General features: G+C 57.6%; 50 protein-coding genes (1 of these 50 running past the window's edge). 22 read left to right on the top strand and 28 right to left on the bottom strand.

Going from position 1 to position 57,671, the window contains the following annotated elements:
• Window positions 1–1,152, bottom strand: partial view of a glucose-6-phosphate dehydrogenase gene (gene zwf, locus AC2FPW_RS02245; RefSeq protein ID WP_496812429.1) — the 5' portion only. 303 nt of this gene lie to the left of the window's left edge; the window shows 1,152 of its 1,455 coding nt (coding positions 1–1,152); the start codon lies at window positions 1,150–1,152; the stop codon falls past the left edge of the window.
• Between the two features lie 163 nt (window positions 1,153–1,315).
• Between zwf and AC2FPW_RS02240 the strand changes: the two genes are divergently transcribed.
• Entirely contained in the window at window positions 1,316–2,269 is a 954-nt protein-coding gene (locus AC2FPW_RS02240; RefSeq protein WP_496812428.1) for a radical SAM protein, read from the top strand.
• Between the two features lie 112 nt (window positions 2,270–2,381).
• On the opposite strand, the gene AC2FPW_RS02235 is transcribed toward AC2FPW_RS02240, so the two are convergent.
• Window positions 2,382–2,651, bottom strand: coding sequence for an usg protein (locus AC2FPW_RS02235; RefSeq protein ID WP_267366492.1), 270 nt, complete (start codon window positions 2,649–2,651; stop codon window positions 2,382–2,384).
• A gap of 192 nt (window positions 2,652–2,843) precedes the next feature.
• On the opposite strand from AC2FPW_RS02235, the gene gyrA reads away from it, so the two are divergent.
• Window positions 2,844–5,564, top strand: coding sequence for a DNA gyrase subunit A (gene gyrA / locus AC2FPW_RS02230; RefSeq protein WP_480485510.1), 2,721 nt, complete (start codon window positions 2,844–2,846; stop codon window positions 5,562–5,564).
• 45 nt (window positions 5,565–5,609) lie between these two features.
• Here gyrA and yghX read toward each other — a convergent pair whose 3' ends face one another.
• The 4 genes from yghX to AC2FPW_RS02210 all read right to left on the bottom strand — a co-directional run bounded on the left by yghX (window position 5,610) and on the right by AC2FPW_RS02210 (window position 9,992).
• On the bottom strand, window positions 5,610–6,506 hold the full coding sequence (yghX, locus tag AC2FPW_RS02225; RefSeq protein WP_496812427.1) for a YghX family hydrolase: 897 nt from the start codon (window positions 6,504–6,506) through the stop codon (window positions 5,610–5,612).
• 63 nt (window positions 6,507–6,569) lie between these two features.
• On the bottom strand, window positions 6,570–8,039 hold the full coding sequence (locus AC2FPW_RS02220; RefSeq protein WP_496812426.1) for a carboxypeptidase M32: 1,470 nt from the start codon (window positions 8,037–8,039) through the stop codon (window positions 6,570–6,572).
• Between the two features lie 4 nt (window positions 8,040–8,043).
• Complete coding sequence (gene ctaA, locus AC2FPW_RS02215) at window positions 8,044–9,189, bottom strand: heme A synthase (RefSeq protein WP_496812425.1); 1,146 nt, start codon at window positions 9,187–9,189, stop codon at window positions 8,044–8,046.
• A gap of 59 nt (window positions 9,190–9,248) precedes the next feature.
• Window positions 9,249–9,992: an RNA methyltransferase gene (locus AC2FPW_RS02210; RefSeq protein ID WP_267366342.1), complete on the bottom strand. Its 744-nt coding sequence runs from the start codon at window positions 9,990–9,992 to the stop codon at window positions 9,249–9,251.
• Between the two features lie 154 nt (window positions 9,993–10,146).
• Here AC2FPW_RS02210 and AC2FPW_RS02205 point away from each other — a divergent pair, with 154 nt between their 5' ends.
• A complete protein-coding gene (locus AC2FPW_RS02205; RefSeq protein ID WP_267366340.1) occupies window positions 10,147–10,767 on the top strand; it encodes a thiamine phosphate synthase in 621 nt (206 codons plus the stop codon).
• Here AC2FPW_RS02205 and AC2FPW_RS02200 read toward each other — a convergent pair.
• Window positions 10,764–11,906, bottom strand: a complete 1,143-nt coding sequence (locus AC2FPW_RS02200; RefSeq protein ID WP_496812424.1) for a HupE/UreJ family protein — start codon at window positions 11,904–11,906, stop codon at window positions 10,764–10,766. The genes AC2FPW_RS02205 and AC2FPW_RS02200 overlap by 4 nt on opposite strands.
• Before the next feature lie 170 nt (window positions 11,907–12,076).
• On the opposite strand from AC2FPW_RS02200, the gene AC2FPW_RS02195 reads away from it, so the two are divergent.
• From AC2FPW_RS02195 to AC2FPW_RS02185, 3 genes are all read left to right on the top strand, one after another.
• Window positions 12,077–12,970: a PfkB family carbohydrate kinase gene (locus AC2FPW_RS02195; RefSeq protein ID WP_496812423.1), complete on the top strand. Its 894-nt coding sequence runs from the start codon at window positions 12,077–12,079 to the stop codon at window positions 12,968–12,970.
• On the top strand, window positions 12,967–13,878 hold the full coding sequence (locus tag AC2FPW_RS02190; protein WP_496812421.1) for a pseudouridine-5'-phosphate glycosidase: 912 nt from the start codon (window positions 12,967–12,969) through the stop codon (window positions 13,876–13,878). The genes AC2FPW_RS02195 and AC2FPW_RS02190 overlap by 4 nt, the downstream gene beginning before the upstream one ends.
• Before the next feature lie 65 nt (window positions 13,879–13,943).
• Window positions 13,944–14,624 (top strand): DUF502 domain-containing protein, encoded by a 681-nt coding sequence (locus AC2FPW_RS02185; protein ID WP_267365243.1) that lies wholly within the window; start codon window positions 13,944–13,946, stop codon window positions 14,622–14,624.
• Here AC2FPW_RS02185 and AC2FPW_RS02180 read toward each other — a convergent pair whose 3' ends face one another.
• Both AC2FPW_RS02180 and AC2FPW_RS02175 read right to left on the bottom strand, forming a co-directional pair.
• Window positions 14,625–15,653, bottom strand: a complete 1,029-nt coding sequence (locus AC2FPW_RS02180; RefSeq protein ID WP_496812581.1) for a patatin-like phospholipase family protein — start codon at window positions 15,651–15,653, stop codon at window positions 14,625–14,627.
• A gap of 61 nt (window positions 15,654–15,714) precedes the next feature.
• Window positions 15,715–16,488 carry a 3-hydroxybutyrate dehydrogenase gene (locus tag AC2FPW_RS02175; RefSeq protein ID WP_496812420.1) on the bottom strand — a complete coding sequence of 258 codons (774 nt, stop codon included), beginning with the start codon at window positions 16,486–16,488 and terminating at the stop codon, window positions 15,715–15,717.
• 300 nt (window positions 16,489–16,788) lie between these two features.
• On the opposite strand from AC2FPW_RS02175, the gene AC2FPW_RS02170 reads away from it, so the two are divergent.
• Both AC2FPW_RS02170 and AC2FPW_RS02165 read left to right on the top strand, forming a co-directional pair.
• The gene (locus AC2FPW_RS02170; RefSeq protein WP_496812419.1) at window positions 16,789–18,606 is read left to right on the top strand and encodes an extracellular solute-binding protein; all 1,818 of its coding nucleotides are present in this window, start codon (window positions 16,789–16,791) and stop codon (window positions 18,604–18,606) included.
• Between the two features lie 554 nt (window positions 18,607–19,160).
• Window positions 19,161–19,400: a hypothetical protein gene (locus AC2FPW_RS02165; RefSeq protein WP_209503780.1), complete on the top strand. Its 240-nt coding sequence runs from the start codon at window positions 19,161–19,163 to the stop codon at window positions 19,398–19,400.
• Here the strand turns inward: AC2FPW_RS02165 and AC2FPW_RS02160 are convergent.
• Complete coding sequence (locus AC2FPW_RS02160; protein WP_209503779.1) at window positions 19,389–20,012, bottom strand: helix-turn-helix domain-containing protein; 624 nt, start codon at window positions 20,010–20,012, stop codon at window positions 19,389–19,391. The two genes, AC2FPW_RS02165 and AC2FPW_RS02160, sit on opposite strands and share 12 nt — an antisense overlap.
• 65 nt (window positions 20,013–20,077) lie before the next feature.
• Between AC2FPW_RS02160 and AC2FPW_RS02155 the strand changes: the two genes are divergently transcribed.
• The 4 genes from AC2FPW_RS02155 (at window position 20,078) to AC2FPW_RS02140 (ending at window position 25,252) form a co-directional block, all read left to right on the top strand.
• Window positions 20,078–21,595, top strand: coding sequence for a class I adenylate-forming enzyme family protein (locus tag AC2FPW_RS02155; RefSeq protein WP_496812580.1), 1,518 nt, complete (start codon window positions 20,078–20,080; stop codon window positions 21,593–21,595).
• Complete coding sequence (locus AC2FPW_RS02150) at window positions 21,592–22,251, top strand: DsbA family oxidoreductase (protein WP_480584548.1); 660 nt, start codon at window positions 21,592–21,594, stop codon at window positions 22,249–22,251. The genes AC2FPW_RS02155 and AC2FPW_RS02150 overlap by 4 nt, the downstream gene beginning before the upstream one ends.
• 76 nt (window positions 22,252–22,327) lie before the next feature.
• Entirely contained in the window at window positions 22,328–23,536 is a 1,209-nt protein-coding gene (locus tag AC2FPW_RS02145; protein ID WP_496812417.1) for a multidrug effflux MFS transporter, read from the top strand.
• Between the two features lie 57 nt (window positions 23,537–23,593).
• Window positions 23,594–25,252: a tetratricopeptide repeat protein gene (locus tag AC2FPW_RS02140; RefSeq protein ID WP_496812416.1), complete on the top strand. Its 1,659-nt coding sequence runs from the start codon at window positions 23,594–23,596 to the stop codon at window positions 25,250–25,252.
• A 145-nt stretch (window positions 25,253–25,397) separates the two neighbouring features.
• Here the strand turns inward: AC2FPW_RS02140 and mfd are convergent, their stop codons facing one another.
• Together mfd and AC2FPW_RS02130 are read right to left on the bottom strand one after the other, a co-directional pair.
• Window positions 25,398–28,856 (bottom strand): transcription-repair coupling factor, encoded by a 3,459-nt coding sequence (gene mfd / locus AC2FPW_RS02135; protein WP_496812415.1) that lies wholly within the window; start codon window positions 28,854–28,856, stop codon window positions 25,398–25,400.
• A 21-nt stretch (window positions 28,857–28,877) separates the two neighbouring features.
• Window positions 28,878–29,402, bottom strand: a complete 525-nt coding sequence (locus AC2FPW_RS02130; RefSeq protein WP_480486469.1) for a component of SufBCD complex — start codon at window positions 29,400–29,402, stop codon at window positions 28,878–28,880.
• Window positions 29,403–29,521: 119 nt separating this feature from the next.
• On the opposite strand from AC2FPW_RS02130, the gene hemB reads away from it, so the two are divergent.
• From hemB to AC2FPW_RS02110, 4 genes are all read left to right on the top strand, one after another.
• The gene (gene hemB / locus AC2FPW_RS02125) at window positions 29,522–30,520 is read left to right on the top strand and encodes a porphobilinogen synthase (RefSeq protein WP_480485484.1); all 999 of its coding nucleotides are present in this window, start codon (window positions 29,522–29,524) and stop codon (window positions 30,518–30,520) included.
• A gap of 143 nt (window positions 30,521–30,663) precedes the next feature.
• Window positions 30,664–31,236 (top strand): lipid-binding SYLF domain-containing protein, encoded by a 573-nt coding sequence (locus tag AC2FPW_RS02120; protein WP_209503773.1) that lies wholly within the window; start codon window positions 30,664–30,666, stop codon window positions 31,234–31,236.
• 165 nt (window positions 31,237–31,401) lie between these two features.
• Window positions 31,402–33,864 (top strand): penicillin acylase family protein, encoded by a 2,463-nt coding sequence (locus AC2FPW_RS02115; protein ID WP_496812414.1) that lies wholly within the window; start codon window positions 31,402–31,404, stop codon window positions 33,862–33,864.
• A gap of 108 nt (window positions 33,865–33,972) precedes the next feature.
• A complete protein-coding gene (locus AC2FPW_RS02110) occupies window positions 33,973–34,368 on the top strand; it encodes an SgcJ/EcaC family oxidoreductase (protein ID WP_496812413.1) in 396 nt (131 codons plus the stop codon).
• A 1-nt stretch (window position 34,369) separates the two neighbouring features.
• Here the strand turns inward: AC2FPW_RS02110 and AC2FPW_RS02105 are convergent, their stop codons facing one another.
• The 5 genes from AC2FPW_RS02105 to trkA all read right to left on the bottom strand — a co-directional run bounded on the left by AC2FPW_RS02105 (window position 34,370) and on the right by trkA (window position 39,256).
• Complete coding sequence (locus AC2FPW_RS02105) at window positions 34,370–34,678, bottom strand: putative quinol monooxygenase (RefSeq protein ID WP_496812412.1); 309 nt, start codon at window positions 34,676–34,678, stop codon at window positions 34,370–34,372.
• A gap of 20 nt (window positions 34,679–34,698) precedes the next feature.
• Complete coding sequence (hflX, locus tag AC2FPW_RS02100; protein WP_267366207.1) at window positions 34,699–35,970, bottom strand: GTPase HflX; 1,272 nt, start codon at window positions 35,968–35,970, stop codon at window positions 34,699–34,701.
• Window positions 35,970–36,209 carry an RNA chaperone Hfq gene (hfq, locus tag AC2FPW_RS02095; RefSeq protein WP_005982826.1) on the bottom strand — a complete coding sequence of 80 codons (240 nt, stop codon included), beginning with the start codon at window positions 36,207–36,209 and terminating at the stop codon, window positions 35,970–35,972. The genes hflX and hfq overlap by 1 nt, the downstream gene beginning before the upstream one ends.
• Window positions 36,210–36,341: 132 nt before the next feature.
• Entirely contained in the window at window positions 36,342–37,880 is a 1,539-nt protein-coding gene (locus AC2FPW_RS02090; RefSeq protein WP_267366208.1) for a TrkH family potassium uptake protein, read from the bottom strand.
• Window positions 37,880–39,256, bottom strand: a complete 1,377-nt coding sequence (gene trkA, locus AC2FPW_RS02085; protein WP_267366209.1) for a Trk system potassium transporter TrkA — start codon at window positions 39,254–39,256, stop codon at window positions 37,880–37,882. The genes AC2FPW_RS02090 and trkA overlap by 1 nt, the downstream gene beginning before the upstream one ends.
• Window positions 39,257–39,352: 96 nt before the next feature.
• Between trkA and AC2FPW_RS02080 the strand changes: the two genes are divergently transcribed.
• Window positions 39,353–39,832: a hypothetical protein gene (locus AC2FPW_RS02080; protein WP_496812411.1), complete on the top strand. Its 480-nt coding sequence runs from the start codon at window positions 39,353–39,355 to the stop codon at window positions 39,830–39,832.
• A gap of 26 nt (window positions 39,833–39,858) precedes the next feature.
• Here the strand turns inward: AC2FPW_RS02080 and AC2FPW_RS02075 are convergent, their stop codons facing one another.
• The 7 genes from AC2FPW_RS02075 to dusB form a co-directional block, all read right to left on the bottom strand.
• A complete protein-coding gene (locus tag AC2FPW_RS02075; RefSeq protein ID WP_496812410.1) occupies window positions 39,859–41,040 on the bottom strand; it encodes an MFS transporter in 1,182 nt (393 codons plus the stop codon).
• A gap of 43 nt (window positions 41,041–41,083) precedes the next feature.
• A complete protein-coding gene (locus AC2FPW_RS02070; RefSeq protein ID WP_496812409.1) occupies window positions 41,084–41,677 on the bottom strand; it encodes a helix-turn-helix domain-containing protein in 594 nt (197 codons plus the stop codon).
• Window positions 41,678–41,719: 42 nt separating this feature from the next.
• Window positions 41,720–43,129, bottom strand: coding sequence for a nitrogen assimilation response regulator NtrX (gene ntrX, locus AC2FPW_RS02065; protein ID WP_480480685.1), 1,410 nt, complete (start codon window positions 43,127–43,129; stop codon window positions 41,720–41,722).
• Window positions 43,126–45,390 (bottom strand): sensor histidine kinase NtrY-like, encoded by a 2,265-nt coding sequence (locus AC2FPW_RS02060; protein WP_496812579.1) that lies wholly within the window; start codon window positions 45,388–45,390, stop codon window positions 43,126–43,128. Before AC2FPW_RS02060 ends, ntrX begins: the two co-directional genes overlap by 4 nt.
• 123 nt (window positions 45,391–45,513) lie before the next feature.
• Window positions 45,514–46,881, bottom strand: a complete 1,368-nt coding sequence (locus tag AC2FPW_RS02055; protein WP_480480683.1) for a response regulator — start codon at window positions 46,879–46,881, stop codon at window positions 45,514–45,516.
• The gene (locus AC2FPW_RS02050) at window positions 46,881–47,969 is read right to left on the bottom strand and encodes a two-component system sensor histidine kinase NtrB (RefSeq protein ID WP_496812408.1); all 1,089 of its coding nucleotides are present in this window, start codon (window positions 47,967–47,969) and stop codon (window positions 46,881–46,883) included. Before AC2FPW_RS02050 ends, AC2FPW_RS02055 begins: the two co-directional genes overlap by 1 nt.
• A complete protein-coding gene (gene dusB / locus AC2FPW_RS02045; protein WP_496812407.1) occupies window positions 47,966–48,949 on the bottom strand; it encodes a tRNA dihydrouridine synthase DusB in 984 nt (327 codons plus the stop codon). The genes AC2FPW_RS02050 and dusB overlap by 4 nt, the downstream gene beginning before the upstream one ends.
• A gap of 181 nt (window positions 48,950–49,130) precedes the next feature.
• Between dusB and AC2FPW_RS02040 the strand changes: the two genes are divergently transcribed.
• The 4 genes from AC2FPW_RS02040 to AC2FPW_RS02025 all read left to right on the top strand — a co-directional run bounded on the left by AC2FPW_RS02040 (window position 49,131) and on the right by AC2FPW_RS02025 (window position 52,610).
• Complete coding sequence (locus tag AC2FPW_RS02040; RefSeq protein ID WP_496812406.1) at window positions 49,131–50,261, top strand: bifunctional 2-C-methyl-D-erythritol 4-phosphate cytidylyltransferase/2-C-methyl-D-erythritol 2,4-cyclodiphosphate synthase; 1,131 nt, start codon at window positions 49,131–49,133, stop codon at window positions 50,259–50,261.
• Window positions 50,258–50,755: a phosphatidylglycerophosphatase A family protein gene (locus AC2FPW_RS02035; protein ID WP_267365180.1), complete on the top strand. Its 498-nt coding sequence runs from the start codon at window positions 50,258–50,260 to the stop codon at window positions 50,753–50,755. The genes AC2FPW_RS02040 and AC2FPW_RS02035 overlap by 4 nt, the downstream gene beginning before the upstream one ends.
• The gene (locus AC2FPW_RS02030; RefSeq protein WP_496812405.1) at window positions 50,752–51,219 is read left to right on the top strand and encodes a CinA family protein; all 468 of its coding nucleotides are present in this window, start codon (window positions 50,752–50,754) and stop codon (window positions 51,217–51,219) included. Before AC2FPW_RS02035 ends, AC2FPW_RS02030 begins: the two co-directional genes overlap by 4 nt.
• Window positions 51,220–51,428: 209 nt before the next feature.
• Complete coding sequence (locus tag AC2FPW_RS02025) at window positions 51,429–52,610, top strand: ammonium transporter (RefSeq protein ID WP_496812404.1); 1,182 nt, start codon at window positions 51,429–51,431, stop codon at window positions 52,608–52,610.
• A 125-nt stretch (window positions 52,611–52,735) separates the two neighbouring features.
• On the opposite strand, the gene AC2FPW_RS02020 is transcribed toward AC2FPW_RS02025, so the two are convergent.
• The 3 genes from AC2FPW_RS02020 to AC2FPW_RS02010 are packed head-to-tail and all read right to left on the bottom strand — an operon-like array spanning window position 52,736 to window position 55,340.
• Entirely contained in the window at window positions 52,736–54,091 is a 1,356-nt protein-coding gene (locus tag AC2FPW_RS02020; protein WP_496812403.1) for a sensor histidine kinase, read from the bottom strand.
• Window positions 54,091–54,750: a response regulator transcription factor gene (locus AC2FPW_RS02015; protein ID WP_209503754.1), complete on the bottom strand. Its 660-nt coding sequence runs from the start codon at window positions 54,748–54,750 to the stop codon at window positions 54,091–54,093. The genes AC2FPW_RS02020 and AC2FPW_RS02015 overlap by 1 nt, the downstream gene beginning before the upstream one ends.
• A 38-nt stretch (window positions 54,751–54,788) precedes the next feature.
• A complete protein-coding gene (locus AC2FPW_RS02010; RefSeq protein WP_480537998.1) occupies window positions 54,789–55,340 on the bottom strand; it encodes a PepSY domain-containing protein in 552 nt (183 codons plus the stop codon).
• A 210-nt stretch (window positions 55,341–55,550) separates the two neighbouring features.
• On the opposite strand from AC2FPW_RS02010, the gene AC2FPW_RS02005 reads away from it, so the two are divergent.
• Entirely contained in the window at window positions 55,551–56,567 is a 1,017-nt protein-coding gene (locus AC2FPW_RS02005) for a hypothetical protein (RefSeq protein ID WP_496812402.1), read from the top strand.
• Between the two features lie 234 nt (window positions 56,568–56,801).
• Here AC2FPW_RS02005 and AC2FPW_RS02000 read toward each other — a convergent pair whose 3' ends face one another.
• Window positions 56,802–56,987, bottom strand: a complete 186-nt coding sequence (locus AC2FPW_RS02000) for a hypothetical protein (protein ID WP_496812401.1) — start codon at window positions 56,985–56,987, stop codon at window positions 56,802–56,804.
• Window positions 56,988–57,671 lie beyond the last annotated feature (684 nt).

Below are 57,671 nucleotides of genomic sequence, written 5' to 3'. Positions count from 1 at the left end.
CTGCCCCGGTTCCTTGATCGTCACCTTCAGCGTGATCCCCTCGTTCGGCTGCAACCGGATCGACAACGTATTTGCATGGCGCCCCGCCTCTTCCCCAAATATCGAATGTGGCGCGTCCTTGAACATCACGTTGATCACCGACGAGCGCGCCACCAGACGCTTGCCGGTGCGCAGGTAGAACGGCGTACCTGCCCAACGCCAATTGCTGATATGAGCCTTCAACGCCACATAGCTTTCGGTGGTTGATCGCGGGTTGCCAACGCAGTCCCGGTATCCCGGACCGTCCGATCCGGCCGCAAACTGCCCCCGCACGATGTGGTGCGGTTCAACCGGATCAAGCGCCCGTATCACCTTGAGCTTTTCATCCCGAACTGCGTCAGGATCAAATTTGGCCGGAGGTTCCATCGCAATCAGGCACAGCAGCTGCATCAGGTGGTTTTGCACCATGTCCCGCATCGCGCCCGCGCGCTCATAATAATCTTCGCGCCCTTCGATACCGACAGTTTCCGCGACCGTTATCTGGATATGGTCGACATACTGGCTGTTCCACAGCGGTTCGAACAGCATATTGCCAAACCGGACCGCCATCAAATTCTGGACGGTTTCCTTGCCCAGATAATGGTCGATCCGGTAGATTTGATTTTCGTTAAAATGCGCGGCCAGTGTGGCATTCAAGTCCCGTGCGCTTGCCAAATCATGTCCAAACGGCTTTTCGACCACGATACGGGTTTCTTCTGTCACCAGATCATACGCCCTAACCCGCTCGGCCAATGGCCCGAACAGGCTGGGACCGACCGAGAAATAGAAAGCGCGAACCCGGTTCGGTGACAGCTTTTCGCCCAGCACATTCCAACCTTCGGTCGTCAAGGCATCCAGCGATACATAGTCGACCCGTTGCAGGAAACGGGTCAGGGCTTGCGAATTCCGGGCCCGTTCCGAAGCATGCCGTTGCAGCGACGCAGCAACCATCTTTCGAAATTCATCCGCTGAATGACCGGCGCGCGCGGCTGCAATAATCCGGGCATCCTCATGCCACTGACCTGCACAATACCGACGGTAAAGCGCAGGCAGGATCTTACGCTGCGCCAGATCACCGGTGCCGCCGAAAATAACCAGATCAAATGGATCAACAGGGATGACACGTGAAACCATGAGTTGTCCTTACCCTGACCCTTCCGGCATGTCCAATGTTAGCGCAACCAAAACACAATAAATCTTGTTGATCAAAACTCTGTCAGAACCTCTGCACCAGACTTACCAAATCCGCGACAAAGGGCTAGATCAGTTTGATGACTTCAACGAACCGGATGTGGGAATGAAAGACAACGCCCCTCAGCTTGCGAATATCGGCAAGTTTCAGCGTAAGCGGGTGACAGCCGATGGCCAGACCCGCGCAAAAGTTTCCCTAACCAACCCTCAGACCCTGTGGTTCAACACCGGCACGCTGTGCAATATTGAATGCGTAAACTGTTATATTGCCAGCAGCCCGACCAATGACTCACTGGTTTATATCACTGCGGACGAGGTTCGTGACTACCTGGATCAAATCAAAGCCCGCAATTGGCCGGTGCGTGAAATCGGTTTTACAGGCGGCGAGCCTTTCCTGAACCCCGAGATGATCGACATGACACGTGCTGCGCTGGAGCGTGGATACGAAGTTCTGATCCTCACCAACGCGATGGCCCCGATGATGCGCCGCAAGATGCGTGACGGGCTGCTGGCATTGCAACGGAAATTCAATGACAAGCTGACCCTGCGCGTTTCCGTCGATCATTACCGCGCAGAACTGCACGACCTTGAACGCGGCAAGGGGAGCTTTGAAAAAACCCTGACGGGTATGAAGTGGCTGCGCGATCACGGCTTTAACATGGCTGTTGCCGGGCGCACTGTTTGGGGTGAGTCTGACACGGAAAGTCGTGCGGGTTATGCCGCATTCTTTACAGAGCACGGCTTTGACATTGACCCGCATAACCCGGCACAGACCGTCCTGTTTCCCGAGATGGACGAAACTGTCGAAGTACCCGAGATTACAACGGCTTGCTGGGGAATACTGAACAAGTCACCCGATGCATTGATGTGCGCCAGCGCCCGCATGGTGGTGAAACGGAAAGGCGCTGACCGGCCTGCCGTGTTGGCCTGCACCCTGCTGCCCTACGAGTCGGAATTCGAGATGGGTCATTCTCTGGCCGAATCCGAGGCTGACGTTCACCTGAACCACCCCCATTGTGCCAAATTCTGCGTGTTGGGCGGCGCCAGTTGTTCTGGCTGATTGGGTCAGGAAGTTCCTGATTTCATTTCAGACGCATCATCAGATACGCGCCGACCGCTTCGGTTCATTGTTTGAAGAGCATGCACTAACGGAAACTGCGCCTGCCCCTCGCTCAATTCACACGAAACTCGCCTACCATGTTGCGCCACTCACCCGGTGCGATCATTTTGCGGTGGGTGAATTTGACAGAATGCAGCGGGCCTTCGATTTCGCGCTGCCAGAAGTCGATGAATTTGAACAATTTCGGATGATCCGGCGCAAGGTCGTAATCCTGCCAGATGAACGTGTTCAAGACGTGGATATAGTCTGGCATATGATAGAAAAACTCCGCCGTCGTCAGCCCGTACCCCTTGAGCATCAATTCGGTTTCGCTTGGATTCATGCAGACCTCCTGTTTGATACAAGGCCTGTTCAAGATACCACGAAAACCTTCTAATACTTATATAACAATATGTTACTTGAGTATTACCGGGGAATTTCCCCGTAAAGGCGCTGCTTGCTTGCACCTTATGTGCCGGGTCTGATAAGATACACCCACAAGATATAGACCCAGAACAAGACACGGGCAGTTTACGTGAGCGATACGCCAGAAATTCCTGAAAACATGGATGAAACCCCGCCCGAGCGCCCAGTCTATGACGGCCCGACGGTTTCCATCGAATCCGAAATGCGCACGTCCTATCTGGACTATGCCATGTCGGTCATCGTCAGCCGCGCGATCCCTGATTTGCGCGACGGGCTGAAACCGGTTCACCGGCGTATCCTTTATGCAATGCACGAAACGGGGAATACCCACGATAAGGCGTACCGCAAATCGGCACGCCCGGTGGGCGACGTGATGGGTAAGTACCACCCGCATGGTGACAGTGCGATCTATGACGCGCTGGTGCGGATGGCGCAGGATTTCTCGATGTCGCTGCCGCTGCTGGATGGTCAGGGCAACTTTGGCTCGATGGACGGCGACAACCCGGCGGCTATGCGGTATACCGAAGTGCGGATGGACAAGCCCGCCGCTTCCCTGTTGGCTGATATCGAAAAAGAAACGGTCGATTTTCAGGACAACTATGACGGCAAGGACCGGGAGCCGACAGTTCTGCCGGCCCGTTTCCCGAACATGCTGGTCAATGGTGCCGGAGGTATCGCCGTGGGGATGGCGACAAACATTCCACCGCACAACCTTGGCGAAGTAGTCGATGCGACTCTGGCGCTGATCGACGATCCCGACCTTACATCAGAACAGTTGATCGAATACGTCCCCGGCCCCGACTTTCCAACCGGCGGTGTGATGCTTGGGCGCTCAGGTGCGCGCAAGGCCTATCTGGAGGGCCGCGGCAGCGTCATCATCCGCGCCAAGACCCGAGTGGAAGAAATCCGCAAGGACCGCTATGCCATCGTTGTCGACGAGATTCCCTATCAGGTGAACAAGGCCGCGATGATCGAAAAGATCGCTGAGGCGGTTCGCGAGAAGCGGATCGAAGGCGTGGCCCATGTACAGGACGAATCCGACCGCAACGGCGTACGCGTTGTGGTCGAGCTCAAGCGCGATGCGACGCCCGAGGTGGTGCTGAACCAGCTCTACCGCTTTTCGCCGATGCAGACCTCCTTTGGCTGCAATATGCTGGCGCTGAATGGTGGCCGCCCTGAACAGCTGACCCTGCGCAGGTTCCTGACCTCGTTCATCGACTTCCGTGAAGATGTCGTTGCCCGCCGTACGGCCTATGACCTGCGCAAGGCGCGTGAACGCAGCCACATCCTGTGTGGTCTGGCTGTGGCGGTGTCCAATGTCGATGAAGTGGTCGCAACGATCCGGTCGTCTGCAGACGCCGCCGAGGCCCGCGAAAAACTGATGACCCGCCGTTGGCCTGCCTCCGACATCGAAGGCTATTTGCGCCTGATCGATGATCCTCTGTCCAAGATGAATGACGATGGCACCTATAATCTGACCGAGGTTCAGGCCCGTGCCATTCTGGAGTTGCGCTTGCAACGCCTGACCCAACTGGGCGTCAAAGAGGTTACGGACGAGCTGGAAGAACTGGCGGCCAAGATCAAGGAATACCTTGATATTCTGTCCTCACGCGAACGGATCATGGGCATCATCGCTGATGAGCTGCGCAGCGTGCGTGAACAGTTCGCGGTCGACCGCCGCACTGAGATCGTCGACTGGTCCGGTGACATGGAAGACGAAGACCTGATCGAGCGTGAAGACATGGTCGTGACCGTCACTTCGGGCGGGTACATCAAACGCACACCGCTGGCAGATTTCCGCGCCCAGAAACGCGGTGGCAAGGGCCTGTCGGGGATGCAGACCAAGGAAGAGGACGTTGTGACCAACCTCTTCGTTGCGAACACCCATACACAGCTGCTGTTCTTCACGACGGACGGGATGGTCTACAAGCTCAAGACCTGGCGCTTGCCCCAATCCGGGCGCACCGGCAAAGGTAAGGCCATCGTCAACATCCTTCCGATCCCAACTGGCGTTTCCATCGCCGCGATCATGCCCGTGGATGTACCGGACGAGGAATGGGAAAACCTCCAGATCGTCTTTGCCACCAGCGCAGGTGACGTGCGTCGTAACCGGTTGTCGGACTTCACCAATGTCCGGCGTAACGGCAAGATTGCCATGAAGCTGCCCGACGGCATTGAACTGGTGAATGCGCGCATCTGTTCGGAAGACGAAGACGTGATGCTGGTCACCAATTCCGGCCGCGCGATCCGCTTCCGGACAACTGACGTGCGTGTCTTCAACTCGCGCGAATCCACAGGTGTCCGGGGGATCAGGCTGACCAACGGTGACCGCGTCGTTTCGATGTCCGTGATCCGTCATTTCGAGGCGACACCCGAAGATCGTGTGGCCTATCTCAAGATGCGGCGTGCGGTTGCGGGGCTTACCGAAGAAGACGCTGGTGAAGACGAGGAAGCCGCAGCAAGCAGCGATTTCAGTCAGGAGAAATACGCCGAGATGTCGGCTGCTGAAAACCTTATCCTCACTATCACCGCTGGTGGTGCAGGCAAGTTGAGTTCAAGCCACGACTACCCTGTGCGCGGACGTGGCGGCATGGGTGTGGCGGCGATGGACAAGGCCATGCGCGGCGGGGACTTGGTTGCATCCTTCCCGGTCGAGATCGACGATCAGATCATGCTGGCCACATCGAAAGGCCAATCTATCCGGGTGCCGGTCGATGGTATCTCGTTCCGCTCACGTTCCGCAGGTGGCGTGAAGGTATTCAATACCGGCAAGGGCGAAGAAGTCGTCAGCGTCGCGTGGATCGCCGATCAGGGCGACGAGGAAGAATAATGACAGTAACCCCGGGCACCGGTTCGACGGTTCCCGGGGTTCAGCTCATGTCAGGTAGGCATTGAAAAAAGCGATGGTCCGGCTCCATGCCAGATTTGCTGCGGCTTCGTCATACCTGGGCGTCGTATCGTTGTGAAAACCGTGATTGACGTCCGGATAGAAGTGCACGCTGAATTTCTTTTGATTGGCTTTCAGCGCCTCTGAATATGCAGGCCATCCAGCGTTGATACGCTCATCCAATCCGGCATAGTGGATCATAAGAGGTGCTTCGATGGACGGAACATCTTCGGCTGGTGGTTGCCGACCGTAGAATGGCGCCGAGGCCGCAAGGTCCGGATAGGCTACGGCCAACGCGTTGCAAACACCTCCGCCATAGCAGAAGCCGACAGCGCCAACCTTGCCTGTCGAAAGTTCATGATCACGAAGGAATTCAAAGGCGGCGAAGAAATCCGCCATCAGCTTTTCCCGGTCCATCGAGCGCTGCATTTCTCGCCCTTCTTCATCAGTACCGGGATAGCCGCCAAGGGGCGACAACCCATCAGGTCCAAAAGCCAGAAAACCGGCCTTGGCCGCGCGGCGCACGACGTCCTCGATATAGGGGTTTAGACCCCGGTTCTCGTGCACGACCAGTACCGCTGGCAATTTTCCTTCGGCATTTGCCGGCATCGCCATCAGGCCGCTGGTTTCGCTATGCCCATCCGGGCTGTCATATGCGACCACCATGGTTTGGATCGCGGGATCGTCCGGGGCCACCTGTTGCGCCCAGGCGTAATTGGGTTGCAACTGGTCCAGAATCATTGCGCCTGTCATTCCGGCAGCCGTGTATTTACCAGCTTTTGAAATGAACTCACGCTTGGACATCGTGCCGTGCACATATCCATCAAATATCTCGAGGATACGCGGATCAAAATCACTGGCTTTTTTGCGGGCGTTTCCGGTCATCGTTGCCTCCCAGGCGATGGTATCGGTGCACCGATTCTAACGCCTGAGCTGCAATTCGGAAACTCACAAATCGTAAAGCGCGCCGAACTTGGTCTCGAGATAGCTTAGCAATGGGTCCGGTCCGGGCTCGATGCCGCTAGCACGGGCAATCACCTCGCGCGGTGCATAAAGGCCGCCATGCTGCTGCACATGCTCGCGCAACCAGCCGGTTGCGCCGGTGGTGTCGCCGCGAGCCAGTTGCGCATCAAGATCGGGCTCTGAACCGCGCAACGCCTGATAGAGGCACCCAGCATAGACATTGCCCAGCGAGTATGTCGGGAAGTAACCGAACAGCCCAACCGACCAGTGCACATCCTGCAAACAACCGTTCGAGGGCTTGTCGACCGCATAACCGAAATCTGCCTTGAACCGATCATTCCAGGCGGCTTCCAGATCGCCGACCTGCAAGTCTCCGGCCATCAGCGCGCGTTCCAGATCAAACCGCAGCATGATGTGCAGATTGTATTGAACTTCATCCGCCTCGGTGCGGATATAGCCGTTATGGACGCGGTTGGCCGTCGCATAAAACGCATCCGGATCGGCAATGCCGAAATCGCCGAACGCCTCTTTCATTTGTTCGAACAACCAACCGGTAAAGGCCCGCGACCGACCCAACTGGTTTTCGTAGATCCGGCTTTGACTTTCATGCACGCCCATCGACACACCAGACCCGAGCGGTGTCAGCAGGTATTTCCTGTCGATCCCCTGTTCATAGGCGGCGTGGCCCACCTCGTGAATGGTGGAATAGAAACAATTGAACGGGTCTGTTTCGCTGGTTCGCGTGGTGATGCGGACGTCAAAACCACTGCCTGAACTAAACGGGTGAACCGCCTTGTCCACGCGACCATTGTTCAGGTCATAGCCAAAGGCGACCGCCAGTTTTTGTGTCAGACGCATCTGGGTCTGCTCATCAAAACTGCGGTTCAGGGCAGCTGGCTCGGGCCGCTCCAGCACAGCGGCGCGCAGGGCCACCAGTCGTGGGCGCATCTGGTCGAAGATATCCGCAATCTGTGCGCTGGTCGTGTAAGGCTCGTAATCCTCGACCATGGCGTCGTATACGTCGCCCCCTTGCGCCAGCGCCTCGCCTTCCTGTCGTTTCAGCGACACGACTTCTTCCAGAACCGGAAGAAAGGCCGTGACATCTTCGTCCGCGCGCGCCTGCGCCCACTTTCCCTGCGCAGCGGATGTCACACGGGCAATCGCCGTCGCCAGATCTGCAGGCACCTTCACCGCGCGATCATATGCGCGCCGGATTTCACGAATCTGCGCCTTGCCGACCTCATCCTGAGGCGCGGCCTGATCCAGCCATTCGGCAACACGAGGATCAGAACGACGTGCGTGCAGGACAGATTCGATAGCTGCCATTTCTTCGGCGCGCTGTGGCGCTGCGCCGCGCGGCATGACGGTTTCCTGATCCCAGCCAAGCCGACCGGCGATCTGGCCCAAAGCCGAAGTTTCCCGCTGAAAGGTCATCAGTTCATTGAAAGCGGTCATAATTTCAAACTCCGCGCACAGATGTTGCGATTGGATAAGCCGTGAGGAACCGCGCGCGCAGGATCAGCGTCCAAACGATGACGGCCATAAACTGGTGGAAGATAGCGACTTGCCATGGCGCGCCGTAAACCACGGTCACGATGCCGACGACGACCTGTAACGAAAGCGCGGCGAAAGCAGCGTTGAAGGCAAAACGCGTCTGCGGATGCGCGCTGCCGCTGCCACGTCGCCAGGCGACAACGGCGAAGATGAACAGCAGATACCCTGCACACCGGTGGATGAACTGTACCAGACCAGGGCTTTCAAAGAAGTTTCGCCACATCGGCTCCAACATAGTCGCATCCGGTGGAAGCAACTGCCCTCCCATCAGCGGCCAGTCGGTGTAAGACCGCCCGGCGTCGATCCCGGCGACAAGCGCGCCAATGAGTATTTGTAAAAAGGCGAAGTGCATCAGCCCTGTGGACAATGAAAACAGCCTGACCTCTTTGGCCCGGCGCGCCTGCATCAGGTCACGTTCTTCCCGGCCGAGTTCAAAGATGTACCAGGCCAGCGCTCCCAGGATCACAAAAGCCAGCCCCAAATGCGTTGCCAGACGGTAACTTGCAACAGCCGTCATGCCTTCACCCTGGGTGACGCCCGAGGCCACCATCCACCAACCAACAGCGCCCTGCAGACCGCCAAGAAGACCCGGAACGATCAGCTTTCCCGTCCACCCTGTCGGGATCTTGCGGGTGAGAAGAAAGGTCAGAAATCCAGCGGCCCAGACCAGACCGATCATGCGGCCCAACTGACGATGGCCCCATTCCCACCAATAGATGGATTTGAAATCACCCAGTTCCATCCACTGGTTCTGGATGCGCCATTGGTCAATCTGCTTGTACTTGTCGAACTCTGCCTGCCAGTCCGCTTCGGTCATCGGCGGCAAAGCTCCGGTGATCGGGCGCCATTCGGTGATCGAGAGGCCGCTGTCAGTCAGGCGCGTCAAGCCGCCAACCGCGATCATCACAACGACCAGAGCAAACAGGATCATCAGCCAGACGCGGATCGCATTGCGCGCGCCGCCGCGCCCCCGGTCGATCATACCGGGTTGAACCGCCTGTTGTTTTTTGGTGTCCGTGACCTCTTCGAAGATGCTGCGCTTACCGCTCATGCTGTCCTCATGTCCTGATTTTGTCGCAAGCTAGGGCTTGGGTGAAGATAGGTCCAGCCTCAGCCTTTATCCTTCCAGCGGACCATCTGACGCATGATCCCGTGCAACATCTGCACATCGGCCCGTGTCATACGCATCCGCGACCACAGGTTGCGCAGGTTAACCTTCATCCCTTCGGCCTTTTCGGGAGGGTAGAAGAACCCCGCCTCCTCCAGCCTGTCCTCGTAATGCTCGACAAGTTTTTCGACCTCGACCCCAGTGGCCCAGTCACCTTTGCCCAGATCGGTCGATTCATGCACCACATCCCCGGTCTGGCGCATCCACTCATAGGCGGTCAGCAATACGCATTGACCAAGGTTCAGCGAAGCATATTCCGGGTTTACCGGCACCGAGATGATCGCGTTGGCCTTGGCGATGTCTTCATTCTCTAGCCCCGCGCGTTCAGGGCCGAACAGAACGGTAACCTTCTCGCCTGCCGCGATCTTTCCGGCGGCAATCTTCATTGCGTGTTCTGGGCTGTAGACAGGTTTGGTCAAGCCCCGCTGACGGGCTGTCGTGGCGAAAACAAACGTGCTGTCGGCCAGCGACCCGGCCAAGTCGTCAAACAGCTGCGCCTCATCCAGCAAGCGCCCTGCGCCGCTGGACATTGCCACCGCTTTGGGGTTCGGCCAGCCGTCACGCGGGGCCACGATACGCATCCGGTCAAGCCCAAAGTTCCACATCGCCCGCGCAGCAGCACCGATGTTTTCACCCATTTGCGGGCGCACAAGCACGAAGGAAGGCTGGGGTTTGTCGCTGGGCATGGCTCACCTTAAGAAAACTTGGCCTGCTGTAATTGGCAGGCTCTTGCAGGGCAAGGCGCAGGGGCGTTATTTGCAGGCTCTGATCCATAAAAGTTTGCTTCCCAGCCGCAATCCGCTAAACCGCGCCAAAGACTGAAAGCCGAAGGACGCGCCCATGGACACCCCCGAGCAGCCGCAGATTTACCTGATCACGCCTCCGACCATCGAGTTGAGCACGTTCACGAACAAGCTGGCGACTGTGCTGGACGGGGTCGAGATTGCCTGTATCCGCCTCGCTTTGGCCGGAAGCGACGAAGATACCATCGCCCGTGCAGCGGACGCTTGTCGCGAAGTCGCCCATTCGCGCGACGTGGCCATCGTGATCTCGAACCATGTATTGCTGGCGCAGCGTCTGGGGCTGGACGGGGTACACCTGGATGATGCTGCACGCTCGGTCCGCACCGCGCGCAAGGAACTGGGCGCCGATGCAATCGTCGGAAGCTTTTGCGGCGCGTCCAGCCATGATGGCATGACTGCTGGTGAAAACGGAGCGGATTATGTGGCCTTCGGTCCTGTCGGCTCGGCCAAACTGAGGGACGGGACCCGCGCCGAAAAGGACCTGTTCCAATGGTGGTCAGAGATGATCGAGGTTCCGGTTGTGGCCGAAGGTGGGTTGACGCCCGAATTGATCCGTGATCTGGCCCCCTGCACCGATTTCTTTGGCATCGGCGATGAGATCTGGGGCAGTGACGATCCGCTTGGCGCACTGAAAACGCTGCTGGCCGCGTTGCCTTAACCCTGCACCCAAGGCTCGACTATCCAGTAGACACCGGCACCTGCAATCAGCATCGAGGCCAGAACCGATACCCGGCCTCGTTTACGGTGTGAGCCGCCAGAAAACAAAAGCGCCAGAGCAAGCCCGGAAAAGGCTACAACAACAAGCGGCAGAATATTCCCGGCGCCAAAGCCCAAGATGGCCGGAGGCAGATGATCTGGCGGCACCCCGATGCCGATCAGGGCCGACGCAAATACCAGACCTTGAAGACCGCCAATGGCGAGAACGGCCAGCAAACGCCAGACCTGCAATCGCCGGGCAACCAGGTTCCACAGCGCCAGAACGATGGTCGAAGCCACCAGAACCGGGGCCTCGCTCACTTTTCCTGCATCCAATACGCCATACAAACCCAGCCCAAGCCCGATCAGAGCGCCCGCTGACAGGAACACCAGTTGAGATACCACTGGGCGCAATTTCAAAGACAGAAACACTAGCGCCAAAACAAGAATGGATGGCTTAATTGGGTTTCGGAGAAACTGATCGACCCCTTTTGTGAAATATGTCTGCAATGTTTGTTGCGTTGTCAGAGACGCCCCGCCTTGCAAGGGGATCAGCGGGCTGGCTTCACCGGCAGCCAAATACCCGGTGTATGGCGCCGCGACATTTTGCTGTCGCAGAACGATGGCTCCGCTTTCTGACGGCCAGATCAGACGCAGGTTTGACGCCTGATCGGGCAAAGGAGCAGTCAGTAACAGTTTGGAAACCCGCACTTTCTCCGTTTCTCCCACAACAGGAATACGCACACCTTCATAAGATAAACTCAATCGCTCTGGTGCCTCCACGATAAGATTATGTTTCCAGAGCTGAACGAACTCTCTGATCTGGGGTTCCAGCTCAGAGGAAACCAGTCGTCGCAAGGATGTGTAGTTTGGATCGTCGGAAAACACAGCGGGCTGCGCGGGATTGTTCCCGGTTAACATGGCCTCGGCATTCCATTTCAACTCTAGAAACAGAGTGTCGGACTTGACCCAGAAATCAACGACGGTCGGCGGGGCGGATTGCGCTCTGCCGGATCCGGGATGCATAACTACAAGAACAAAAAAACTCAGGACACAGGTTTTGAGGGTTCGAAAGATGGCGCGGAAAACAGGGCCATTCATACGAAAAGCTCCAACAGGAAAATCAAATCACCAATCATTGCTTTCGATTGTTCCCGCGAAGGCCGCAGATCGCAAGCCCAAAGGGCATATCGGACCTGTGCACCGTAAATCTCTGATTGCGGTAACGTTCTGACTTGCATGGGCATCACCGCTGCGGCATGACGTCCTTTATGACTCAGAACAGTAATATCCTGTGTATCGGTTCGGTCCTGTGGGACGTGATCGGACGATCGGCCAGTGCCATGCGGCAAGGCTCGGACGTGCCAGGCCGGATTACCCGCCTGCCGGGTGGTGTTGCGATGAACATAGCCATGACGCTGGTGCGTTTTGGTATGACGCCAACCCTGCTGACCGCCATTGGCCGCGACCCCGAGGGCGACGAGCTGATTCATGCCTGTTCCCGCCTCGGTATGATCACGGATCACATCTATCGCTCGCAGGACCTACCAACCGACCGATATATGGCCGTCGAAGGTGCCAACGGGTTGATCGCGGCCATTGCCGATGCGCATTCGCTGGAAGCCGCTGGCGCTAAGATTCTGCGTCCGCTGATGCACGGCCCGCTTGGCTATGAAAACACGCCCTTTGAGGGGCCCATTGCGCTTGACGGCAACCTGACCCTGAACCTGCTGGAAGAAATCGCCCAAAGCCCTGCATTTGCCCGTGCCGATCTGCGTGTTGCCCCGGCCTCGCCCGGCAAGGCCGAGCGCCTGTTGCCCTTCCTGAAACATGCCCGCGCCACGCTTTATGTGAACCTCGAAGAGGCAGGAATATTGTGCCAGCGCGAGTTCACCAATTCTGAATCCGCCGCAAAGGGCCTTCTGGATCGTGGCGCACTGCGCGTGCTGGTCACCGATGGCGGCAGCTCGGCCACGGTCGGCAGTTCGGACGAAATTCTGACCCAAACACCCCCCTCCGTTCTGGTCACCCGTGTGACCGGCGCCGGGGATACCTTCATGGCGGCTCATATCGCCTCAGAATCCGGCGGCGCATCGAGTGATGAGGCTCTGACCCGCGCTCTGCATGCCGCAGCAACCTACGTTTCTGGAGAAACCCCACTGTGATTGACATTCAATATTCAGCCGAGGTCCGCGCTGCCAAGGACGCGGATCATCCCATCGTTGCGCTGGAAAGCACCATCATCACCCATGGCATGCCCTACCCGCAAAACGTCGAAGTTGCGGTGCAGGTCGAACAGGACATCCGCGATGCGGGGGCGGTTCCGGCGACCATGGCGGTGATTGAAGGCAAATTGCATGTGGGGCTCGAGCCTGACCAGTTGCAATGGCTGGGTCAGGCGCAAGGCGTTGCCAAAATCTCGCGCGCGGATATGGCGGCCTGCATTTCGACCGGTGGTACCGGAGCCACAACCGTCGCCGCCACCATGATCGCCGCGCATTATGCCGGGATCGAGGTATTTGCCACCGGCGGCGTCGGCGGCGTGCATCAGGGCGCCGAAACCACGTTCGACATCTCGGCTGATCTGCACGAACTTGGCCATACACCAGTCACCGTCGTCGCAGCCGGGGCCAAGGCCATCCTTGATCTGGCCAAAACTCTTGAGGTTCTGGAAACGCTGGGGGTGCCTGTCATCGCCCATGGTCAGGATGCGTTTCCTGCCTTCTGGTCTGCAAAATCACCCTATGCTGCCCCCCTGCGCATGGACACTCCTGAGGCTATCGCCAAGGCCCATGCAACGCGTCGCGCGTTGGGCCTGCCCGGCGGGCAGCTTGTGGCGAACCCGATCCCGATCGCGGATCAGATCCCCTCCGAAATACTGGCCCCCATCATCGCCGAGGCACAGGCTGATGCAGATGCGCATCGGATCACCGGAAAAGATGTGACGCCCTATCTGCTGCAACGTATCTTTGAAAAGACCGACGGACGTTCGCTGACCGCCAACATTGCCCTCGTGCGCAACAACGCGCGCCTTGCTGCGGCGATTGCACGGGCACTGGCAGAACAGGGATAACGCAAGCCTATTGTGCCATGGATACCGATTGACTACCTAAATCCCGATAACCACTCGGAACCAAGATGAATACACCGTTCGACGAAGAACCGCATCATCGCCGCCCTGGCATGCTGGCACGGCTGCGCGCATCTTTCCTGACCGGCCTCGTCGTCATTGCACCGGTCTGGCTGACGGTTTGGCTGATTTGGTCGGTAGTCGGCTGGATCGACAGTGCCGTCTTGCCACTGGTGCCTCATCAGTTCCAACCGGAACAATACGTTGGTATCAACCTGCGCGGTGTGGGCGTCGTGATCTTCCTGATCTTTACCGTGATTGTAGGGTGGATCGCCAAAGGCATTCTGGGCCGGTCCCTGATCCTGTTCGCCGAAAGCGTGGTAGATCGGATGCCGGTCGTCCGCTCGATCTATTCCGGGATCAAACAAATCTCGGAAACAGTATTTGCCCAAACCGAACGGTCCTTTGAAAAGGCATGCCTGATCCAGTACCCCCGCCGCGGGATCTGGGCCATTGGGTTTGTCTCGACAACCGCCAGGGGCGAAATCAGCAAACGCGCAGAGACCGGAGGAGAGCTGCTCAGCGTCTTTGTTCCGACCACCCCCAACCCGACCTCGGGCTTTTTGCTGTTTTTCCCGGCGGAAGACGTAATTTTGTTGGACATGACAATTGAGGATGCCGCGAAACTGGTGATCTCGGCCGGGCTCGTTTATCCCAACGAAAAAGACCCTACGCAACCGCCCGAGTGATTAACCGAACATGGTCGGCAGATCGACTGTACTGGTCTGGCCCAGATCACTCTTGTGCTTGGTCAGAAAACGATCCGCTGCCGCCCGCCCCGCCTGTTTCGGCTTGTGCAAAATAACCGGGTTGGGCACGGTTTTGGTGGCAACAGACAGGCTGCTCATCAACTCGTTATCCGCAATCATATGCACCAGAACGCGGCTCATGTCCCCGGCCTTCAGCTTGCCCTCTTTCAGAAGCCGTTGAACAAAGCTGATTGCCCGCAATTCGCGAAACAGGGATGAGTTGAAGCTGATCTCGTTGATCCGGTTCTGGATCTGTTGCGGTGTGACCGGCACCGCGTCGCGTTCCAACGGGTTGATATTCACGATCACTACATCATCCGGCAGGTCATTGTTGAACAGCGGATAGAGCGCCGGATTACCAGTATAACCGCCATCCCAGTAGGCTTCGACCCGGTTCGTATTTGGATCAAATATCTCGACTGCCTTGAACAGGGTCGGCAGGCAAGCCGAAGCCAGAATGGCATCTGTCGAGACCTCCTCGCCAGTAAAGACGCGGATTTTTCCACTTCTCACGCAGGTGGCGCACACAAACAGGCGGGGTCCCGCATCGGCGCATACTTCCGCAAAATTGAACCTGTCCACCACCGGCTCCAGCGGATTGCTGTAGAATGGACCATAGGCATAAGGCGACACCATCCGCGACCAGGCATCACCGATTGAAAACGGCACCGAATATTCCATCGCCTGCGCGATTGCGGCCGGTTCCAACCCGCGAAACCAATTGGCTATACGCATGTCTCCAATCGCACCCATACGCCTCCAAAGCCCGTCCAGTTGCGCGCGCGCACCCTCACGTCCTGAATGAACCATCCCCGATTTGAACGCCGCACCGTTCAACGCACCGGCGGATGTTCCGGTGATCGCGGCTACCTCGATGTCTTCCTCATCCAGCAGTCGGTCAAGCACACCCCAGGTGAATGCCCCATGCGCACCGCCGCCCTGCAAAGCCAGATTGATCCGTATCACCACCCTCACCCTTCATCTTTTCAGAAATACTCCGGGGGTTTGGGGGCAGCGCCCCCAAGGCCAATCACAAGGCGGTCCAGCCGCCATCGACAGAAATCGTGGTTCCCGTGATCTGCGCCGCCGCGTCCGAGCACAGGAAAATGGTTGTCCCGCCCAGTTGCTCAACCGTGGCGAATTCCTTGGAAGGTTGCCGTTCCAGAAGCACGTTTTTTACAACCTCCTCGCGGCTCATATTGTATTCTTTCATCGTGTTCGGGATTTGGGCCTCGACCAGGGGTGTCAGCACATAGCCCGGGCAAATGGCGTTGCAGGTGATAGGTTCTTGCGCGGTTTCCAACGCAACGGTCTTGGTCATCCCCACCACCCCGTGCTTGGCGGCAACATAGGCTGCCTTGAATGGCGACGCCGTCAGGCCGTGGGCCGAGGCGATATTCACGATACGACCCCAACCCGCCTTGCGCATCATCGGCAGTGCGGCAGCGGTCGTGTGAAAGACCGAGTTCATGTTGATCGCAATAATCGCGTCCCATTTTTCCGCCGGAAACTGATCGATCGGGGAAACAAACTGAATGCCCGCGTTGTTCACAAGTATGTCGCAAGCTCCGGCCTGCTCAATCAGCGCCCGGCACTCTTCGCCTTTTGACATATCCGCCTTGATGTAACGCGCGTTGGTTCCGGTCTCTTTGGCAATCTCAGCGGCCAGCGCATGATCTTCGTCACGGTCCGTAAAGGAATTCAGGACGACATCTGCTCCGGCCTTCGCCAGCTCGCGCGCGACCCCTAGCCCGATGCCAGAATTAGACCCCGTGATAATTGCTGTTTTGCCGGAAAGGCTCATGACCGTTCTCCCTGAAGCGATGATTTGGTGCACAATGCCATGCTGCACCTGCAAAGAAAACGGGGAAACACACCTGCCTGAAATCCCAGCCTGACACTTCTCAAGCAGCCAAAAAAAACGCCCGCACGAAGCGGGCGTTAAGTTATTGAGGCAGGTTTCATACAGGCAAGAAACCTATCGAGCAGTGCATCCTTTATAAGCAATTCCACGCCTTCGTCCAAGCTAAAAGTTTGATAATATGAAAAATCATCACTACGGTGAATCCCAACAAAATAAGGCCAGAGCAGGATTGTTTCCAAAATGAGCCCGGATTTTCACCGACCGTTTCGACCACTTGTGGCGGGAATCGCAAGCATTTTCATGATCTCTGTCGCCCATGCAGAATCGTCACATGGCATAGCTATGTATGGGGACCCGGCCCTACCACCGGATTTTGTGTCCCTACCCTATGCCAACCCCGATGCCCCCAAAGGCGGCAAAGTCGTTTTCGGAAATACCGGCGGCTATAACAGCCTGAACCCGTTTTTGCAAAAAGGCACCTCGCCTTGGCAATTGCCATTTTGGACCCATGAAAGCCTGATGGGGCGATCCTGGGACGAACCTTTCACACTTTACGGGCTGTTAGCCGAATCAGTTGAGACGGCGCCGGACCGGTCGTGGGTTGAATTTACCATGCGGGAAGAGGCCCGGTTTTCTGACGGCAGCCCGGTCACGATTGACGACGTGATTTGGTCATATGAGACGCTCGGCACTCAGGGGCATCTGCGCTATCGCGGTTTTTGGGACAAAATCGACAAGATCGAACAGACCGGCCCGCGTTCGGTTCGGATTACTTTCAACGTGCCTGATCGCGAACTTGCCCTGCTCGCAGGGATGCGTCCGATCCTGCAAAAGGCGCAGTGGCAGGACAAGGATTTTGCCGACGCCGCCTTGCACGATGTCCCAATCGGCACCGGTCCCTATGTGATCGATAGCTACGAGGCGGGGCGCTATGTGAACCTTCGTCGCAACCCTGAGTATTGGGGGCAGGATATCCCGTTCCGTCGCGGTACCATGAATCTGGATGAAATGCGGATCGAGTTCTACGGCGACGGCAGCGTTCTGTTCGAGGCCTTCAAAGCTGGTGAGCTGTCAGCGGTGCGTGAGTTCAACGGCGACAAATGGGACACGCAATACAGCTTCCCCGCCGTTCAGCGCGGTGATGTCATCAAGACCGAGATACCGCATGGCAAACCGTCAGGCATGACCGGGTTCGTGATGAACACCCGCAAAGCCCCGTTTAACGACTGGCGCGTTCGCGAGGCCCTGACGCTGGCCTTCAATTTCGAATTCATCAACGACACGATCACTGGTGGGGCGCAGCCAAGGATTACGTCCTACTTCTCGGGCTCAGATCTGGCCATGCAGCCCGGACCGGCCCAAGGGCAGGTAAAAGCCCTGCTGGAACCCTTTGCCTCGGATCTGATCCCCGGCACGCTGGAAGGGTATGAACTGCCGAAGGGCGACGGTTCAGCCCGCAACCGCGCAAACATCCGCAAAGCCACCAAACTGCTGACCGAAGCGGGCTGGACCGTTCAGGACGGGGTCCTGCGCAACACGAATGGTGACCCGTTCAAAATGACGGTCTTGCTACAGCAGGGGGATAGCGAGATGGCGTCGGTGGTCGAGATTTATTCCCGCGCTCTGGAACGGCTTGGCATTCAGGTTACGACGGAGCAGGTCGACAACGCGCAGTATGTAGGGCGCACCGGGGAACTGGATTTTGATGTTACGCCCTTCCGGCGTGCTCTTTCACTGTCTCCCGGCAACGAACAGCGTTTGTATTGGGGAAGCGAGAACGCGGACACACCCGGTACACGCAACCTGATGGGCGTGGCCTCGCCCGCTGTTGATGCGATGATTGACGTCATGCTTGTTTCGGAAACACGTGAAGATTTCACTGCTGCAACCCGCGCACTTGACCGGGTTCTGACGGCTGGTCGCTATGTCATCCCGATCTGGAGTTTTGATGTCGGGCGGATTGCCCACATCCGCGAGCTCAAGTTCCCTGAGACAGTGCCAATCTATGGCGACGGACCACAATACATGCCGGAAGTGTGGTGGTACGACGCCAGGTAATCACTTGAACATCAGGACAGCCGGGCTTTGCACGACACCGGCTGTTCACCGCGGGGTGTTGGCGGACCCCTTGAAATACGCGATTCCTTTACGCTTCCTGCACGATTGGCCCCGAAGAACTACGCCTGTCGGCGGAATTCAGCACATGGCCATCACACTCAGGTCTACGTTTGGCGACAGCAGGTCGCAGCCTCACATGCAGGCCATATCGGATGCCGGTCGATCCCATGAGACCCTCCTTCAGCCTGCTTCGGTCAACGTCAAAAGCTGCATTGAATTGCGGTAGTTAGACATTGCCCAAAGATGGAGGTCGCCTTTGCAACCTGCGCGCCGGGAATACCCGGTTCCGCACCAAACAGGTCTCCTGATCCGCAGGTACTTTCAACGGTTTCGAGCCTGCCGCCTTGTTGCGGCAGGTATTGCAGAGGCACAATCTTGTAAAAGGAATGCAGAGACATGCTGCGACATTTTGTCATGTCTTCCCTAACGGCACCCATTACGTACCCTAAAGAGGGGGAGAGCAGTCCTAATCGCTACATAAGGAAAGCTCATACATGATGAACTGGACGGATCTGACACAAGACTGGAATGCGGCCTACGCACGTGCAAAGCGGCGTTTTCCGAATTTGCGTGACCAGGACATGATGCGCGTATCAAAAGACCGTAAAGGGTTCGAAGCCTATCTGGCAGAGCGTCACCAGTTAACCATGAACGAAGCTCATGAGGAGGTCGAAGATTTCCTGTTCACCGAAGGTCTGAACAGAGAATTCTGCCGCGCGTCGCTAAGCAAGTGATGTGACCCAAAGGATTGTCGCGTCTTCGTCGCTGACAGAGATTACGTTGTGGCCCATGCTGCCATCGTAATAGGCGCTGTCACCCCTGCGCATTTCAACCGGCTCGTAGAACTCGGTATAAAGCCGGACAACACCGGTCAGAACATACATGAACTCTTCGCCATCGTGGCGCACCCAGCCGTCGAATTCGTCCATGGACCGCGCCCGAACCCGCGCACGGTAGGGCAGCATGTGCTTCTTGGTCAGGGTTTCGGCCAGCAACTCATGCTCGTAGGTCGTTGTCGCGTGGGCCGCCCCTTCGCCCATCCGGGTAATCGCCATCCGTCCGATGACCTGGTCCCGCTGCGGCGGTGTGAAAAGCTGAGGCACCGAGATTTCCAACCCAACCGCAAGCTTTTTGAGCGCGTCATAGGTAGGTGACATCTGCCCGTTCTCGATCTTGCTGAGCGTCGAACGGGCCAAACCGGCCTGACTGGCGGCCTGCTCCAGCGTCCATTTCCGCGCTTTTCGCAATTCGCGCACGCGCGCGCCAAGGTCCAGCGGTTCAACTTCGGTGTGATCGCCGGAATCGCGGGCAATTCGGATCAGGGATTTGGGGTCTTGGGTGCTCATGCCATTCTCTATAGGCTTGGCCAGCCGCGCTTGCAACGCGCCAGACACCGCGTTAGCCAATGGCCATGTTATCTGTCTTCGATCAGGGGGCACCCGTGCCCTGCCCAGCACCCTTCAATCTGGCAGCGCATGTCCTTGGCCGTGCCGATCAGGTCCCTGACAAAGTGGCGTTGTCGGTACTAATGCCCCACGGCGCGCAGGACTGGACCTATCGCGACCTGCGATCTGCCGTGTTGGGCACAGGCGCGGGGTTGCTGCAATCAGGTCTGACACCCGGCGATACCGTTCTGATGCGGCTCGGCAATACGGTGGATTTCCCGATTGCCTATCTGGGCGCGATTTCAGTGGGTATCATTCCGGTGCCGACATCGTCGCAACTGACGGAACCCGAAACCGCCAGAATGATCGACGATCTGTCCCCGGCTGCGGTTCTTCGTGATCCCGCTGTCTCATGCGCGCCTCATCCCAGACAGATCGAGTTGGATGAACTGAAGGCCATGCGCCATTTGCCCCCGGCCAGCTATGACCTGGGCGACCCCGAGCGCATGGCATATGTCGTCTACACCTCGGGAACCTCGGGCAGTCCGCGCGCCGTGGCCCATGCCCATCGGGCAATCTGGGCGCGGCAGTTGATGGTCGATGGTTGGTATGGTCTGCGCACGTCCGATCGGCTGTGTCACGCCGGAGCGTTCAACTGGACCTATACACTTGGCACCGGTCTGATGGACCCGTGGACCATCGGCGCAACCGCCTTGATCCCGGAACCGGGCACGGACATCTCCGCCCTGCCCGCTCTGCTTCACCAGCATCGCGCAACGATCTTTGCGGCGGCACCGGGGGTCTTTCGCAAATTGGTGCAAGAGTATGAGCAAATCAGCTTACCTGACCTGCGCCACGGTTTATGCGCGGGGGAAAAGCTTTCGCGCGCCCTGCACGAGAAATGGTTAAGCGCCACCGGTACGGAATTGTTCGAAGCCTATGGTATGTCCGAATGCTCGACCTTCATATCCTCCAGCCCGGCCCATCCCGCACGCGGCGACGCATTGGGGCACCCGCAACCGGGTCGTCGCGTGGCCATTCTGGGCCCGGACGGCCCGGTGCCGCAGGGGCAAGAAGGCACCATCGCCATTCATCGGTCTGACGCTGGATTGATGCTGACCTACCTCAATGCACCGGATGAAGTTGAAACCCGGATGCAAGGCGAATGGTTCCTGACCGGAGATCAAGGGGCAATGGCAGTGGACGGCCAGATCAGTTATCTGGGCCGGGACGACGACATGATGAATGCCGGAGGCTACCGCGTGTCCCCGGTCGAGGTCGAAGCCGCCCTGTCCCGTTTTCCCGGCATCACGCAGGTCGGCGCGGCCGCGGTCGAGGTCAAACCGGACACATTTGTGATAGCAGCCTTCTATACCGGCCCGGAAAAGCTGGACGATGCAGCCCTGCGCACCTATGTCGAGGCAAACTTGGCACGTTACAAACAACCACGCGCCTTCATCCACCTGTCTGCGCTGCCCACCGGTGGCAATGGCAAACTCCTGCGCCGGGCGTTGCCGGCCTATTTCGAGGCACCAGCCACATGACCCAGACCGTCAAGCTCGACATCCTGTCCGATCCGATCTGCCCGTGGTGCTATATCGGCAAAACGCATCTGGACAAAGCATTGGCCAATGTGCCCGAGCACCCTTTTGTCATCGAATGGCATCCGTTTCAGTTGAACCCTGATATGCCGGACGCAGGTATGGATCGTCGCGAATATCTGGAACGCAAGTTCGGTGGCAAGGACGGTGCCGTACGTGCTTATGCGCCCGTGGTTGAACACGCTGAAAACGCTGGTCTGAAGATCGACTTCGAAGGCATGAAACGCACACCCAATACTCTGGATGCACATCGCCTGATCCATTGGGCCGGGATCGAAGGCAAACAGAATGCTGTCGTCGATGCGCTATTCGATGCCTACTTCGTTCAGGCCCGCGATATCGGCGACCCCGAGGTCCTGTCCGACATCGCAGACAGTGCCGGAATGGACGCTGCGGTGGTCATGAAGCTGCTGAAATCCGACGCTGATCGCGAGGATATTCGCAACCGCGATACTCATTCTCGTGAAATGGGCGTCAGCTCGGTCCCGACCTACATTGTTGCCAATCAACATGCCGTTCCGGGTGCTCAACCGCCTGAAATGTGGGAGAAAGTGATCGCTGAAATCATGTCTCAACTTGACACTTATCCTGCAGAATAGCACAGAGGTCTGTGCGAATTTCCAGTCTGGTCTAACCTGACCCGCCATGATAGCGCGAACAGGTTAGGAGTGCTTCATGGCCAACCGCATGTCGAAGGCGGAATTCATTGCGCTGATCGCAATGATGTTCGCCACTATCGCGTTTTCGATCGATTCAATGCTGCCCGCCCTGCCTGAAATCGGCGCGCAGCTTAGCCCTGATGACGTCAATCGCGCCCAACTGATCTTGACATCCTTCGTTCTGGGAATGGGTATCGGTACATTCTTTACCGGCCCGCTATCGGATGCGCTGGGGCGCAAGCCAGTGATCTTTTGCGGTGCGCTTTTGTACATTGCGGCTTCGGCTGTTGCCTGGGCCAGTTCTTCGCTGGAACTGGTACTGATTGCGCGTGTTGTGCAGGGTCTGGGCGCTGCCGGGCCACGTGTCGTGGCGATGGCCATCACGCGTGACTTGTATTCGGGCCGGGAAATGGCACGCATCATCTCGATTGCCATGATGATCTTTACGTTGGTACCAGCAGCGGCTCCGATGCTGGGCGCTGGTGTTATCGTTCTCTTCGGTTGGCGCGGGATCTTCGTGTCCTTTATCCTGTTTGCTCTGATCGTCGTGTTGTGGATGAGCACACGACTTCCCGAATCTCTGGCCGTCGAGAACCGCCGTCCCTTCCGTCTGCATCTGATGATTGCGGCTGTGAACGAAATGTTTGCGCATCCCACTGTGCGCTTGTCTATCTTCGTGCAAACCTTGTGCATGGGGACCTTGTTCACCATGCTGACTATGGTGCAACCGGTCTATGATGTGATCCATGATCGGGCCGACAGCTTTCCCTTCTGGTTCGGATTTGTCGCCCTGATGTCAGGTTCGGCCAGCCTTTTGAACGCGGCTTTGGTGGTGCGTGTCGGGATGCGCCGGATGGTGACTTTTGCCTTCGGCGCGCAGATTGCCATCACGTCTGTCGTCATCATCCTGAACATGGCGAACCTTTCGCCCGATATGTCATTTGCCCTGTTTGTCTTCTGGCAGACGATGGTCTTTTTCATGGCTGGTGTAACCATCGGCAATCTGAATGCCATTGCCATGGAACCCATGGGCCACATCGCGGGCATGGCCGCGTCGGTTGTCGGGTCGATTTCAACCGTACTGGCCGCGGCAATCGCCGCCCCGATCGGGCTTCTGTTCAACGGGTCCATCGCGCCTTTAACAATTGGCATCCTGAGTATGTGCGTTCTGGCGTTTGGCCTGATGATCCACATGGGTCGCATCGAAGAAAGGCTGCCTGCCTGACCTGTGAATTGCGGGTGAATCACGCTATCCTACCCTGAACTTACGGGAGGAACTGCGATGAACGATTATTACGATCTGGGCAGCTATTCCTGCCCAGTTTCCACTTCCAGTCCCGAAGCTCAGCTGTGGTTCGACCGAGGGCTGAACTGGACATACGGCTACAACCACGAAGAAGCGGTTGTCTGTTTCCAACGCGCGGCCGAGCATGATCCGAACTGCGCGATGGCCCATTGGGGTGTCGCGTATGCCGCCGGACCAAACTACAACCTCCCCTGGGACCTGCTGGATGAGAGAGGTCGGGAAGAAGCGTTGTCACGGGCTTACGACGCGATGCAGAAAGCTCTTAGCCTGCTCGCAGGATGCACTGCCGTCGAACAGGCCTTAATTCAGGCCTTGCCTGCGCGTTACCCGCAACGCGGTCCGGTTGAGGACATGCACCAATGGGACCACGGTTTTGCCGACGCGATGCGCGCGGCATTTGCGGCGCACCCGGACCACCTTGACTTGCGTACCATCTATGTCGAAGCACTGCTGAACCTGACACCGTGGAAAATGTGGGATCTGGAAACGGGTCAACCCGCCCAGGGCGCGGCAACGAAGGAAGCGCAAGATGCGCTTGAATGGGCCATGGCGAACGATCCGTCTGCGATGTCTCACCCGGGCCTGCTGCACCTCTATGTTCATCTGATGGAGATGTCTCCAACACCAGAAAAAGCCCTGAAAGCAGGGGATATCCTGCGCACATTGGTTCCGGATGCAGGCCACTTGGTACATATGCCGACACATATCGATGTGCTCTGCGGACATTACCACAACGTTGTGCACTGGAACGAAAAAGCCTCGGAAGCCGACCAGAAGTATTACGAACGCGAAGGCGCGTTCAAAATTTACACAGGCTATCGCCAGCACAATTATCACTTTGCCATCTACGGTGCGCTTTTTCTTGGACAGATCGAACCCGCCCTACGTGCAAATCAGGGATTGTGGGATACAACGCCCGAAGAATTGCTGCGCATCGAAAGCCCCCCGATGGCCGATTACTTCGAAAGCTACATGTCCATGGGCCCTCACATCCTGATCCGGTTTGGCCGCTGGGACGAGGCTAAGGCACTGAAACTGCCCTCAGATCCTGACCTGTTCCGCACTCTGACCGCCACAACGCACTACGCGCGCGCCATCGCTCATGCAGCAACCGGTAATATCGCCAATGCCGAGGCCGAAGAAAATCTGTTCCTTGCTGCCAAGGAATGCGTTCCGGAAACACGCAGGCTGCACAACAACCGTGTGATTGACCTGCTGGAAATTGCGCGGGAAATGCTGCGCGGTGAGATCGAGTACCGCAAGGGCAACTGTGAAATCGCTTTTGCCCATCTGCGCCGCTCGGTCGAGTTGGACGATACCTTGCCCTATGACGAACCCTGGGGATGGATGCAGCCGACCCGCCACGCGCTTGGGGCGCTTCTTTTCGAACAAGGACGGCTGTCCGAAGCTGAAAACGTCTATCGTGAAGATCTGGGTTTGGGCGGCACGCTAAGTCGCGCCTCGATACATCCTGACAACGTATGGAGTTTGAAGGGCCTTTACGATTGCCTCAAGGCACGCAGCGAACAGGTCGAAGTCCTGCAGATCAAACAGCGGCTCGACCAGGCGTTGGCCCGCGCCGACCGAATGGTAGCTGCGTCCTGCTTCTGTGCGCAGGCGGCAATGCGTAGCTAAAATGTCTTGATCGTGCTGACACACGATGCCTCCGGCGGGGATATTTTTAGCCAGATGAAGCAGGGATCCGCTTCTTCATCTGGCCGTAAATATCCCGGGGGAGATGCGCGGAACGCGCAGCGGGGGCAGAGCCCCCTCCCACATCTCAACCTGCTTTAACCTTTTTCTGCGCGGCGACCACTTTTTCAGCAAGATCGCGGGCAATTGCAAAAGCCCCTTTAATCTTGTCGCTGTCTTTTTTCCAGTCCCGGCGCACGACGATCTTGTTGTCTTTGACCTTGGCCATACCGCGTTGATTTTGAATGAACTCAACCAGTCCCTGCGGCGAAGCGAATTTGTCATTGTGAAACTGGATGGTCGCGCCTTTCGGTCCGCCGTCGAGCTTTGCGATCCCTGCGCGTTTACACATGGCCTTGATCCGCACAACCAGCATCAAGGTATTCACCTCCTTCGGCAATTTGCCAAAACGGTCAATCAATTCCGCAGCAAAGCCTTCCAGTTCGACCTTTGTCGACAGCGATGACAGGCGGCGATAGAGCCCCAGGCGCACATCCAGATCTGGCACATAGTTCTCGGGGATCAGAACCGGCACACCCAGATTGATCTGCGGGGCCCATTGATCGTCTGCATCCGACAGCCCCTCCATCTCGCCGGCTTTGATCTTGGCAATCGCCTCTTCCAGCATGGATTGGTAAAGCTCATAGCCGACATCGCGCATCTGGCCGGATTGTTCTTCACCCAACAGGTTGCCCGCACCACGTATGTCCAGATCCTGCGAGGCCAAAGTAAAGCCGGCCCCCAACGTGTCCAGCGAGCCCAGAACACGCAGGCGTTTTTCGGCGGCAGCAGTCAGTTTCTGGCGCGGTTTGGTGGTCAGGTAAGCATAAGCACGGGTTTTCGAGCGCCCAACGCGCCCCCGGATTTGATAGAGCTGGGCAAGGCCAAACATGTCCGCACGGTGCACGACCATCGTGTTTGCGGTCGGGATGTCCAAACCGCTTTCGACGATTGTTGTGGCCAGCAGCACATCGTACTTGCCGTCATAAAACGCGTTCATCCGATCATCGAGCTCACCCGCTGCCATCTGGCCATGGGCAACCACGTAAGTGAGCTCAGGCAGTTGATCTTTCAGAAATTCTTCGATCTCAGGCAGGTCCGAGATGCGCGGTACAACATAGAAACTTTGCCCCCCACGATAGTGTTCACGCAGCAGCGCTTCTCGGATTGTGACTGCATCAAACTCGCTGACATAGGTGCGGATTGCCAGTCGGTCGATTGGAGGTGTTCCGATAATCGACAGGTCGCGCACGCCGGTCAACGACAGCTGCAGCGTGCGCGGGATCGGTGTCGCGGTCAGGGTCAGCACGTGAATGTCCGAGCGCAGCTGTTTCAGCCGTTCCTTATGACCCACGCCAAAATGCTGTTCCTCGTCAATGATCAGAAGCCCCAGATTGTTGAACCGTATGTTCTTGGCCAAAAGCGCGTGCGTTCCGATCACGATGTCCACTGTCCCGCGGGCCAGCCCGTCACGGGTTTTTTGGGCTTCTTTCGCCGAAACAAAGCGTGACAATTGCCGCACCTCCATCGGGAACCCCCGAAAGCGTTCCCTGAAACTCGCGGCATGCTGGCGGGCCAGCAGGGTGGTGGGCGCTACAACTGCAACCTGAACGCCCGACATGGCTGCGACAAATGCGGCACGCATGGCAACCTCGGTCTTGCCAAAGCCGACGTCACCGCAGATCAGACGATCCATTGGTACGCCGGAATGGATATCTTCCATCACATCCGAGATCGCCCGCAACTGGTCTTCGGTTTCCTGATACGGGAATCGCGCGCTGAACTCCTCCCACGCGTGGGGCGGCGGATCCATGACCGGGGCTTTGCGCAGCGCGCGTTCAGCGGCGATGCGGATCAGCTTATCGGCCATCTCGCGGATGCGCTCTTTCAGCTTGGCCTTCTTTGCCTGCCATGCACCGCCGCCCAAACGGTCCAGCAGACCTTCGTCATGTCCGTATTTCGACAGCAATTCTATGTTTTCGACCGGCAGGTACAGCTTTGCCTGCTCGGCATATTCCAGCAACAGGCATTCATGGGCAGCACCAGCTGCGGTGACGACCTCCATGCCCATGTAACGACCTATGCCGTGATCCACGTGAACAACCAGATCACCGGGGCTGAGCGATTGGGTTTCGGTCAGAAAGTTTTCGGCCTTGCGGCGCTTTTTGGGCTGACGGATCAGCCGGTCGCCCAGCACATCCTGTTCAGCGATCACCGTTAGATCAGGACTTTCGAACCCGTGCTCCAACGCCCAGACGGCAAGGTGCAAGCCGCGTTTACCAATGCGGGTGCCATTGGCCACATGTATCGCCTCGGCCAACCCTTCGTCTTCGATCAGGCCGGTCAGGCGTTCCCGCGCGCCATCGGAATATGAGGCGATCAGCACCGGTCCTTTGTCGAGCTTTGCAGTGATGTGACTGGCCAAAGCACCGAACAGGCTGATGCTTTCTTGCTGGCGTTCCGGTGCAAAGTTGCGCCCGATGCGTCCGCCCGCATCGATGACACCGGGGCCAGAGGCTTGCGGCAGCGGGCTGAACTGCAAAACCCGACGATCCGCGACCGCCGCCTCCCAGGCGGTATCGTCAAGATACAACAACCCCGGAGGTGTGGGTTTATAGACCGTGTCCATGCGGGATCGGTTTTCCAGCGCCAGTCGCCGGGTTTCGTACTGATCGGCAATCGTATCCCAACGCGCCAGACGCGCGGGCGTCACCTGATCATCGACAGTGATCACCGCATCCGGCAAATAGTCGAATAACGTCTCAAGTTTTTCGTGGAAGAACGGCAGCCAATGTTCGATCCCCTGATGTTTGCGGCCCGCGCTTACGGCCTCATACAATGGGTCATCTGTACCGGCGGCACCAAACTCGATGCGATAGTTCTGACGGAACCGGGTTATGGCGGCCTCGTCCAGGATGACTTCGGACACCGGTGCAAGTTCAACGATGTCCAGCTTTTCGGTTGTTCGCTGGGACGCCGGATCAAAGCGTCGCGCACCGTCCAGAACGTCACCGAACAGGTCCAGCCGAACCGGGCCCGTCTCTCCCGGAGGGAAGATGTCGATGATGCCGCCACGGATGGCGTAATCGCCGGGTTCCATCACCGTTGGACTTTGTGTGAACCCCATACGCACCAGAAAGTTTCGCAGAGCGGTTTCATCTATGCGATGGCCAACTCGGGCAGTAAACGCCGCCTCTCGCAAAACTTCTCGTGCCGGGACGCGTTGAGTCGCGGCGTTCAGCGTGGTCAGCAATACATACTGTTGGGGCATCTGGTGAACCAGCGCCGCCAGTGTGGCCACGCGCGCCGCCGAGATATCCGCATTGGGCGAGACCCGATCATAAGGAAGGCAATCCCAGCCCGGAAACACAAAGACAGGCATCTGAGGCGCAAAGAACGCCAGTGCGGAACGCATCGCTTCCATCCGCTTGTCATCGCGTGCGACATGGGCCACCGGCCCCTTGCTGCGGGCAATCTCGTTCAGCACCAGCTGCGCGTCAAACCCTTCGGGGGCGCCGCCAACTGTCACGTGGTTCGGAGCCTTCATCGCCTCGCCTTTCAGAATCTTCTATCCCAGAACGCCAATCGAAAGGTTCTGATACATGCCCCAGAACGAAGTGACCAGTATCGAGATCATGCCGATGATCTGGGTATACAGTCGGCAGCGGGAAATTGTTTTTGAGACAGTTTCGAGTGTCAATTCCTGCCGCCGAAGACGCCTTGCATGCACGATATTGACCAAAAGCACCAAGGTCATTGGGAACAAAAGCAAAAACAGGGCCTGCGCGAATTCGACGTCATAATAGAACCCAAGCGTGGCCATCCCGGTGAACAGAAAACACCCAAACGCCAAAAGGATGGTGCCAGACATGTCGACAATCAGCAGAATCCGATTTGTATGGATGCGAACGATGTCGAGCAGATCGGTTTCAACCTGACCTCCGATCCGGCGGGCACGGACAACCAGATCATATGGGATGCCCATCACCCAGTGGCTGGCCGACGACCAGAGTACCGCCAGTACGATCCAGAACCACAGATTCGAAAAGCTGCGCATATCGATGAGTTCAAAGATCGAAGAGTACCAGTCCAAACCCAACCCTTTATTCACACTACTCAGGGGGGTTCCATCTAGGCGCGCGTCCATTGATACCCTTGAGACCTTTGTGAATTCATGCCACCCAATGCACGAATGTTCAAGGAGAACGCGCCATGAAACCGACCATTGCCCCATTTCCCATGACCCGCTTTCGCCGCGCCCGTCAATCACAGGCAATTCGTGCGCTGGTGCGTGAGAACACTCTGACAACGGATGACCTGATCTGGCCGGTTTTCGTACGCGAAGGCGAAGGCATTGAAGAGCCCGTGCCCTCGATGCCTGGTGTGGTTCGCAGATCGGTTGACCTGATTGCCAAAGCGGCGGTCGAGGCCCAGGCCCTTGGGATTCCTGCGATTTGCCTCTTTCCCTACACCGACCCTGCGCTGAAAACCGAAGACTGTGCCGAGGCATGGAACCCCGACAACCTGTCAAACCGGGCCATTCGGGCAATCAAGGCAGCGGCTCCGGACATTGCCGTAATGACGGATGTGGCGCTTGACCCGTATAACATCAACGGTCACGACGGATATGTCGTTGACGGCGAAATCGTCAACGACCAGACCGTCGAGGCACTGGTAAAGATGACGCTGGCACAGGCCGACGCCGGTGCGGATATCATCGGCCCGTCGGACATGATGGATGGCCGGATCGGGGAAATGCGTCGCGCGCTGGAAGGTGCAGGCTATCACAACGTGATGATCCTCAGCTATGCCGCAAAATATGCCAGTGCATTTTACGGACCCTTCCGCGATGCGGTCGGCGCATCGGGGGCCCTGACGGGCGACAAGAAGACCTACCAGATGGACCCCGCAAACTCGGACGAGGCTTTGCGCCTGATCGAACGCGATCTGACTGAAGGCGCGGATATGGTGATGATCAAGCCGGGCATGCCTTATCTGGATATCTGCCGCCGCGTGAAAGACAGTTTCGGTGCGCCGACATATGCCTATCAGGTATCGGGCGAATACGCGATGATCCAGGCTGCAGCCCAGAACGGCTGGATCGATGGCGAGAAGGTGATGCTGGAAAGCCTTCTGGCCTTCAAACGCGCCGGTTGCGATGGAATTCTGACCTATTTCTCTCCTCAGGTTGCGCGCATCCTGCAGGGGTAAAGCCCGCAAGTTTCGCGATATTTCGCCGATAAGATTGCCCGATCGGGCAGCTTTCCCGTGACACATCGCCCTGATCGGCGTATCCTTGCCGCCAAGACCGGGATCACCCGGCATATCAGGCACAGTTACAGAGATATAAAACCATGAGCAGTTCCAACTCCCCCCGACTGAATCGTCGCGGCTTTGCCTTGGGCATGGCAGGTCTGAGCTTGACCGCCGCCTGCGGCAACGGTGTCGGCAATTCCAACGCAGCAACAATCGATGCCCGTGTCGACGCAACGCTGACCGAGATGTACAGCCGCTATCCCAATACGGTTGAGATTGCGAACAAGGCCAACGGCATGCTGGTCATGCCGCTGATTACCGAAGCCGGTTTCGTGTTCGGTGGCGGTTACGGTCGCGGCGCACTGCGCATCAGCGGTGCAACAGTTGACTTCTACTCGGCGGTCAAGGGCACGGCCGGGCTACAGATCGGCGCGCAGCAATATGCGCATGTTCTGTTTTTCATGACCGAAGACGCCCTGAACGATTTCCGTCGTTCCAGTGGTTGGACAGCCGGAGCAGATATTGGCTATGTGGTTAGCGATCAGGGCGATTCCCTGTCGACAGACACAACGACACTGCGCTCGCCCGTTCTGGCCGCCATCTTCGGACAGGCTGGGCTTCAAATCGGTGCGACCGTGGAAGGCACGAAATATACCCGCATTATTCCATAACTCGGGCTTCCCACTTCTTCTGACAAACCCCATCACAGCGGAATGCTGCGGTGGGGTATTTGTTTTCATCCTTTCTGCACAGGTTCTTGCCGCGTTCCTCTTTCGGTTGGACCCGCCATCCACTAATCTCCGCGCAACCTTCATGTACTAGAATTTGGGGCAGTAATGGGTCTTGTTTTCCGCTGGCTGGTGCGCATCGTGTCGGGTCTGATCATGCTGATCCTCGCCGCAATGGGCCTTGTCTATTTTCTGGCCAGCCAATCCCTGCCGGATTATGACCAGAAACTCGAAGTCAACGGGTTGACCGCTCCGGTTGAGATCGTGCGCGACACCGCCAATGTGCCGCACATACTGGCCCAAAATGACCCAGATGTGTTTTTCGGTCTTGGATATGCCCACGCGCAGGATCGATTGTGGCAGATGACGGTCATGCGCCGCACCGCGCAGGGCCGCTTGTCCGAAATCTTTGGACCACGCACCCTGCGCGTTGACAAGCTGCTGCGCCGACTGGATCTGTACGGCCTTGCCCATCGCTCGGTCGAAGTGCAGGACGACTATACCAAGGCCGCCCTTCGTGCTTATGCGGCCGGGGTCAACGCACGCCTGACCGAGATCAACGACGAGGCCTTGGGGCGCGGCGCGCCTGAGATGTTCCTGTTCAATGCACCCGTCTCGCCCTGGCAACCGGGTGACAGTATCGCCGTGATCAAGCTTATGGCGCTGCAACTGTCCGGTCACCTGACCGACGAGGTTCTGCGGGCGCGTACGTCTTTGATGCTGAGCAATCCTGACAGGCTGGCAGATATTCTGCCCGATGTTCCCGGCCCCGGCATTGCTGCGTTGCCTGAATATGCTTCGCTGTTTCCCAACCTTCCACGCTATGCCGCTGGTACGAGTTTTCCTGAAACGCTGCTGTCACCCCTTCCCAAACGCGGGCTGGCGGGGGCATCAAACGCCTGGACTGCTGCGCCTTCGCGCTCGGCAAGCGGTGGAACATTGCTGGCCAACGACCCGCATCTCGGCTTCACAGCACCCGGCGTGTGGTATCTGGCGCATCTTGGTCTGGAAAAGGGAAGCGTCATTGGGGCCTCGATCCCTGGTATTCCCGCAATCATGACCGGCCGCAGTGACCGTTTGGGTTGGGGGGTGACGTCATCCTATCTTGACGATCAGGACATTCATATTGAGCAGCTGAACCCGGAAAACCCCGAAGAATACCTGACCCCGGATGGCTATAAGGAGTTCCAGACTCGTCCTTCGATCATTGAAATCAAGGGGGAAGCTCCGGTTACACTGACGCTGCGCTGGACTGAAAACGGGCCAGTGTTACCCGGTACGGATTACAAGCTGGAAACCATCACACCGCCCGGCCACGTGGCGTCTTTGTCCTGGACGGCGCTCAGCCCGCAAGACACTTCGATGACGGCGTCCATGGCCCTGATGAACGCGGACAACGTGCAGAACGCCGTAACCGTGGCCCGGCAATTCATTGCGCCCTCGCAAAACCTGTCACTGGTCGACAAAACGACAATAGGGATGAAACTGATTGGCGCCATGCCCCGGCGTGACCTGCAGAACCAAAGCCGCGGGCGCATTCCGACACCCGGCTGGATCGAAGCAAACCGCTGGCAAGGCCGCCTGCCCTACGCCAACAACCCGGAATTCGTGGCCCCTGCCGGTGGCGTTCTGGGCAACACCAACAACAAGATCATCGACCGCCCGTTCCCGGATCATGTGTCCTACGAGTGGGGTGACACTCAGCGCGTACATCGCTGGGAACGCCTGATGCAATCGCGTGAGGTGCATACCCGCGACAGTTTCATTGAGGCGCAACTGGATACGGTCAGTTTCACCGCGCGCTCTCTGCTGCCGCTGATCGGTGCTGACCTTTGGTACACCGGTGCCTCGGCCCCTGAAGGGACGCCCGAACGACAGCGCCAGATTGCGCTGTCGCTGCTGGCGGACTGGAACGGCGAGATGAACGAGCACCTTCCCGAACCGCTGATCTATGCAGCCTGGGTGCGGGCGCTTCAGATCCGCCTGATTTCGGACGAGCTTGGGCCGCTGGCCAGCGAATTCAAACATGTCGAGCCCCTGTTCATCGAACGGGTCTATCGTGACATTGATGGCGCCGGTGTCTGGTGCGATGTACGACAAAGCGCGCCGGTTGAAACCTGTACCGAAATGGCACGACTTGCGCTGGATGACGCGCTGATCTGGATCACCGAACGCTACGGCAGCGCACTGGAATCCCTGCGCTGGGGTGATGCCCATCAGGCAACCCACGACCACCCGGTTCTGGGGAACGTGCCTATACTTCGGTATTTTGTGAACATTCGCCAATCGACCAGTGGCGGCGACAACACCTTGCTGCGCGGGCGCACGTCGGGCGAAGGGCTCGACCCGTTTCAGAACGTCCACGGGGCCGGGTATCGCGGTGTGTATGACTTTGCCGATCCCAACAGCTCGGTCTTTATCACCGCTACCGGCCAATCGGGCCATTTCCTGTCGCGCTATTACGACGATCAGGCGCAGCTGTGGCGGCGTGGCGAGTATATTCCCATGTCGCTGGACCTTGACCTTGCCCGCGCCGCTGCTGTCGGAGTGACCAATCTGATCCCACGTTAAGCATCAGGGTTTCGGCGACTCCCCGCCCCTTTTTGTCCGGACCGTGGACGCCATGCGGCAGTTTCGCCTACCATCACCGGGCGAACTGTTTCGGACCAGGGGGAAACTATGGCCAGCATTCGGGATACTCTGAACAACCTTGCCCGGGATTACGCAATCGCCTGGAGTTCAGGTGACGCCGATGCCGTTGCCAGTTTTTTCGCGCAGGACGGGCGGATCACAACTAACCGGGGTGAGCCTGTCGAAGGGCGTGCCGCGATTGCCGAAATGGCCCGAGACGTCTATGCCGATTTTCCGGATCTGGAAGTGCGGTGCGACATGATGCGATGGGCTGGCTCTCACGCCCTGTTTGTCTGGACACGTGAGGGGCATCATGCTCAGACCGGCAACCATGTTATCGCGCGCGGATGGGATGAATGGGAACTTGCGCCCGATCATCTTGTACAGTCGTCAGTAGGCTGGTTCGACACCGATGACTTACAGCAACAACTTGAAGGCGTGTGACTTAGGTCGTCTTTTTGCCAGCGGTTTCAATTGTGTAACTCCGCGGTATTCCTTGTGTAATCAGAAACCACTCGGATGCCTTCGTCCGCTGCTGATGCGCATCAAAGGCCTGCTGATTCACAAAAACCTCTGAAACAGTGAACCGTCCGGGTGTGATCTGATCCTCGACAACGTCGAACGACAGGCAACCCTCTTCCGCCTTTGTGAGGGCGATATGCGTGGGCAGAGCGGCGCGCACATCTTCAAGGCGGTCCGCCGGGACATCAATAAATCCGGTCAGGAATACTCTTTGATCCATTGTATCAGCCATCTTCCGCAATTTCACTGTATCTATAGTGTGTCGAATTGGGCGGCCTGCTTATCTGTCCAAAGAACAGTGATACGGAACCCCTCTTCGGTCTGCTCTTCAGATTGTACAACATCCTGCCGGAACAACCACGCCCGCTTGTTCCCTTCCGCAAAGGTCAGGTTCAGAACAACCTCGTGCCGGGCCCCTTGCAGGATTGCTGCAATCTCGGACAGTAAAGGGGTCACGCCTTCGCCGGTAACTGCCGAAATGGCAAATATGGCCGGATCGCGATCCGCCCTCGCCAACGCGGCGTCTTTTTCTTCCGTGCTCAGCAAGTCAGTCTTGTTCCAAACCTCAAGCCGGGGGCGTTCTGCGTCGACACCAAGCGAGGTCAGGATTGCTTCGACATCCTGCGCCTGTGCTTCGGTTTCTTCATGGCTGATATCGCGCACGTGAACAATCAGATCAGCACCCAACACCTCTTCAAGCGTGGCCCGAAAAGACGCCACAAGCTCGGTCGGCAGGTTCGAGATAAAACCCACCGTATCCGACAGGATCACTTCCGGGCCATCGGGCAGTTGCACGCGGCGCATGGTAGGGTCCAGCGTGGCAAACAGCATGTCCTTGGCCAACACTTCGGCCCCGGTCAGCCGATTGAACAGAGTAGATTTCCCGGCATTGGTATATCCAACCAATGCAACGATCGGATAGGGCACCTTGGCGCGCGCGGCACGGTGCAAGGTGCGGGTCTTGACCACTTTCTGCAATTGGCGGCGCAAACGCACCAGTTGTTCGTCAATGGCGCGGCGGTCGGCTTCGATCTGGGTCTCGCCGGGTCCGCCGACAAATCCCAAACCGCCACGCTGACGTTCAAGGTGGGTCCAGGCCCGCACCAGCCGTGTCCGCTGATAGCTGAGCGCAGCCATTTCGACCTGCAACACCCCTTCACGGGTACGTGCGCGGTCGCTGAAAATCTCAAGGATCAGCCCGGTCCGGTCGAGGATCTTGACCTTCCATGCCTTTTCCAGATTGCGCTGCTGAACCGGTGTTACCGGTCCATCGATCAGAACCAGCTCAACCTCGTTTTCACGAAGCCGCTCACCCAGTTCTTCGATCTTGCCACTGCCAAACAAATAGCCGGGTTGGGCGCGTTGCAGGCGTACGATTTCAGACCCGATCACATCCAGATCGGGCAAAGCGGCGGCCAGCGCAACCGCCTCAGCCAGCGCAGGTTCGGGAACGCGGCGCTGTTCATCTGATTTGATTTCGGGATGCAGCACCCAGGCCCGGGTGCGCGTCCGGTCATGTTCCATCAAGAGGCGTCTTCGCCCTCATACAGGTTGATCGGCTGTGATGGCATGATGGTTGAAATCGCGTGCTTGTACACCAGCTGCGACTGTCCGTCGCGGCGCAACAATACACAGAAATTGTCGAACCAGGTGATCACACCCTGCAATTTCACGCCATTGATCAGGAAAATTGTAACCGGAACCTTAGCTTTCCGTACATTGTTCAGGAAAGCATCCTGAAGATTCTGTCTGTCCGAAGCCATATTATGATAATCTCGCCATTGTTCTTGCTACGCGTTGCGGACCAACGCGCTCCCTCCCGGTGAGTATGGAGTGCCGCGGTAAGATATTCCAGACGAAAAATTAAGCACTAAAGACGACGGGATCCAACCGGTTCAATCCCGCCACAGCGAAGGGGTGATCAGGGCGATGATCGCAAGCGTCTCGAGCCGGCCAATGACCATCGCCGCGCACAGCGTCAGCTTGGCCCCTGCGGACAGGTCGATCAACCGGATTGGAACATCAGTGGCCAATTCAATCAGCGGACCCGTCGTGCTGAGCGTTGCGACGCTGAGCACCATGGCCTGTTCAAACCCGGCCCCCATTGCGGCCAGCAAAAGGTTGAACACCGCCAGTGTCAGCGCAAAGAGCATCAGAAAAATCCAGGCGATAAACGCGCCGTCCCTTTGAATGCGTCGGTTGCCGCCTCCAACCCCGCTGACGGATGAGGGATAGATCAACCGGTCGATCTCGCGCGCACCGTTCAGGTACAGGGCAAAAACCCGCAGCAGTTTCACTCCGCCAGCCGTGGTGGCAACCCCACCACCGATCAGGGCCAGCCCCATCAGCAACAATCCGGGCGTTCCCAGACCAGACAATTGCTGCGCATCATCCCAGTTTGCGCTTTCAAACCCGGCGGTTGTCAGAAAGGCCAGAACGGTGAACAGCATACCCCAAATGACCTGCAATGCCTGTAAAGGCTCGATTTGCCCACCGATTTCCGTAACACCAGCAATAACGCGAAAGAACAATAAGGCCGCAACGGCCAGAACAATCATCAGGCCAATGCGAAACTCCGGGTCCGTATCCAGTCGGGAATAACCGGATGTCGCCGTGTCGGTCGAAAATGTCAGGCGCGAAAGGGCAAAGAACAGGAACAAAAACAGGATCGCCTCACCCGTGAAGCCCGCTTGTGCGCCTTCCATTCCACCCACCGGAGAAATTCCAGACGTCGCCATGACCGACATTGCGTGACAAACGGCTGTCAATCCGGTTTCGCCTGCGATCAGAAGAAGGATCCAGATCACGGCCGTCAACCCGGCATAGACCGGGGTCAGTCCCTTTGCCACACGGAGCAGTCGACCGCGCGGATCAACGCGTTCGCTTTGCGCAACACCCGATACCGGGCGACCCGGCTGACCGCGGGCCGTGACCTCGAACCCACCCAGCGACAAAGGCGCAAGGATTGCCGCGGCGGCAATCCACATCAGCAAACCGCCCATCCATCCAACCAAGGCGCGCCACAGGTGCAGCGGCGCCGTCAGGCGGTCTGGATCCGGAAACAGATCTGCCCCCGTGGTTGTCAGGGCACTGACCATGTCAAAATAGGCGTTCAGGAATGTGGTCGTTCCCAGCGCATCGTGAAATGGAATTGCAAGAAAGACAGGCAGAATGGTGAAACATGCAAGCATCACCGCCAATTGTCCCAAAGTTCCGCGCCTTGGCACACGGTTGGACGAGGCCAGTGCGACACTGACGACCAGAAACAACCCAATGATACCGGAATACAAAAACGACCGCGATGTATCGTGATCATCCAGCGCCAGCGCGTAAACTGCCGGAATCCACATGGCCAATGACGCAATAGCCCAGATCAGAAGAAACAGCGGCAACCGCCGCAATAGCCCGATCTGTTGTATCCCCGCATGCGCCATCAGAAGAAATCGATTGAAACCTGCATCAGGCGTTCGACCTCAGGCACGTCGTTGGCCATGGCAAAGATCGCGACGACATCCTTTTCATCGATCCTGAGGCTGCCCGTCGGTCGCATAACCTCATCTCCTTTGCGCACGGCCCCCACCAGTACGCCCTCGGGAAAATCGATATCGCGCAGCTTTTGACCGGCCATGGGAGAGGTTGAAAGAACCTCAGCCTCGATCACTTCGGCCTCAGCATCTCCTATCGAGTAGACCTGTCGCACCCGGCCATGACGGATGTGGCGCAAGATCGAACTGACGGTGGTTGCCCGCGGATTGATATACGCGTCAATCCCCAAAGGTCCCATCAGGGCCACCATACTGGGATCATTGATCAAAGCGATCGCCAGGGCACAACCCTCGGCCTTGGCGCGGACAGCGGCCAGCATGTTCGTGCGGTCGTCATCCGTAACCGCCAGCATTGCATCCGCCCTGTCGATACCGGCTTCGCTCAACAAACTGGCATCAAGGCCATCACCGTGCAGCACAATCGTTCGTTCCAGCGCCTCGGCGGCGATCTCGGCGCATCGGCGATCCCGCTCGACGATTTTGGCGCGCACGCGGCTTTTTTGTTCTTCCAGAGTTCGCGCCACTTCAAGCCCGACATTGCCCCCGCCCACGATCACCACACGATCCTGACGCTTTTGGGTCTTGCCAAACACCTCCATGGTGCGATCCACGTCTTTTACATTGGTAAAGACGTAGCATTCATCGCCCACAAACAGCTGATCCTCGGATTCTGGTGCAAACAGCGTGCCATCGCGACGCACCCCCACTACGATCGAACTGAGCGTCGAGAACAAATCGGTCAGTTGCCGCAAAGGTGTGTTCACGATCGGGCAGTCTTCATCCACGCGAATACCCAAAAGCTGCGCCTTGCCGTCCATGAAAATCTCGGTGTCAAAGGCGGACGGGGCCGACAGGCGGCGCATCGCGGCGGCGGCAACTTCGCGTTCGGGGCTGATCACCACATCAATCGGCAGATGATCGCGCCGGTAAAGGTCCGAGTGGATCGCCTCTAGATATGATTTCGACCGCAGTCGCGCGATCTTGCGCTGGATCGAAAAGACCGAATGCGCCATCTGGCAGGTGACCATGTTCACCTCATCCGAATGGGTCGCAGCGATGATCATATCCGCATCGCGCGCGCCTGCCCTTTCAAGCACATCGGGGTAACTTGCAAACCCGGCTATCCCCTGCACATCCAGCGTTTCGGTCGCCCGCCGTACCAGATCGGGATTGTTGTCGACAACGGTGACGTCGTTCAATTCACCCGAAAGGTGCCGCGCAATCTGCCAACCGACCTGACCCGCGCCGCAAATAATGACCTTCATGTTTCTGGCCCTTCTGCCTGAAAGGATTGAATGACAGATGCCCCCAAAGCGGTCAATTGAATTGTCATCGCCGATCAGCTGCGGCAAGATAAGCATATGAAAATGCTGTTTCCTATGCTGGTGCCCCTGATGGTGCTGTCCTCGTGCGGGCCGCTCTCGCTTTACTATCGCGAGGGTGAAACCGTATCACGTCTGCAAAAAGAGACCACCCAGTGCCAGCTTAGCGCGGTCAAAGAGGTGCCGGTTGCCAATCAGATCCGCCAAAGCCCGCCGACTTATTGGCCCGGGCGCACATATTGTGACGGCAGAGGTCGTTGCTATCAATCCCCAGGCTGGTGGCAGCCCGGCAGGGTCTATACCGTCGATGTGAATCAGGGCCTGCGAAACACGGTCGAGGCGCAATGCATGGCCGAAAAGGGATTTCGCCCTGTCAGCTTGCCGCCCTGCAAGCAAAATGTGAAATCGCGGGTGCCACTGGCGCGAACAACGACGTTGCCGCCCCTCAACAGTGCCTCATGTTTTGTGAAGTTCGATGACGGGTCGTTTCAGATCATCACACCGGGGCAATCCGGATAAGAAGAACCACGGTACCGCGCGATTGATCATTCCAGTCGGGTTGAAGCGCGTTTGCGCCGCGCGGCAAGCCACAGATGAAGCGCCATGGCAACAGCATAGAACCCGACCACGGCAATCAACATGCCCGCTTCACTAGTCCGCCACAGTATTGCAAGCAAAACAGGTGTGCCCAAAAGGTTACCCGCATTCCCCATCTGAGCCATGGCACCATAGCTCAGCGCCTGGTTTTCGGGTGTCGAGTTCAACTGCGGCACCGCCGCAAAGCTGCCGCCCTGAACAAGCCCCAGCACCGCAAAAAGCGCAACGCAGACAACGGGCAACGGGGCACCAAGAAACAGGGCGCCTATCGTTAGGATAGACAGCCCGAAACCGAGGTTAACAACAAAAACACCAGAACAAACGCTCAGCAACACCGGGACGGTAAGCCAGGAAATCACGATCCCGGCCAACGGCATCAGACCAGCAATCATCGCACTGACATCGTCCGGCAATCTTCCCGGAAGAATGGCCAGCAACGAGACAAAGGTCAGCGTGTAAAAGAACCACCCGAGCGCCGGAGCGGACACAAACGCAGAGCGATAGGTCTGTACGTGTATGTCAATCAGTGTTCGCACGCTCCAAAAGGGATTGTTCACCAAAGCCGATGCACTGTTGGGACGGAAAGATACGATCAGGACGGCGATCAGAAACATCAGCGCGCCATGGGTAGCAAAATAAACCGGCAGCCCGACCTGAGCGATCAATGGAAGCCCAAGCCATGCGTTCAGGGCAAAGGCGACACCAAAGAAACTGCTCCACAAAACCATTGCCGCGTTGCGCCATTTTCCAATCGTGATTTGCGCAATCAGTGTTGGTGCTGCGACAACGATAGCCAGATGAGAGACCCCTTCGACAACGCGGCTGACCAGCATCAGGCCCAAACCGGGGATACTGGCCTGAAACAGGGACACCGCCCCGCCAAGGGTCAAGCCAAACATCAGCAGCCGGACAGGCCCAACCCGCCCGGCTATCGCGCCGGACAATGCACCAAGAATCGCACCAACCAGGCTGATGACTGACAAAAGCCAGCCAATCTTATCCGCGTGCGCAGGATAGAGGGCTGCGACCTGAGCAAAAGGAACCGCGATCTTGGCGAATTGGGTCGCCGCACCTAGCCCGGCAAGCCAAAGCAACAAAACCTGTAACAAGATGCGTAATGGATGGGGCATAAGCCGGTTCTACTGCACCCGACCGCACAGGAATACGCATAAATTATGCGCGTCCCGACCGTGCTCCACTGACCAGCCGGACCGGCGTTCCATCCGACAGGTACAACCGTTCCCAGGTGATCTGTCCGGCACTGATCCGGATACGATCGTGCCGCGCTTCGGAGGTTACAAACGACTTGGGGTTGGGCGCTTGCAAATCCCACCATCCCTCGTCCTGTAGCTCGGCCTCAGCCTGACGGATTTCGTCCGTCGCAAATTGCCAGAGGGACACGCCAAGCAGTGCCCGTTGGGTGGTTTTCCAGTCCCGCGCCCGCCTGCGGGAATAGGCCAGGCACAGGTGGCTGGCCTCCTCAACCAGATGGATGCAGTCTGCCGAGTTCACGACAAGCCGTCTTAGCGCGTTGTCATCCGCCCTGAAAGGAGCCAGCGCAGCAAACACCGAGTGTTGTTGATCAGGCGTTGGAAGCTGAACCCCGTTCTCCCATCTGGAAACCGTGGTCTGATCGACCTGCAGAACCTCGGCCAGCGCAGCTTGTTTCAATCCGATCGACCGTCGAAGTCGCTTTAACCGCCTGCCAAAAGCCGGGTAGCCTTCGAAAAACCGGCCAGACAGATCAGAGTTCACCGTTCTCGCCATCAGTTCCTCACATCCGTCTGCCCGTGAACTATGCCCCCAGTCTCATTCCGCCGGTTCGGGTTCGTCGATTTGCGCGACCCGCGCACCGGATTTGTTCGAGGTCACAACACCCAGCGACTTTAACTTGCGATGCAGCGCACTGCGTTCCATGCCGACAAAGCTGGCGGTGCGGCTGATATTGCCGCCAAAGCGGTTGATCTGGGTCAGCAGATACTCTCGCTCGAACGCTTCGCGGGCCTCGCGCAGCGGCAAAGTGGCCAACGCACCCGACAAGACAACGCGGCCCGACTCTTCGGCCTTGTCTTCTTCATTGGGCAGCTCACGCGCCTCAATCGGGCCGGTGCCGTCGCCCAGAATCAAAACACGTTCGATCAGGTTCTTCAACTGGCGCACGTTACCCGGCCAGGTCATTGTCTGCAGCAAAGCGACCGCCTCGTCCGACAGCTCCCGCATAGGCAACCCTTGGGTTTCGTTGCACATTTCGATGAAATGCTGGGCCAGTACCGGAATATCCTCGCGCCGGTCTTCGAGTGAGGGTACGGAGATCGGAACCACATTCAGACGGTGATACAGCTCTTCCCGGAAACGCTCGGCGGCGATTTCATCATCAAGATCCTTGTTGGTTGATGAGATCACCCGAAGATCCACGCGCACTTTGTCCGAGCCACCCACGCGCTGGAATTGCTGATCCACCAGCACCCGCAGAATTTTGGACTGTGTGCCCAAAGGCATGTCGGAAACTTCATCAAAATAGACCACGCCGCCATGGGCTTCTTCCAGCAATCCGGATTCCACACCGCGTTCGGCCGATTCCCGGCCAAACAGAACTTCTTCCACACGCTCAGGCTCAATCCCAGCACAGTTGACGGTCACGAACGGAGCGTTCGCACGGTTGGAGTGGGCATGGATATAACGCGCAGCGATTTCCTTGCCAGAACCCGCAGGTCCACGCAGCATGACGCGACCGTTTGATTTGGTCACTTTGTCCAACTGCCCCTGCATGGCCCGGAACGACGCAGATTTGCCGATCATGTCCGAGTTGTTGACCTCTTTCCGCTTCAGCGACGCGTTCTCGCGCCGCAGACGAGACGTCTCCATCGCGCGGCGGATCACCACCATCAACTGGTCAATGTTAAACGGTTTCTCGATAAAGTCGTAAGCACCCTGTTTGATAGCCGCTACAGCGATCTCGATATTGCCGTGGCCCGAAATAATCACCACCGGCACATCCGGGTTATCGCGCTTTACCGTCTTGAGGATATCAATCCCGTCCATGCGGCTGTCTTTCAGCCAGATATCCAGGATCAACAGACCCGGCGGTTCGGAATTGATCGACGCCATGCACTCGTCCGAGTTGGCTGCCAGCCGGGTTGAATAGCCTTCGTCCTCCAGAATGTCGGACACCAGCTCGCGAATATCGCGCTCGTCATCTACGATCAGAATGTCGCTCATCTTTGGCCTGCTTTCAGTTTGTTGGTTCTAATTGCCTGCTTCTGCGGCGCAACGGTTGGGGACATACTTGCCCCAGGCAAACGGATCACTGCCATTGCGCCAAAATGGTCCTGTCCGTCGAATACGGGTGCGTCCTCAAGGGTCAGCGCGCCGCCATGCTCTTCTATGATTTTCTTGACGATCGGAAGACCCAACCCGGTACCTTCGTCGCGTGTCGTTACATAAGGTTCAAACAAACGCGCCCGGTCTTCCGGCAGACCGATCCCATTGTCTGCAATGGTGATGACTGTACCCGCATCATCGCTTGAAACCGCCACCTTGATCTGCGGCACCAGGTTGTCCGGGGCCCCTTTTTCTTTCAGAGTTGCAATGGCTTCTCCGGCATTCTTAATCAGGTTCGTCAACGCCTGGTTGAGCATGGTCGCATCTACATCCGCCATGATCGGCTGCTGCGGCAGGTCGGCATCAATCTGTACGTCCGGCTGTCCCGCCTGTTGCAAAAGTACGGCTTCGCGCACCAGTTCGACAAGGTCCTCTTCGCGGCGAACGGGCTCGGGCATCCGCGCGAACTTGGAAAACTCATCCACGATACGCCGCAGGTCATTGGTTTGCCGCACGATGACGCCGGTCATCGATTCAAGGCTGCCGCTGTCTTCCTCATCAAGTTTGCGGGCGAACTTGCGCTTGATGCGCTCTGCGCTGAGCTGGATCGGCGTCAATGGGTTCTTGATTTCATGTGCAATGCGGCGGGCCACGTCACCCCACGCCGCCATTCGCTGCGCGCTGACCAGATCGGTTACATCGTCAAAGGCAACCACATAACCTTCCAGCCCGCCATCCTCTCCACGACGGATAGCCATGCGAACCAGCAGGTTTTCAAGCTGCCCCTTACGTGTGACCTTAACCTCACCCTGAACAGCCTCCTGCCCGCTGTCCTTGAGGCTTTCAAACAAAGGCAGAAACTCGGGAACCGCAATGCCGATAGCCAGGTGTTCTTCACCCCGCGACCAGTCCAGCAAGCGTTCAGCCGAGCGATTGACAAACGTAACGCATCCATCGGGGTCCACGCCGACAACACCGGACGTGACCGAACTGAGCACGGAATCAAACAGGCGACGCCTGCTTTCGATTTGCTGGGTGTTTTCCAGCAGCGTGTCCCGCTGCCCTTTTAGTTGTCGGGTCATCTGGTTGAAATATCGGCCCAACATCGCAATTTCGTCGTCGCTGGCCTCTTCAATAACCTGGACACTCAAATCTCCGGCGCCGACCCGCTGCGCCGCTGTGGTCAAACGTCCGACCGGGCGCGACAGGCGTTCGGCAAACCACATCCCCAGCGACATCGCAGCCAGAATCAGGATCAGCGCAAAGCCCAGATAAAGCAGACCGAATTCAAACAACACCCTGCCCCGTTCACTTTCCAGCTGCTGATAGAACTGCGCCGTTTCCTTGGTGTCATCCAGCAGTGTCAACAACTGCCCATCCACCTCGCGGCTGACATAGAGGTAGCGGTCCAGATAAGCGGTCAGAGGCACAAGCGCGCGGAATTCATTATTCGGCCAGTCGGCAATGATCAGCAGCCCCTTATCTGCCGCTTCGGTCATCTGTTCCGCTGTAGGCGCCTCGTAGTTGAACAGATAGGATCGATCCCCGCGCGATCGGATTTCGCCCGTGCCGTCGATGACATAGGCTTCGCGCAGTCCGCGCTGAATCCGGGCCTGCCCCTGCGCCAGAACCTCGCGGAGTTCGGCATCAGAAATGTAAAACTCCACCGAACGTGCATTGTTCAGGAACCGCGCCAGAACCGTAGCGTCCTGCGTCAGACCGCTGCGATGTTCCTGCTCATAAGCCTCTGCTGCTGTCAGGGAAGACCCGACAACCTGGCGTACGCGATCCGAAAACCAGCCTTCCAGACCGATATTCACGGTCAGGCCGGCAAAAATGGCGACCGTAACGGTCGGAACCAGCGCAAGCAGCGTAAACGCCCCGATCAGGCGCAAATGCAGGCGCGAGCCCGCCGACTTGGCCCGTCTGGCCGCAATCAGGCTGCCCAACTGACTGAGTACCAAAGCCGCAACGACCAAAACATAGACAAGATCGGCCAGCAGAATCAGCCGCAATGTCGGCGCGGTCGCGCCTAGGTCAAAGGGACCAATGACAAGATATGTGGCAAGCGCCAGAACAGGCCCCAAGAGGACCAGCCCAAAGGTGCCGAAATTGCGCAGTTTCCGTGATTTACGCCATCGACCAATCGATGGGATCATCCCGCTCTGTGCTCGGGTTGCCACCGTCTGCCCTCATCCTGATGTGCCGCATGTGCGGCTTACCGCCATATATCGTGATCTTTTCCCGACAGATGCCGGGATGCCACGGTTTGTGTGGCGATATTACATCAGTTTGCGGCGCCGTGTCACCTGTATATCGAGATCTGTAATCTTTTTTCGCAGCGTATTTCGGTTAATCCCAAGTAAATCAGCACATTTTGCCTGGTTCCCACCAGTTGCATCCAGTGCGATTTCGATCAGCGGGGCCTCAACCTCACGCAAAATCCGCTGATAGAGGCCCGGTGGCGGCAATATGTTGCCGTGCAGATCGAAATACCGTCGCAGGTGACGCTCGACCGAGGTTGAAAGCTTCTCGCGTTCGCCGCCGCTCAAAACCGGAGCAGCTTCGGGCTGGCTGCCCAACACCATTTCCACCTCGGCCTTTGAAATCTCATCTGCCCGACTGGTCAGCCCCAAACGGCGAACGGCGTTTTCCAGTTGCCGCACATTCCCCGGCCATGAATAGCGCCGCACCAACTCAACCGCTTCCGGGCTGAGCCACCGCTTGTTGCCATTTTCCTTCTCCTCCCGGGCCAGAAAATGTTCGGCCAGCAGCGGTATATCGTCGACCCTTTCGCGCAATGAGGGCACGTGAATCGTCGCCCCACACAAACGATAGTACAGGTCCTGACGGATACGGCCGTTTTCCATCCCATCGGTCAAGTTTGTCTGGCTGGTCGCCATGAAACGCGGAACATGATCACCGGGCGTATCCATCATACGCACCACGCGGGCTTGAATTTCATCGCCGATATCCGCGATTTCATCTATCAGCAGCGTACCGCCACGCACCCGCGCCATCACGCGGGCCGGGCCCTCCAGATCGCTTAGGTCGGCTGCGGTGACTGTGACAAATGGTAATGTACGCCGATCCGAAAAGTCGTGAATTGCCCGGGCAATCAGCGACTTACCCGTTCCGCTTTCACCCGAAATCATAACCGGCAGGTCGGTGTTCATCACGCGTGCGACCAACCGATACAAGGCCTGCATGACTGGCGTGCGCCCGACCAGAGGCAGCTCATCCGGGCGTTCGCCACCTGCCTGTATGGGTTCCGGCTGTGCGCGCTGCTTCTGATCCAGCGCCCGCGCCGTGCGTTTCATCAAATCCGGCAGGTCAAACGGTTTGGGCAGATAGTCATATGCGTCTGCCTCAGCCGCCTGAATTGCGGTCATGATCGTGTTTTGCGCGGAAATCACGATAACCGGCAATCCAGGGCGATCCTTTGCTATCTTCGGCAGCATCTCCAGACCGTTGCCATCGGGCATGACAACGTCCGAGATCACCACGTCGCCTTTGCCTTCGCCGACCCAACGCATCAGGGTGGTCAGCGAAGATGTTGCGTGCACCTTGCATCCGGCCCGCGTCAGCGCCTGAGTCAGAACGGTGCGGATTGTGCGATCGTCATCCGCAACCAGTACGGTGCCATCCATCAGGTGCTCTCCTTCTTGTGTTCGGTTGCATCTCGCGGCGCGCGGCGCAGCGACAGTTTGAATACGGTGCGGCCGGGCACGGAGTCGGCGGAAATCCAGCCGTCATGGTCGGAAACGATCTTGCTGACCAGCGCCAGCCCCAGACCAGTGCCGTTTTCCTTGCCCGACACGAACGGGTCAAAGATGTCACCCCGGATATCCTGGGGCAGGCCCGGACCGTCATCGATGATCTCGATCTGCAACGGCAGGGAATGACCCGATCCGTCGCTTCGGCGCAGGCGGAAGGAATGTTCGAAATAAGTGCGCAGACGGATCGTACCGCCCTGCGGCCCCGCAGCCTCGGATGCGTTTTTCAGCAGGTTCAGGACCACCTGAAGAAACTGGTCCGGATCGCCATAGGCCAGCGGCAATGAAGGATCGTAATCCTCGATGATTGTCATATCCGCGCCAAATCCCAGCAGCGCGGACCGCCTTGCACGGTCCAGTACATCGTGGATATTGACCGGCCTGAGGTCCGGTTTCTGCAAGTTGCCGAATTGCTCGACCTGCTCCAGAAGCTTCACGATCCTTCGGCTTTCGGCCACAATAAGGTCTGTAAGTTCAAGATCCTGTGACGAAATATTCATGCTCAGCAGTTGCGCTGCACCGGTAATCCCGGCCAGTGGGTTCTTAATTTCGTGCGCCAGCATTTCGGCCATGCCAATCGCCGACTGCGCCGCTGACTTGACCGTGTTGCCCAAGGTCATCCGGCCCGCCAGTTCACGAGGCGATATGATCATGATCATCGACCCCGGATGCCCGACCAGAGGCGCGATTTGCAACGCACACTGCAAGGGTGCACGATTCCCAGAACCCGCATCCACGTCATTAACGAACAGTGGCGTGCCTTGCGAGCGGGCGCGCAGGAATGCTTCCTCCAACGGTGCGTCAACGGCGATCTGGTCCCATACCGGATGCCCGATTACCGACCGGCGCGAGGCATTCAAAAACCCCTCGCCCGCCGAATTCACATCTGCGATGCGGTCGTTTTCATCAATAATAAAAGCCGGAACCGGCAATGAGTTCCAGATGTTGGCGTTGGAATTCATGCTGCCACCTCGCCCGTTTCGGCAAGTGCGTCCCCAAGCAGACGCAGGACATCATCCGTGTTGCGCGACGTCAGAACCGCCCGCCGCAGCGGCGCAGGGGTTGCGGCCTGATCCATGTACCATCCCAGATGCTTGCGGGCGACACGCAGGCCCAGATCGGCTCCGTAGAACCCCAGCATCGCCTGATAATGCGTGCGCACCATGTCGATCAGGTCATTCCCGACCGGAATATCCGGCGCATCCGCCCCGTAAAGGTCGTGACTGATCTGCGCCAGTAGCCAGGGTTTACCCTGTGCGCCACGCCCGACCATGACCCCATCTGCACCAGATTGTTCCAAAGCGGTTCGTGCGGCTGCTGTGCCTACAATATCTCCGTTCGCAATAACCGGAATCGACACGGCCTGTTTCACGGCCCGGATCGCGCTCCAGTCAGCGCACCCCTTGTAGAACTGGCATCGCGTGCGTCCGTGGATCGTAACCATCTGAACGCCTGCGTCTTGTGCGCGGCGCGCAACCTCGGGCGCATTCAGCAGGGTGTCATCCCACCCCAAACGGGTTTTTAATGTCACCGGAACGTCAACTGCACTGACAACGGCCTCGATCAGCGTCAGTGCGTGGTCCGGTGTTTTCAGCAGGGCCGAACCGGAATACCCATTTGTCACCTTCTTGGCGGGACACCCCATGTTGATGTCGATCACCCGCGCTCCACGATCAGCAACCTGACGGGCGGCCTCGGCCATCCAATGCGCCTCGCGCCCTGCCAGTTGCACGGCTGTGTTTTCCACATCGGCGGACAGTTCGGCGCGCTCCCGCACTCCGGGTTTGGCCTGCACCATTTCCTGACTGGCGACCATTTCGCTGACGACCATGCCGGCGCCAAAGCGCATAACCAGATCCCGAAACGGGCGATCTGTGATTCCGGCCATCGGGGCCAGCAAAACCGGCGGTGTTACGAGTTTGTCAGCGAAGCGCAAAGTCAACGTGCTTAATCCTTGGGCAGTTGCAGTTCTGATATCGAATTCCACGCATATGAACAACAAAACGACGCGCAACAAGCCCGCAAAACCATCATCTGCCTATTTTTTAATCACCCGACCATAGGTGATTGCCACTGCAATCACCGCCGCCTAAACAAACGCAACAAAATGGAGGGCGCGCGGCATGACCACAGCTGCCATCATAGTCGCCGCAGGCCGCGGCCTGCGCGCAGGGGGCGACGTCCCAAAACAGTGGCGCGGCCTTGCAGGCCGTCGCGTGGCAGACTGGACAATCGATCGGTTCCGCGGACAGGTCGCCCATATCGTTCTGGTCTTATCCGACGAAGACACTTTGGTTTGGGAGGAGTTTCGTGATACCGATCTGATCCTCGCCACGGGCAGTACAGATCGCGCGGGTTCTGTGCGCAACGGTTTGAAGGCCCTGGCGCACCTCGACGTGAAGCGCGTCCTGATTCATGACGTTGCCAGACCCTGCGTTTCGTCACGCACCATTCAGGACGTCTTGAACGCATTGGATGCACATCAGGCCGCCGCCCCCGGACTGGCGGTGACTGACGCCTTGTGGATAGGACAAGACGGGGCCGTGACTGGCACACAAGACCGCAGCAACCTGTTTGCTGCGCAAACACCGCAAGGCTTTCACTATGACACCATCACCGCCGCCCATGCGGCGCATCCGGGCGGTGCTGCTGATGATGTTGAGGTTGCACGCGCTGCGGGGGTAGATGTCTGCATCGTACCGGGCGATGCGGACAACCTGAAGATCACCCGCCCCGAGGATTTTGCCCGGGCGGAACGTATCATGGGAATGGATATGGATGTAAGACTTGGCAACGGCTATGACGTGCACCGGTTTGGCGACGGGGATCATGTGGTCCTTTGCGGTGTGAAGGTTCCCCATGATCGCGGGTTGCAGGGGCATTCAGATGCGGATGTCGGGATGCATGCTGTAACCGACGCGATTTATGGCGCATTGGCGCAAGGGGATATCGGACAGCATTTTCCGCCCTCGGATCCGCAATGGAAAGGGGCCGCCAGCGAGATCTTTCTGCGTCACGCGGTCGAACTGGCCGGACAGATGGGGTATCGCATCTCGAACGTGGATTGTACGCTGGTCTGTGAATACCCGAAGATTGGCCCTCACGCCGCTGTTATGCGCGAAGAAATGTCCAAAATCATGAGCTTGCGTGCCGATCAGGTCTCGGTCAAGGCCACCACGTCCGAGCGTCTGGGCTTCACCGGTCGCAGTGAAGGCATCGCATCGATTGCGACGGCCTGTCTGGTGAAATCATGAACGCGGCGCAGTTGATTGGCACCGTTGGCGGCATCGGATATATGCGCCCTGCCCCCGGTACCTGGGGTTCGCTGGCCGCGCTGCCGATGGCTTGGGTCCTGCACACGCTGGGCGGATTCCCATTGCTGGCAATCGCAACGCTCGTGGTGTTTGCAGGCGGCCTGTGGGCCACGCGCGTGATGACCGACGGCCAGGACGATCACGACCCGTCGGAAATCGTCATCGATGAGGTCGCGGGCCAGTTCATTGCCCTCTGGGCGATCTCATATCCGTCCTGGGCGCATGGGATCGACATTACCGCCCTCTGGCCTGGCTGGGTTGCCGGGTTCGCTCTGTTCCGCCTGTTCGACATCACCAAACCCGGCCCTGTCGGTTGGGCAGATCGTCGCGGCGATCCTATGGGAGTGATGCTGGACGACGTGATTGCGGGTATTTTCGCAGCCGTTGGCGTGATGGTTCTGGCTGGCATCACGCACGGGGTTCTGGGCCTATGAACGTGCCCGACCTGCTGAACCGCGCCAAAGCGCAGGGCGTTATGATCGCCACAGCGGAAAGCTGCACCGGCGGTATGGTCGCTGCGGCCCTGACGGATATACCCGGCAGCTCGGCCGTCGTGGATCGGGGTTTTGTCACCTATACCAACGGGGCCAAGCAGGACATGCTGGGTGTGCTGGCAGAAACCCTGCAGGCTTTCGGCGCAGTGTCCGAAGAGGTCGCTCGCGAAATGGCCGAAGGCGCATTGCGCAACTCACAAGCGCAGCTTGCCGTCGCGATTACCGGCATTGCCGGGCCGGGCGGGTCTGAATTCAAACCCGAAGGGCGCGTATGTTTCGGTCTGGCCAGAGAAGGCCAGACAACCCGAACCGAAACGATTGAGTTTGGCGCGCAAGGGCGGGATGCGGTGCGCCGCGCCGCGCGGGATCATGCGCTGGCGTTGCTTCTGACCGGGCTTTCATAACGCGCACCTTTTTTAAGCATTATCTGCCCATAGCCGCCAAAACTGTCATCACTTGAACAAAAGGCGACAAAATAGGCGACCAATTCAGGTGTTGCCTCTTTTTTCCTCACCTGCCCTCCGCTTCAAGGCTCTGCATATACACTCACTCGATCCCGGGCGTTGTCAGATGACCTGCCCGGGAAACCATGCAGGGAAAAGGAGAGCGGCCCATGAATGGAGCCGATACAGCCTGGATCATAGTTGCTACAGCACTGGTCCTTTTCATGACATTACCGGGTCTGGCCTTGTTTTACGGCGGGCTTGTACGTGCCCGAAACGTTCTCAGCGTCTTTATGCATTGCTTTGCCATTGCCTGTTTGATGAGCATTCTGTGGCTGGTTGCCGGGTACTCCATCGCCTTTGGACCCGGTGAAAGTGGGCTTTGGGGTGGTTTGGGTAAGGCTTTCCTCAACGGTGTTGATGTGAACAGCCTTGCTGGCACTCTACCGGAAATCCTGTTCTTTGCCTTTCAGATGACCTTTGCCATCATCACCCCGGCCCTGATCGTGGGCGCATATGTTGAACGGGTGGGCTTTGGCTTTGTGCTGACCTTCTCGGCGCTGTGGATGCTGCTGTGCTATGCGCCGGTGGTTCACTGGATCTGGGGCGGTGGAATGCTGGCCGATGGAGGTATTTTGGGCGACACTGGCGTTCGTGATTTCGCGGGCGGTATCGTGGTGCACGAAACCGCTGGTCTGGCAGCCCTGATCATCGCCGTCATCCTTGGCCCGCGCCGAAACCGAACGACCCCGCCGCATAATCCCGGCTATGTCATGGTCGGCGCCGCGATGCTGTGGGTCGGCTGGTTCGGCTTCAATGGCGGTTCGCAACTGGCCGCGGACGGCGGCGCTGCGATGGCGATGACCGTTACCCACCTGTCCGCCGCAACCGCGTCACTGACATGGGCGCTTTGGGAACGCATCCGCTTTGGCAAAGCCTCGATGGTGGGTCTTGTCACCGGGACAATTGCAGGTCTGGCCTCGATCACGCCCGCTTCGGGTTTTGTGGGTCCGATTCAGGCCCTCATCATCGGTGCTGTTGCGGGCATTCTGTGTCAGGAAGCCGTAAGTCTGGTGCGCAACAAGCTGAATATCGACGATACATTGGACGTGTTCGCAGTACATGGCGTCGGAGGCATCTTCGGCACCATCATGATCGCCCTGTTCGGCCTTGGCACATGGACCGCACAACTGGGCGGGCTGGTTATCGTGGGTGTCTTTACGGCAGTTGTCACGTTTGTGTTGGTCAAACTGGTTGCACAGATCACACCACTTCGCGTAAACGCCGAGACCGAGACAAATGGCCTTGACCTCTCGGTACATGGTGAGCGGGCCTATGACATGAGCAGCTAAGCCCACCTTGGCTGCCTATCGCCCGCAAGGGCAAAAGCGGACCTGTGATGGGTCCGCTTTTCTTGTTTTGGCGTCTTGTCCACCTACGTCACACCCAAAGCACCCTGAACCTTCAGGGCAAATGATCAGCCTGACGCAGGATGCGCATTGGTTCCCTTCGGAATTACGATCCGGCATTCCAGACCGCCAAGCGAGCTGGATGCACCCAGATCAAGCCGACTGTCATAGGCCTTTAACAAATCAACCGCGATGGCCAGCCCAAGGCCGCTGCCCGAAACAGAGGTATCCAGCCTCCCCCCCGATCGCAACGCCTCGCGGTGAGCGTCCTGAGGAATTCCCGGGCCATCGTCGTCAATCACAACTTCGATCCCGTTCGAGGTTCTCATAGCCGTCATGCGGACCTTGTGTTTGCACCATTTGACCGCGTTATCCAGCAGGTTGCCCAAAACTTCTTCGATATCCTGCGCGTCCATACGCACCCAAAGACCCGGGTCGCGTTCGATTTCCAATGACTTTCCTTCGCGCTCGGCCATGGTGGTGAACAGACGCGCCAGTCGATCAATCGAATGAGACAGATCAGTACGAGAATGGGTCAAGTCTGCAGTGTTCAGCGCCCGCATTCTGGCCAAAGACCGGCCCAGTTGCGCGTCAATGCGGTCGAGAGCTTCCACAGCGGTTTCCGTAGAACCTCCCGCTTCGGACAACAGCAGCAGTTCATTGCGCATGATTGCAGTAGGTGTTTTCAGGGCATGGGCCAAATCTGCCGCCTGACGACGTGATCCCGATACGATTTCCCGGTTTCGACGCAAGAGCTGGTTCAGATCCTCGACCAGAGGAGACACCTCTTCTGGATAATCGCCTGGTCTAAGGTCTTCGTCCCGATCCCAACGATGCGCCACATCTGACCGAAGCTTTCTGAGGGGCGTCAGGATGATTGACATCAGCAGCAGCGATCCAACGACACCGATCAGACCGACCAGCGCGAAAACCGGAAGCAGGCTTTGTTGTGCAGCGCGGCGTTCCGCGACAAGCTGGGCCTGACTTTCGGCAACGCTGACCCCCCAGACCGTACCATCCTCATAGGTAATTTTCTGAAAGGCTCCTCGTAAAGCTTCGCTTTCCGGACCAGGCGTGTTCCAAAGCGTCGTTACATCAGGGTTCCCCGGCGGTTCGGCAATGACTTCATCAAACAGGGAAGCCGACGTAAAGATCTCACCTTCGCTGTTGCTGACTTGCCAGTATCTGCCGGAATACGGTGTGCCATAGGCTGGATCGAACATCAGATTCCGCAGCGCATCCGGGTCATTGGTCGTAACGCTCAACCCAACGACCAGTTGCGTGTGACGATCAAGTAGTGCGGTATCAAACCTGTCTGAAACGCGGGCATTGATGAACGAGAACACGGCCAGCGTACCAACACCCACTGAAAGGGCACCCGATGCGATCCCCCCCAGTAGAGCCCGTTGACGCAGGGATAACATCAGGCAGAGTCGATCATGTATCCGCGGCCCCGAATCGTTGTGATCAGATCAGGGCCAAGTTTTTTGCGCAGACGGGTTATGAAGACGGCAATGGTGTTCGAGTCCCTGTCTCCATCGTATTCGTAGATATGTTCCGACAACTCGGTCCTTGAGATCATACGCCCAACATTATGGGCCAGATATGTAAGAACAGCCAACTCCTGCGCGGTCAGGTCGATGGGCACGCCATCCGCCGTTACACGCCCGTTGCGGGTATCCAGCACAACATTTCCCATTTCGACGACGGGATTCAACTGACCGCTCTGCCGCCGCAGTATGGCACGGACCCGCGCTGCCAGTTCGGGCATATGGAATGGCTTGGTCATGTAGTCGTCCGCGCCTGCGTCCAATCCGTCGACCCTTTCGCTCCAGCCATCGCGGGCCGTGAGGATCAGCACCGGGGTCTTGATGCCCGCGCTGCGCCATTCCCGCAGAACTGAAATGCCATCGCGTTCCGGCAATCCAATATCGAGGATGATCATGTCATAGGGTTCTGTTGCACCCAGATGCAAAGCTTCCAGGCCGCTGTTCACAATGTCCACGACCCGACCTTCAGCGTTCAACAGTTTCTTGATCTGCTCGCAAAGGTGCGGTTCGTCTTCTGCCAGTAAAACTCTCATACTTGGGAATTATAGGCGTGCGAATGGCAGTTTAACCATTACTTTTTACCACCCCCGTTGCCGCCGCCGTTTCCGCCACCGTTACCACCCGAGTTGCCACCACCGTTACCACCGGAGTTGCCGCCACCGTTACCTCCGGAATTGCCGCCACCATTGCCGCGACCGCCACCGCTGTTCCCACGGTTGCCGCTTTGACCACCATTTGCGTTGGCAGAAGACTTGCCTTGAGATTTCGCATTGGCCGAGTTTCCGGGCGCAGATTTGGCCGCTTCTGAGATTTGTTTGCCGATCTTGGACCTGTTGGAAACGACAACGCCGGTTTTTGCGTTAACAATAACACTGACAATCTTCCCGTTCGGTTTTTTAACCAGCACGCGGTAGTAAACTTTGTCGGCCTGAAAAGCTCGCGCATCAATGGGCGTACCGCCAAAGACCTGTTCGACCCCTTTGATGACTTTCTGCAACCGGATTGCGTTGCCCGAGGTTGTTGCTTTGCGCAGTTCCGCCTGCTTCAGCTCACGAACGGCTGCATTGCCTTCTCCGGGCTGGAGAACGGCAACAAGAAACAAGATGGTTAAGAGCTTTCTCATCTTCAGCACTCTTTACTGCGCAACCACCTTAACAATCTATCGATTTCAACATGAACTGGCGATGAACGAACAGTTCGGCGTGGGTTCAATGATGATGGGTTTAGATAGCACCTGTCAGATATTGATTCCGGCAAGCGTTTTCTGTGTGTGCAAAGCGCGAAACACACTGCCGGCCCAAATGAAACCCGCGTTCGACCTACGAGGACCGCTATGAAAACCAATTTGACCGGCGTGCTGAAGGCCTCCGCTCTCGCAATCGCAATGTTGGGCTCCACCGCAATTGTGGCGGCAGTTGCCCTTCCTGATGTGGCCTATGCCAAAGACGGTAATGGCAACGGTGGGGGCAATGGTGGCGGTAAAGGAAACGGCGGCGGTAAAGGAAACAGCGACGGCGCCGGAAATGGCAAAGGCGGCGGTAATGGGGCGGCTAAAAGTGGTGGTTCAAAATCCGCCGGTAAGTCGGGGCGCACTACCTCTGGCGCAAAGGGTTCGAAGTCAAAATCTTCGAAGGGAAAATCGTTCTCTTTGAAAGAATTGTTTACCGGTAAGAAGTCCAAGAAAACTCAGACCAAGACCGCACCGTCAGCGCACGCGACAAAATCCAAGGTTCAAGTCGAGGAAACGGACCTGACCGATTCCCACAAGAAAGGGAACAAACTGGCTGCCGCGCTGGGCGTCCACCCTTCGGAACTGGGCGCACTGAACGCAGCCAACGCAAGTGAGAAGGCCCTTCAGAACGCTGCTCCGAATTCGCGCGTCGGTCGCATCGCAACCTATCGTGATACGGTTCTGGCTGGCGACAGCATCCGAGCTGAGCTTGCCGAAAAACAAGACCTTCTGGATGATATGACCCCGCCGGATCGCTCCAGCGCCGAAATCAATGACGACCTTGATGATGCGCTGGCCGATGTTCAGGAAAAGCAGGACATTGTTGATGATCTTGAACAGCAGCTGGCCGACGCGGGAGGTACCGATCCTGATATCGAGGACGCTCTTCAGGCAGCAAACGATGATCTGCAGGCTTCAAAAGACACGGCAGACAACCTGAATGCCGAAAAACAGGCCGCCTTGGAATACGAGGAAGCCGTGCAAGACGTGGAAGACCTGGCTGACGCCGTTGAGAACCAGGCTCTTAATGAGCGCGCGGCACTGGAAGACGCTGCGAACAAACCCGTCACCGACGAAGTTGAGACTGCTGTAAAGGCAATGCTCGGGCTGGATAGCTAACAGCTTTTGCCCTCATTCTTATGAAGTGGGCAAAAGACCGGGCCAGCTAAGTGATTACCAGCCGTTTGGCTGGCCCGACTTTCTCGTAAAGATCTGACCGCCAGGTTGTATTGCGCGTGTGCCCTACGAAAGTTGGCAAAGGTTACTGAGAAAAAATTTAGCCCGCTCCAATTCGGAGCGGGCTTTATCTTTCCCTGATCTTGTTGATCCGGAAATCCATCGGGCGTCTGATTTTCAGAAGTCCCGGTTCGCCTCTTCAAGTCGCTTGTTATTTACGATTTCTGTCAGTGCATTTTCGATAGGAGGGAAGCGACTGCTGCTCGAATTCGTATTGCTTGAAACTTCGCCATTGATGACGGGATTATGGGGTTGCATTGTCGCACATACATACGGCGCAACCTCAATAGCAGTCTTGATCATGCTGTTCCCCTTCCATTCAACCGGACGTGGTTTGCCCGGCCTGTGCGATCAGTATGCCCCGAGCCAGTTGAACACTCAGAGAATACATTGTTCACATTATGTTAATGTTGTCGCGAAATCATGAACAACGACTAAGTAGCTAACAAAACAGGGTATTTTTTCGTCATCAGATACAATCAAACTGGAAGGGCATAAAAATCTGGCGCGCTCTCCCCGCTCCGTAGGGTTGTTTCCCCCTCACGAAAGCGGCAGTTGGTCATGGCGAACGAGTCAGATTCCCTGCATTGCTATAGAGGGCGAAATTGCGGCCGAAATTTAGAAACTTACAAGACAGCCGACGAAATTGCGACTAAGTTCAGCAGTTGTTCGACCGTCATGGCACGACAATGGGTAGGACCATGACGACAGAAGGATCCTTAGAAGATCAAGAAAAGGTCTTCAAACCGTCCTGGTAGCAATCCATTCGGTTCGCTAACCCGCGATCTGAGCAAAACCCCTGTCAGCATCAACGCTTCGGTTCAATAGATGCAAAAGCTCGACCTGGCTCGTCGCCCCTGTTTTGGAAAATATGGAACTTAGGTGCGAACGAACCGTTGTCGGGCCAATGGGCTCTGTTGCACAAATCGGATTTTGAGCGCAGTTCCCCTTTCCCCGGACGGACTTATCCTACGGGCTCTGTGACAG

The sequence above is a fragment of the Ruegeria sp. SATB027 genome (genome assembly GCF_059613825.1).
The sequence above is the reverse complement of the archived record's forward strand: the minus strand, read 5'-3'. Positions and strand labels throughout refer to the sequence as shown.

What these genes read in the sequence shown, in the direction of transcription:
- AC2FPW_RS02140 (WP_496812416.1), top strand. Translation starts at nt 23,594, where the DNA reads ATGAACGATTATTACGATCTGGGCAGCTATTCCTGCCCAGTTTCCACT.
- ntrX (WP_480480685.1), bottom strand. Translation starts at nt 43,129, where the DNA reads ATGAGCGACATTCTGATCGTAGATGACGAGCGCGATATTCGCGAGCTG.
- AC2FPW_RS02040 (WP_496812406.1), top strand. Translation starts at nt 49,131, where the DNA reads ATGACCACAGCTGCCATCATAGTCGCCGCAGGCCGCGGCCTGCGCGCA.
- AC2FPW_RS02000 (WP_496812401.1), bottom strand. Translation starts at nt 56,987, where the DNA reads ATGATCAAGACTGCTATTGAGGTTGCGCCGTATGTATGTGCGACAATG.
- AC2FPW_RS02110 (WP_496812413.1), top strand. Translation starts at nt 33,973, where the DNA reads ATGGCCAGCATTCGGGATACTCTGAACAACCTTGCCCGGGATTACGCA.
- hemB (WP_480485484.1), top strand. Translation starts at nt 29,522, where the DNA reads ATGAAACCGACCATTGCCCCATTTCCCATGACCCGCTTTCGCCGCGCC.
- AC2FPW_RS02090 (WP_267366208.1), bottom strand. Translation starts at nt 37,880, where the DNA reads ATGGCGCATGCGGGGATACAACAGATCGGGCTATTGCGGCGGTTGCCG.
- AC2FPW_RS02080 (WP_496812411.1), top strand. Translation starts at nt 39,353, where the DNA reads ATGAAAATGCTGTTTCCTATGCTGGTGCCCCTGATGGTGCTGTCCTCG.
- AC2FPW_RS02015 (WP_209503754.1), bottom strand. Translation starts at nt 54,750, where the DNA reads ATGAGAGTTTTACTGGCAGAAGACGAACCGCACCTTTGCGAGCAGATC.
- trkA (WP_267366209.1), bottom strand. Translation starts at nt 39,256, where the DNA reads ATGAAGGTCATTATTTGCGGCGCGGGTCAGGTCGGTTGGCAGATTGCG.
- AC2FPW_RS02220 (WP_496812426.1), bottom strand. Translation starts at nt 8,039, where the DNA reads ATGACCGCTTTCAATGAACTGATGACCTTTCAGCGGGAAACTTCGGCT.
- AC2FPW_RS02055 (WP_480480683.1), bottom strand. Translation starts at nt 46,881, where the DNA reads ATGGATGGCACCGTACTGGTTGCGGATGACGATCGCACAATCCGCACC.
- AC2FPW_RS02185 (WP_267365243.1), top strand. Translation starts at nt 13,944, where the DNA reads ATGAATACACCGTTCGACGAAGAACCGCATCATCGCCGCCCTGGCATG.
- AC2FPW_RS02035 (WP_267365180.1), top strand. Translation starts at nt 50,258, where the DNA reads ATGAACGCGGCGCAGTTGATTGGCACCGTTGGCGGCATCGGATATATG.
- AC2FPW_RS02005 (WP_496812402.1), top strand. Translation starts at nt 55,551, where the DNA reads ATGAAAACCAATTTGACCGGCGTGCTGAAGGCCTCCGCTCTCGCAATC.
- AC2FPW_RS02145 (WP_496812417.1), top strand. Translation starts at nt 22,328, where the DNA reads ATGGCCAACCGCATGTCGAAGGCGGAATTCATTGCGCTGATCGCAATG.
- AC2FPW_RS02150 (WP_480584548.1), top strand. Translation starts at nt 21,592, where the DNA reads ATGACCCAGACCGTCAAGCTCGACATCCTGTCCGATCCGATCTGCCCG.
- AC2FPW_RS02120 (WP_209503773.1), top strand. Translation starts at nt 30,664, where the DNA reads ATGAGCAGTTCCAACTCCCCCCGACTGAATCGTCGCGGCTTTGCCTTG.
- ctaA (WP_496812425.1), bottom strand. Translation starts at nt 9,189, where the DNA reads ATGAGCGGTAAGCGCAGCATCTTCGAAGAGGTCACGGACACCAAAAAA.
- AC2FPW_RS02205 (WP_267366340.1), top strand. Translation starts at nt 10,147, where the DNA reads ATGGACACCCCCGAGCAGCCGCAGATTTACCTGATCACGCCTCCGACC.
- AC2FPW_RS02115 (WP_496812414.1), top strand. Translation starts at nt 31,402, where the DNA reads ATGGGTCTTGTTTTCCGCTGGCTGGTGCGCATCGTGTCGGGTCTGATC.
- AC2FPW_RS02240 (WP_496812428.1), top strand. Translation starts at nt 1,316, where the DNA reads ATGAAAGACAACGCCCCTCAGCTTGCGAATATCGGCAAGTTTCAGCGT.
- AC2FPW_RS02195 (WP_496812423.1), top strand. Translation starts at nt 12,077, where the DNA reads ATGACTCAGAACAGTAATATCCTGTGTATCGGTTCGGTCCTGTGGGAC.
- AC2FPW_RS02175 (WP_496812420.1), bottom strand. Translation starts at nt 16,488, where the DNA reads ATGAGCCTTTCCGGCAAAACAGCAATTATCACGGGGTCTAATTCTGGC.
- AC2FPW_RS02010 (WP_480537998.1), bottom strand. Translation starts at nt 55,340, where the DNA reads ATGAGAAAGCTCTTAACCATCTTGTTTCTTGTTGCCGTTCTCCAGCCC.
- AC2FPW_RS02075 (WP_496812410.1), bottom strand. Translation starts at nt 41,040, where the DNA reads ATGCCCCATCCATTACGCATCTTGTTACAGGTTTTGTTGCTTTGGCTT.
- AC2FPW_RS02060 (WP_496812579.1), bottom strand. Translation starts at nt 45,390, where the DNA reads ATGATCCCATCGATTGGTCGATGGCGTAAATCACGGAAACTGCGCAAT.
- AC2FPW_RS02070 (WP_496812409.1), bottom strand. Translation starts at nt 41,677, where the DNA reads ATGGCGAGAACGGTGAACTCTGATCTGTCTGGCCGGTTTTTCGAAGGC.
- AC2FPW_RS02025 (WP_496812404.1), top strand. Translation starts at nt 51,429, where the DNA reads ATGAATGGAGCCGATACAGCCTGGATCATAGTTGCTACAGCACTGGTC.
- AC2FPW_RS02030 (WP_496812405.1), top strand. Translation starts at nt 50,752, where the DNA reads ATGAACGTGCCCGACCTGCTGAACCGCGCCAAAGCGCAGGGCGTTATG.
- AC2FPW_RS02235 (WP_267366492.1), bottom strand. Translation starts at nt 2,651, where the DNA reads ATGAATCCAAGCGAAACCGAATTGATGCTCAAGGGGTACGGGCTGACG.
- hflX (WP_267366207.1), bottom strand. Translation starts at nt 35,970, where the DNA reads ATGGAACATGACCGGACGCGCACCCGGGCCTGGGTGCTGCATCCCGAA.
- AC2FPW_RS02020 (WP_496812403.1), bottom strand. Translation starts at nt 54,091, where the DNA reads ATGTTATCCCTGCGTCAACGGGCTCTACTGGGGGGGATCGCATCGGGT.
- AC2FPW_RS02155 (WP_496812580.1), top strand. Translation starts at nt 20,078, where the DNA reads ATGTTATCTGTCTTCGATCAGGGGGCACCCGTGCCCTGCCCAGCACCC.
- mfd (WP_496812415.1), bottom strand. Translation starts at nt 28,856, where the DNA reads ATGAAGGCTCCGAACCACGTGACAGTTGGCGGCGCCCCCGAAGGGTTT.
- yghX (WP_496812427.1), bottom strand. Translation starts at nt 6,506, where the DNA reads ATGACCGGAAACGCCCGCAAAAAAGCCAGTGATTTTGATCCGCGTATC.
- AC2FPW_RS02210 (WP_267366342.1), bottom strand. Translation starts at nt 9,992, where the DNA reads ATGCCCAGCGACAAACCCCAGCCTTCCTTCGTGCTTGTGCGCCCGCAA.
- AC2FPW_RS02170 (WP_496812419.1), top strand. Translation starts at nt 16,789, where the DNA reads ATGAGCCCGGATTTTCACCGACCGTTTCGACCACTTGTGGCGGGAATC.
- AC2FPW_RS02105 (WP_496812412.1), bottom strand. Translation starts at nt 34,678, where the DNA reads ATGGCTGATACAATGGATCAAAGAGTATTCCTGACCGGATTTATTGAT.
- AC2FPW_RS02165 (WP_209503780.1), top strand. Translation starts at nt 19,161, where the DNA reads ATGATGAACTGGACGGATCTGACACAAGACTGGAATGCGGCCTACGCA.
- AC2FPW_RS02050 (WP_496812408.1), bottom strand. Translation starts at nt 47,969, where the DNA reads ATGAATTCCAACGCCAACATCTGGAACTCATTGCCGGTTCCGGCTTTT.
- AC2FPW_RS02160 (WP_209503779.1), bottom strand. Translation starts at nt 20,012, where the DNA reads ATGAGCACCCAAGACCCCAAATCCCTGATCCGAATTGCCCGCGATTCC.
- hfq (WP_005982826.1), bottom strand. Translation starts at nt 36,209, where the DNA reads ATGGCTTCGGACAGACAGAATCTTCAGGATGCTTTCCTGAACAATGTA.
- AC2FPW_RS02200 (WP_496812424.1), bottom strand. Translation starts at nt 11,906, where the DNA reads ATGAATGGCCCTGTTTTCCGCGCCATCTTTCGAACCCTCAAAACCTGT.